Genomic DNA, 56106 nt, shown 5'->3' on the forward strand with positions numbered 1-56106 from the left:
CCCCGGGCCCGTCGCCGACCTTGTCGTTCCGGAGCTTTGAGATGAGCGAAGCCTTCATCTGCGCCTACCTGCGCACGCCGATCGGCCGCTTTGGCGGCTCCTTGTCGTCCGTCCGGGCCGACGACCTCGGGGCCGTGCCCCTCAAGGCCTTGATGGAGCGCCATGCGTCCGTCGACTTCGGCGCCGTGGACGAGGTGATCTTCGGCTGCGCCAACCAGGCGGGCGAGGACAATCGCAACGTCGCGCGCATGTCGCTCCTGCTTGCCGGTCTCCCCGAGAACGTGCCGGGCACGACGATGAACCGCCTCTGCGGCTCGGGGATGGACGCCGTGATCACGGCGGCGCGGGCGATCAAGTCCGGCGAGGCCGAGCTCGTGATCGCCGGCGGGGTCGAGTCGATGTCCCGCGCGCCCTTCGTCATGCCGAAGGCGGAGAGCGCCTTCTCGCGCCACGCCGAGATCCACGACACCACGATCGGCTGGCGCTTCGTGAACCCGCTGATGAAGGCCCAGTACGGCGTCGACTCCATGCCGGAGACGGGCGAGAACGTCGCCGAGGACTTCCACGTCAGCCGAGAGGACCAGGACGCCTTCGCTGTCCGCTCCCAGAACAAGGCGGCGGCCGCGCAGGAGAACGGCCGCCTCGGACACGAGATCGTCCCCGTTACGATCCCACAGCGAAAGGGAGAGCCGAAGGTGGTGGATAGCGATGAGCATCCCCGCGCCACCACGATGGAGGCCCTCGCCAAGCTGCCCACCCCGTTCCGCAAGGGCGGAACCGTGACGGCGGGCAACGCGTCGGGCGTCAACGACGGGGCGGCGGCGCTGATCGTGGCGAGCGAGGCGGCGGCCAGACGCCACGGGCTCACCCCCATCGCCCGCATCCTCGGCGGGGCAACCGCCGGTGTTCCGCCGCGCATCATGGGCTTCGGCCCGGCGCCGGCCTCGAAGAAGCTGATGGAGCGGCTAGGCCTCCAGGCCTCGGACTTCGACGTCATCGAGCTGAACGAGGCCTTCGCCTCCCAGGGGCTTGCGACGCTGCGCGACCTCGGCATCGCCGACGACGATCCGCGCGTGAACCCGAACGGCGGCGGCATCGCGCTCGGCCACCCGCTCGGCATGTCGGGCGCCCGCATCACCGGCACGGCCGCGCTCGAGCTCCAGCTCACGGGCAAGCGCCGGGCGCTGGCCACCATGTGCATCGGCGTCGGCCAGGGCATCGCCATCGCGATCGAGCGGGTGTGATAATGGCGGCGGAGCGCCCCCTGGTCGAGAGCCTCGCCGGCGATGCCGAGATCGCCGCGCACTTCTCGGCGGCGGCCGAACTCTCGGCGATGCTGCACTTCGAGGCGGCGCTGGCGCTGGCGCAAGGGGCGCTTGGGATCGTTCCCGCAGGCGCTGCCGGCACCATCGCCGAGGCCGCCGCCGGGCTGAGCGCGGACATCGCGGCCATCGGCCTCGGCATGGCGCGGGACGGCGTGCCGATTCCGGCTCTGGTAGCCGAGCTTCGCGCCGCTTGCGGGCAGGACGCCGCCGCCTTCGTTCATCGCGGCGCGACGAGCCAGGACGTCGTGGATAGCGGGCTGATGCTGCGCCTGAAACGCGTCCTCTCACTGATCGACGGGCGGGTGGCGGCGCTTCTCGATATCCTTAGGGCGATCGAGGCCGATCAGGCGGGCACGCCTCTCATGGCCCAGACGCGGATGCAGGCCGCGCTGCCCTTCACCGTCGCCGACAAGCTCACCACCTGGCGCCTCCCGCTGGAGAGCCATCGCGTCCGCTTCCGCGCTCTCGCCACCGGCTTGCCGATCCAGCTGGGCGGTCCGATCGGCGATGGTGCGAGCTTCGGCCGCGACTATCCGGCGTTGCGGGCGGACCTCGCGCGCCGCCTCGATCTCCGCGACGCGCCGCCCTGGCACTCCGACCGCACGCCGATCCTCGACGTCGCCCACGCTCTCGCGCTCCTCACCGGAAGCCTTGCCAAGGTCGGGCAGGACGTGGCGCTGATGGCGCAGACCCGGGTCCACGCGGTCGAGCTCGCCGGCGGCGGCGGATCCTCGGCCATGGCCCACAAGCGCAACCCGATCGGCGCCGAGGTGTTGGTCTCGCTCGGGCGCCTCAATGCCGGGCTTCTCGGAACGCTTTCCCAATCCATGATCCACGAGAACGAGCGCTCGGGGGCCGCCTGGACGCTGGAATGGCTGGTGCTGCCTCAGATGGCGGAGGCTGCCGGCAGCGCGTGCCAGCTGGCGACAGCGCTGTTGTCCGGAGCGCGCTTCGCCCCGCCCGGCGGCTCCAGCCAGTGAGAACCCGCTAGCGGCGGTGTTCAGCACGCCTATGGTGCACGCGGTCGCCTCCTGGAGCTTTCGGCGATCATGATCTCGCGCGCTGGCGGAGGAAGCGCACCGACGGCGGCAACGGCGTCCCTGTCCAGGCATGGCGAACGCCGATGGGGCAGGATGCTTGACGCTGCGGCGTCCTCGACGAGGCGCTGACGGCGCATGCGAAGGAGGACGAGCAGCGGAACGCCTCCGCCGTCCCTCGCGGCGCCCTCAGGTCTGAACACGCCTTGGCTTTTCCTGCTCATCCAAGAGCTCGCGACCTGCGCTCTCAAGCGGGTTATCCTGCCGCCCCCAGAAGAGCGGGTGCGCCTGGCGCGGGAGCGAGCGGCGGGAAGCTTGCGCTTCAAGCGGTGTTGGACGACCAGCCTCGGATCGCACGTGCTGGAACGCATGGTATGCGGCTGCGCCGATGGAACGCCGGCGTGATTCTGGCTTCCGCCATTCCGTTGGATGCGATCGGCACCGACCATTTCGAGCCTTCTGCTCGTTTCTGCCCCTCGTGTCGGCGCATCCTTTGCGGGGATCGACGAAGGGCGAAACGTCTCAGCGGTGCAAGGCAAGGCGGGGCATGGATCGCCCCCTGATCTCAGGCCAATGCCGCGAGATAGTCCATTGCCTCTCCGAGGCCGACCACGTCCGCGTACTTGGCGTCCATGTCGAATAGGCTCTGGTCGTGGGCGATCTTCGAACGATCTCCGACCGCTTCCCTCACGACAATCGGACGGAAGCCGTTCTGGAGAGCGTCGACGACGGACGCTCGAACGCAGCCGGAGGTCGTGCAACCGGTCAGGATCAGCGTGTCGACCTGCGAGAAGACCAGCCTTGAAGCCAGGTCGGTTCCGAAGAAGCAGGATGCATACTTCTTGGTCAGGATCGAGTCGCCAGCCTCGTATCGCAGCCGCTCGTCGAGCTCCGGCCCACCGGATGCCGCCAACAACGTTCCGAGACCGCCCTGCTTCATGCGCCACACGCCCGCATCGCGAAGCTGCGCATCGTCGTAGCTCACCGTCGAGAAGATGACGGGGCCGCCGGCCTGGCGAACCCCTTCGGCAAGTCGGTTCGTCGCGTGAATCTGTTCTTGCATATCGGAACCGAGTGGAAGCGCCGGATCGGTGAACGCCTTGATCAGGTCGACGGCCAGCAGTGCCGGCCGTCGGCCGAAGCCGATCCGCAGCCCGAAGCCCCGATCGGAGAAGAAGGCTCGTTCGCTGGTCGTCGCATCGGTCATCGATCGTCCTCCTTGTCCGGGCGCCGCGTGTCCCGGCACGCATCCGCGACGCGCCCGAGCCCGACGCTCGTCCGCCTCCCTGCACGGCTCGCATCCTGCGGGCCGCCGCTCGACAGGAGAAATTCGTGGTAGGCAGCTCTGATGGCATCCATCAGGCGCCGCTGCAAGAGCGACAGGCGCCGATTCCTCCGACGAATCAGGTACAGCGGGATGCCGATCGCCACGCCCGGCGTTTCCACGACACGCAGCGTGCCTCGTCTCAGATCCTCCCGCAACGCGCTCTCGAAGGAGAAGCTGACGCCCACGTCGGCTCGCACGGCGTGAAGGATCGGCTCGGGATGGCCGAACTCCAACGCGATGTTGCGCCGGACGATGCCGCAGGCTTTCAGCGCTTCGTCTTCGACGTCGCGAGCGATCTGTCCCGGCGGCGGAGCTATGTAGGGAAGTTCCGCCAGATCTTCCCTGCTCGCGATCGTGCCGATGCGACGGGTGTCAGGTGCCGCCACAAGCCGAAGCGGCTCGGTCCACAGATGCTCCAGAACCAGATCTTCGGTGTTCTGGCGCCGATCGAGAATAGCCACGGAGAAGTCGCAGTCGCCGGATCGAACGCTCTCCATGGCGACCCGGGGATTGGAGATGCTCGTGGTGATGACGGCATCGGGGAACTGCCGATGGAAGCGGACGAGCACGTCGGGCAGCACGTAGGTCCCCGCCACCATCGACGCTCCCACCACGGCGCTGCCGGAAACGCCCGCCTCGAGTCCCGAGAGCTCGCGGGTCATCTCCGCGCTGCTGGCGATCATGTCTCCGGCCCAACGGTAGACGCACTCGCCCGCCTCCGTCAGCTCGATGTGGCGGCCGATCCGTCGCACCAGCGTGGTATCGAGACTGCGCTCCAGGCCGCGCACATGGGCGGTCACGGCCGGCTGCGCTATCGCCAGATGCTCCGCCGCCCGCGTTACGCTCGAAAAGTGTGCGACCGCGCAGAAGACCTCCAGCTTGTGGAGGGTCACATGCCCCGCGAAAGTCCGGGTGCGGCGCTCGCTGGCCTGCCTGCCCAGGTCTTTGGAAATGGATTGCTCCATCGATCGGCTCCCAAGGCCCGCCGCCGGCTACGGTCGGCTTCCGCCGCCCTTCGCCTTCGACGCATCCATAACCTATCACATATCGATCGGCGCCGAATTCCTATTGGACCGGCGCATGCCTGCAGGTCAGTGTCGGCACGGCGACAAATGGCGCAAGAAGAGCGCTCGTCGCATGCCATTGCCAGGAACAGGGAGAGAACTGCACGGGGCAGCCTCGGCAGCCGCGCCTGGAACAATGACGAAGACCTTTGGGAGGAACATGGCCTTGACGAACAACAGAACGCTACGCGGTTCGCTCGTGTCCGCGGCATGGATGGTCGTCCTCGCGACGACGGCGTCGGCGTCCGCCAGCGAACTGCGCATGATAAACAGCTGGGATCCCAGCTATGTCGGCTCCAAGGAGATTTCCGAGCGGTTCATCGCCGGCGTCCGCGAGGCGAGCGGCGGGAATACCGTCATCACCACGATGGGCCCCGAGACGGTCCCGCCGTTCGAGCAGCTTCAGCCGGTGACGGCCGGCGTCTTCGACATGCTGTTCACCCACGGAGCCTACCATTTCGGCGACACCGGCATCGGCATGGCGATGGACGCGGTGGTGGGCACGCCCCAGCAGGTCCGCGATTCCGGTCTCTGGAAGATGGTCGACGAGCACTACAACCAGAGGGGACTGAAACTCGTCTCCCTGCCGACCATGCCCTCGGGCTATCATATCATTCTCCGCGAACCAATCGGGCCCGACGGGGGGCTGGCCGGGAGGACGATCCGTGCCACGCCCGTCTACCATGGTCTGCTCGATCGCCTCGGCGCGTCTCCCGTCGTTCTGCCGGGAGGCGAGATCTACTCCGCGCTGGAGCGGGGCGTCGTGGACGGAGCCGCCTGGCCTTCGATCGGTGCGCTGGACTTCAGGTGGAACGAGGTCTCGGACCACTTCCTGCGTCCGACCTTCGGATCCGTGGCGCACCTCATCTTCATGAACATGGACAAGTGGGAGTCCCTGCCACCCGAGGAGCAGTCCCTGCTTCTGGCCGAGGGACAAGATCTCGAGATCGAGGTCTACGAGCGCTTCAACGAGCTCGCGCGTACCGAGAAGCAGGCGCTCGAAGCCGCCGGAATGAGCGAGACCTCGCTTTCCCCGGAGAACGTCGCCGAATTGCCGGCCCAGTGGGCGAACGGGGTATGGTCGGTCGTCGGCGAGAAGGACGGCGAGAAGGCCCAGCAGGCGCGGAACCTGGCTCTCGAAGCCGGTCTGACCAAGTAAGAGAGCCGCCGCGATGAGTGTATCTGGCGGGGCGACGCCGCGTGTCGGCGTCGCCGTGAAGTTTCTCGTCCACAAGCTGACGAAGCTCGGCCTCGCGCTCGGCGGGCTCGCTCTGGCGGCCATGACGGCGACCTACTGCTACGAGGTGGTCGTGCGATACGCCTTCAACGCGCCGACGAGGTGGGGCAGCGACGCGATCTCGTATCTTCTCTGCTGGTCGATCTTCCTCGTCATTCCCTCCCTGAGCGAGCAGCGGGCGCACGTCGCGATAACGCTGCTGACCGATCGTCGGGATCTGGCAGCGGCTCGCATCCTCACGCGCGTCGCGGCACTTCTGGCTCTGGCAGCCTGCCTCGCCACCTTCCATGTCAGTCTGGGGGAGACCCTTCGGCAGGTCGAGCGGGACGTGAGCACGATCGCCGCGATTCCCATACCGAAGTGGATCGTCTCGGCGCCCATCGCCTTCGGCTTCCTTCTCTCGGCGTTCCATTTCGCCGTAGCCGCATTCGAAAGAATGCCGCGCTCGAGCGACCCGAAGGTGCAGCTATGATCTCCGGCCCCTTGGTCGTTCTCCTGGCCGTTTGCCTGCTGCTCCTGCTCTTCATGATCGGCGTGCCGATATTTGCGGCATTCATCATCTGCAACATCATCGGCGTCTACTGGCTCATGGGAGTCAACGGCTTCGGTCTCTACGCCAACAGCATCTACGAGACTGCGACCACCGCCTCCCTCGCCACCGTGCCGCTGTTCCTCCTGATCGGCGAGATCCTGTTCCGCGGCAAAGCCGTGGACGTCCTGTTCGATGCGGTGGACAGAATCGTCCCGGGCGTCAGGGGACGCCAGCACTATCTGACGATTTGCCTGGCCACGGTCTTCGGCGCCTTGTCCGGAACCGCCATGGGCGTCGCGGCGATGCTCGGACGTGCGATCCTTCCAGGCGTCCGGGAACGCAATCTCGACGTCAGGCTGGCGACAGGCGCCATTCTGGCCGGCGCCAGCCTCGCGCCCATCATACCTCCGAGCGTTCTGGTGATCATCATCGGCACTCTCGCGGGCGTCTCCATCTCCTCGCTTCTGATCGCCGGCATCGTCCCGGGCCTGATGCTGGCGCTTCTCTTCGCCGCTTACATCTTCGTGAGAGTGCGGGTCGGCAGCATGGCCGAGGCGGAAGCCGTTCGGGTCGTCACCGACAACGCGATCAGCAGATCCCGAGCGCTGCTCCGCATCGCACCGTTCAGCATCATCTTCATCATGATCCTAGGCTTCATTCTCGGCGGGGTCGCGACGCCTTCCGAGGCGGCTGCGACAGGCGTCGTCGGCGCCCTGATCACGACGTGGATCTACGGAGGTCTCAGCTGGAGCGTCGTCTGGGAATCCCTGAAGTCCGCGATCGCGGTCGCGGCGATGATCCTTCTGATCATGGCGGCATCGAAGATGCTCGCCCAGCTTCTGGCATTCTCCGGTGGAACGGCCGCACTCACCTCGCTCGTGGTCGAACTCGGCTACGATCGATGGGTCATGTTGTTCCTGCTGCTGGCGTTTCCCTTCATAGCCTGCATGTTCATAGATCAGATCGCCCTGATGCTTCTGATCATCCCGATCTACCAGCCGGTGCTGCAGGCTCTCGGGTTCGACCCGATATGGTTCTGGACGCTGTTTCTCATCAACATCACGCTGGGCGGTATGACGCCGCCCTTCGGATACACGATCTTCGCGCTCAAGGGCGCGGCCGACGATCTTTCCCTGTCCCAGATCTTCAGCGCGAGCTGGCCCTTCGTCGGGATCTTCGTCCTCGGCATGATCATCCTGGCAGTCGCGCCGCAGCTGACCACCTTCCTTCCCAACCTCATGTAGGATCCTTCGCATGTCTGACTTTCTTGGATTGAAGGATCGGGTGGCGCTGATCACCGGTGCCGGCCAGGGATTGGGACGCGCATACGCACTCGCCTACGCGCAGGCGGGCGCCGTGCCGATCATAGCCGATATCGACGCGAAGAAGGCCGCGACGGTGGCCGACGAACTCCGCAGCCTCGGCAAGGACTCTCTCGCCATCGAGGTGGACGTCGCCTCCGAACACTCGGTCGCGGACATGACGGCACGCGTTCTCGACCGGTTCGGGCGCATCGACATCCTCGTCAACAACGCCGCGATCTTCTCGACCTTGAAGATGCGACCCTTCGAGGAGATACCTCTGGACGAGTGGCGGCGGGTCATCGACGTCAACGTCACAGGTTGCTTCCTGACGTCGAAGTCCGTGGCCGCTCCCATGCGCGAGGCTGGTTGGGGCCGCGTCATCCACATTTCGTCGGCCGCTTGGTCGATGGGTAGAGGGAACTATCTTCACTACACGACGAGCAAGGCCGCCCTGCTCGGCATGACGCGGTCGATGGCGCGGGAACTCGGCACTCACGGCATCACCGTCAACGCCATTCTGCCGGGCGCGACCCACACGGAGGTTTCTCGCGAGACCGTCAGTCCGGATCAGATGAACGCGTTTCTCGCCCAACGCTCGATACCCCGGCTGGAGACGCCCGACGATCTCTGCGGAGCGTTGCTTTTCCTGAGTTCGGACGCCAGCGGCTTCGTGACGGGGCAGACCCTGACCGTCGACGGCGGCCTCAGCTACGAGTAGCTACCGACCGTGTCGGCGGTCTGCACCGTCCGCCGCACGTCCCTTTCTCCGGCCGCGCCCCGCAGCCCGAGGCGTCTGGACGATCCGAGCGCCCGAAAGAAGCGGTGAACCGGGTGGTAGGGGAGCTGCCATCGCCGAACACGCGAAACGAGGGCGTCGGGTCGACTCGGTCGGCAGCTGGTGACGCTTCGCCGCAGCCGCCATGGCGTCAGGGGCCATCTTCGTCGGATGTGGCACGTCGGGCGTTTGCCGGTCACGCTGATTACCCGCTCGCAGGTCCCGCTTGCGACGAGAACGCCCGCGATCGCTCCATCGAATAACCCGGTTTTCCGAATCGTCGAAACAGCGAGCTGGCGGACGCGCCACCGGTTCGAGAAGGCCGATGAACGGATGGGCGACGACACCGTCATCAGGAGGCCCGGGACATATGCCGCGAAGCCCTGCAGCCTCGGACGGTTCGGCTGATCGAGCCGCAGCACCCGCTCGGCGCCGACAGTCCTTCGGAGCGCCCCTCGCGGTTCGGGTGAGTCTTGAAGAGCAGCTGGCCACAGATCGAACGGGCCTCGACAACGGACCCGGGCGACAGGGACTTGGCACCCCCTGCCCTGCGATGTCGACCTCGGAACGTGGGCACATCGACGGTTCGGGTCGCTCTCCGAGTCGGCAACGAACCACGTTTGGCGCTCGTGCGGTCGCTTTCGGCGCCACGTCTTCCGCGGGATCGCCCAAAACGAGATATCCTCTGCGTCGAGCGCACGACGTCGAGGTCTTCTTCTATGATCTTGTCCTCCGCCGACCTGATGCCGGCAAGGGAGCCGAGGTCGAGCGACCGCTCCTCCGGCTCGCTTCTCGGCAACACGCCGATCCGCGCTTCTCCGTCGACGTCACCAGCGGCTTCGAGGCTCTGCGTAGGCGACGCGCCCTTGCCAGGCCTCGGCTGCGTCGACTACACGGCGGATTGGCCCCTCCGTCAACAGCGCACTGCATAGGCTATTCCGTGCCGAGGCCGCACCTTGCTCGCGTATCCAGCTGTCGGGAGGAGCTTGCAAGAAGGGCGCGCCCTTCGGCGTACGCCTTTCTCGTTGTTCAGACCACTCCTGCGATCGCGATATGGAACGCCCTCCGTCGTCCCACCTCATCTTCGCCTAAGCTCGAACAAACTTCTACCGGCCGAAGCGTCGGCTCGTCCAATCGGCGACGTAGTCGAAGAGGTTCTTCTCGCTGTTCGAGAACGCCAGTGGATCCGGATTGCACGCCACGCACGGCGAGAAGCCGTGGGTCGCTCCTTCGATGTAGATGAGGTCCTTGTCGTCCGTCGCCGCGGCTTCGAACTCCTCCTCGGCGTCGCGGATGAAGAGGTAACCGCCCATTCCCGCTACGAGCACCGGGACTTCGATAGACGCCAGCGCGCAAATGGTCGAGTTGTTGCTGGAACAATGGTCGATCCCGTCGAGCGAATTGCGGGAGCGTACCGCCTGCGTCGAGAGAAACGACCGCAGCGTCAGGAGCTTCGTGCCGCGATCGAAGGCGCTCGTCGACTCCTTCGTGTCGAGTTCCGCCGGACTGACGGAAACGACCACTTCTTCCACGATGGAGCCGTCGTTCTTCAAGAGCTTGCGGGGCCGGCTCGTGGATCGCAGAGCGACGGACGTGTCCAGGCTGTGCAGCTGGGAGGCTCCGCCCGGCCCCGGACCGGGATTGCCCCCGTGGGGGATGACGAAGATGTCGTTGTCGGGGTACGGTCCCGCCCCTGCTCGAATGGCCCGCATGCGTTCCTCGGCCACCTCGATGAGACGGTTCATCCGGGCCGACTGCGCCGCAAAGTACCGCTCCTGAAACTCGGGCGAGTAGTTCGAGGATCCTGCCGAGTCGTATCCGTTCTCGACCCGATAGGGATCGAGGCTCGGATCAAACCGTCCCGGCGTCTCGTCGAGCACGGCGCCGTTAAGGCTGCGCAGCAGGATCACCGGAACGCCCGGGTGGGCATCGGCCAGGATCAGGCCGTCCGCAGCCGGAAGATCGGCGAGGTCGTCCTTGCACGGCACCAGCTTGCGAGAGTCCTGGCAGAAGCCGAGGCCGTTCTCCGCGACCGCCTGGTAGAAGGACAGCGTGGGGCCGCCGCCGCTGTGCCCGAGCAGGACCACATGTTCGATCCCTTCCTGCGCGCGCAGGAACTCCACGCCGGCCTTCACGTCGAGGGCGATCCTGTCCCAGTCGACCGCCGCCTCGTTGTTGACGAAGCGCGTGTTCATGCACAGCGCGGCGTATCCACGCTTCGGAAGCTCGCGGCACGTCGGATGGAGAAGGAAATCCGACGTCCGATGGATCGCGAGGAAGGCCGTCGTCGCAGTGCCCGACGCAGGCTCGGAATAGAGGCCTCGAGCCCGGTCGAGCGCCACATAACGCGGCGACTTCTCCTCCTGCGCCGAGGCCGACGACAGGACACCGATGGTCAAGGACGCGACACAGGCCGCGAGCAACGTTCGGACGTGCATGTAGCTCTCCCTAGATTGGATCTTCGACGGCTGCGTCACTCGTTGGAGTGGTCGAGTCGGGGAGGCCCGATCGTCCCGTTTCCGGCCGACGAATGGGGCACGCGATGCTCGACATCCACCTCGGTCTCGCCCGAAGCGGCCACGGCTCTAGGCGGCTCAGGCTCCGAACCTTCTTGCCAGCCTGGACAGCGCGGCGTTGAGCAGAATGGCTATGGCGAAAAGGAGGAGGAGAAGTGCGTACATCCGAGCCATGTTGAACGTCGTGTACGTCTGGATGATGAGGTAGCCGATGCCCTGGTTGGACAGCTTCGTCTCCGCCAGCACGGTGCCGATGATGGCGATGCCCAGCCCCAGCCTGAAGCCGTTCGTCAGAGGACCGCGAATGGCCGGCAGGAAGATCTTGTAGAACGTCTGCCATCTCGACAGCCGGAAGCTCGCCCCGACCCGCAGAAGGATGGGGTCGACGCTCCGGATCGCCGCCGCCGTGGCGATGGCAATGGGAAAGAAGGACGACAGCGCGCCCAGGGCCGCCTTGGATCCCGGTCCGATGCCGAACCACATGATGAGCAGCGGGAAGAAGATGATCTTCGGCGTGGGACCGAGATAATACAGGAACGGTTCGTAGGCGCGCGACAGGAACCGGCTGTTGCCAAGGACGAAGCCGACGGCCAGACCCGTGACGCCGCCCACGAGGATGGCCGTGCCGACCTCCCACGCGGTGATCGCGAGGTTGGAGTAGAAGACGGGATCGACGAGGACGCCGCCGAGCGCCGCCACGACGACCACGATGCTCGGAACGACGTCCTCGAACAGGAGACCCGAACGGGCCATCGCCTCCCAGATCAGAAGCAGGCTCGCGACGATGGCCAACTTCAGGGAGCGGACGCGGGTCTCGAAGGATAGAGGAGCGGATTTCGTCAGGGGAATGCTGGCAGTCGACATGGATCACCTTTCCATCGCCGTCCGGAACGGCGGCCGCGATGCTCCGGCGGACCTGACGGGTCCGCCGGAGCGATCTTCGTGCGAGCGCTACGAGCGCGGCGGAATCTGGATCAGTTGGCCGAGTTCCTCCTGGGTGAGCTCGCGATCGGTGTACTTCAGCGAGACGGCGCTCGGCACGATCTGCGAGAGACCCACGACCTCGTCAGGGTTAAGCGCCTGTTTCGGGAAGAACTCGTCACGCGTTCGACGGGCGATCTCTTCCGAGATGCCGACGAATTCGGCGTAGTGCCGAAGAGCTTCGTCGTCGGCGTACATCCAGTCGACCGTCTCGCGGTAGGCGGTCATGAACCGACCGAGCGCGTCGCGCTTGCTTTCGAGGGTGGCGGCGTTCGTGATCAGGAGGCGAACGGTCTGCTCGCGGAAGGCGTCGGCGTCGCTACCGCTCGCGATGATGCGGATCTGGTTCTTCTCGATCAGATCGAGGCCGAACGGAGGGGCGGCCCATCCGATGTCGATCTGGCCCGACATCACCGCGGTCAGCGTCGCCGATGGCCCACCGGTGGCGGTCGGCTGCGCATCGAGGTCGTTCTCGTCGATGAAGGCGTTGACGACGCCGTGGGTCGACGAGCCGTTGGTCGAATAGGCGATCGTCTGACCGTCGATGTCCTTCAGCGACTGCACCGGCGAGTCCGACTTCACGTACCAGTAGAGATCCTGGCCACCCGTCGTTTCGGCGCCGATGATGCGGATGGGGGCGCCCTTCGAGAAGGCGCTGAGTGCGCCCATCACCCCTGCGGCGACGCCGACATCCACGCTGTTGGACAGGACGGCCTGCTGGGTCTCGCCACCGCCCTGGGTGTAGAGGATCTCGAGGTTCAGGCCGTGCTTGGAGAATATTCCGGCACGCTGGCCCAGCTCGGCCACCGAGGTGTCCCAATTGCCGCGCTGTCCGACTGCCAGCTTCAGGGTGTCCGTGGTCTGCGCGGCGACGGGTGCCGCGGCCGTCAGCAGCATTCCTGCCGAGAACAGCAAGCCACCGATCGTCGATCCGATCTTCGTCATTTTCAAACCTCCCTTGTCGTTGATCCTAAGCCGTCGGTCGCCTCGGACGGTCCGCCTCCGAACGGCCGGGCGGCACGAACGCCGCTCGACCGGGAACCGCGAGGATTGGTGACCAACGTTATTCCCGCCACGATGAAGACGAGCCCGAGAATGTGGAAGACGCGAAGCTGCTCGCCCAGGAACAGGATGGCCAGCGCCGCGGTGAAGACCGGCATCGCGTACATGTAGATCGCCGTTCTGCCCGGCCCGAGCGCCGCCACGGAGCGGTTCCACACGACGTATGCGAGAATGGACGGGAAGATCGCCAGGAAGAGCAAGGCGGCCGCGGTTCTCCAGCCGAACGCGACGCCCCCCACGGTTCCCACCTCCCATATCACGAAGGGAACGTGGAACACGGTCCCCATCGCGAAGGTGGCCAGAAGAAACGCCATCGGCGGCAAACGGCTCGGCCTGCGTTTCACCAGGACCGTGTACAGCGCCCAGCACGTCAAGCCCGCGACGACGAGAAGGTCGCCGGCATTGAACTCGAGCGAGAGCAGCCGCCCGGGATCGCCGCGCACCACGATGGCGAGCGCTCCGGCGAACGCCACTCCGGCCCCAAGCGCCTGCGACGCGGTGACTTTCGTCCTCATCAGCAGGAAGGCGAGAAGAAAGGTCGCGACCGGCATCAGCGAATTCAGGATCGCAGCGTTGACGACCTGCGTGTGGTGAAGAGCGACGTAGACGAGACTGTTGAAGGCCGTCACTCCGATCAGGGACAAACCGGCGAGATAGAACGCTTCCTCGCGCAGCGTCCGCCGGTGCGCGGCCAATGCGGCGGCCGCGAAAGGCAGCATGAACAGACTGGCGAGAAGCCACCGGTAGAACGACATCTGCAGAGGGGGGATCTCGTTCCGCATCAATCCGGAAACGACGAAGTTGCCCGCCCAGAACAACGGCGGAAGAAGTGCCAGGACGTGGATCGAGCCCGGTGCGCGCGGAGCCGAAGCTCCTTCTCCCGCCAAACTCGGCTGCGAAGCTTTCGACATCGTGGATCCCTCAGCCGCCGGGGCGGAGCCAACGCTCCAGCCGCTCGATGACGATGAAGAAGCAGACGCTCACCAGAATGACGAAGCCGATCGCCACATAGGTTCCCGGCAGGTCGTAGCGCTCCGCCAGTTCGTTGATCAGCTGCCCCAGTCCGCCGAAGTTGATCAGAAACTCCAGTCCGAAGATGTTGATCAAGGCGAAGATCAGACTGAGCCGAATGCCGGTGAATATGGTCGGGACTGCCGCCGGAAAATGGATCTTCCAGAAAAGATCCCACTCGCTGAGATTGAAGGACCGGCCGACATTGAGAAGAGAGCGACGGACGATGCTCAGCCCTTCCACCGTCTTGAGGATCATCGGAGCAAGTCCGGCAAGGAAGCCGAGCATCACGATCGTGAGCGCGTTGCGCCCGAAGATGACGAGGAACAACGGATAGGCCAGGATCAGCGGCGCGGCGGCGAAGGCGGCGATCCAGTTTTCGGTCGCCGCCCTGACGAGCCGAGATCGATAGAGGAGAATGCCCAGCCCGGTGCCGACGACAATCAGGAGGACGCTTGCTCCCAAGGCTTCGCCGCCGGTCAGGAGCAGGCGCCGGCCAATGCTCTCCTCGGCGACGACGCGGGGTATGGCCGCGACGATCGAGGACGGCAGCGGGACGACGTAGACGCTGAGGACACCCGTCCGTATCAGCGCCTCTACCAGGCAGAAGACGAGAATCAGGCTCGCCCAGGCGAGCGCGGCGGGTCGGTAGTCGCGGCGGCGGAACGAAGTGGTCATGCCGCCCCTCACGAAGAGCGGGAGCGGGCTTCGGCATCCTGCATGCCGCGGCTCGCCTCCTCGCGCAGATCCTTCCAGATCTCGGCGACGTATGCGCCGAACTCCGGACTGCCCACCACCTCGGACGTGCGCGGTCGGGGCAGGTCGATGTCCAGAACCCGCTTCAACCGTCCGGGCCGGTAGGTCATGATGACGATCTTATCGGAGAGCTGCACGGCTTCCGTGATGTTGTGGGTGATCAGCACCGTGGTCTGCCGGAGCTCCTGCTGGATCTTCAGGATGTGATCTCCGAGAAGAAGCCGGGTCTGCTCGTCGAGCGCTGCGAAGGGTTCGTCCATCAGGAGGATCTTCGGCTCGAAGGCGAGCGTGCGCGCGATCGCGACCCGCTGCCGCATGCCGCCCGACAGCTCCGCCGGAAAACGCTGCTCGAAGCCTTCCAGTCCGACCATGCGGATGAAGCTTCTCGCCCGATCGTATCGTTCAGCACGCGGAACGCCGGAGACTTCCAGCGGAAACACGACGTTGTCGATGACGGTGCGCCACGGGAAGGTCGACTCTTCCTGGAACACCATCCCGATGTCCTTGTGCGGACCGTCCATCCGCGTACCAGCGACCGTCACGTCGCCCTGGTAGCCGCGGAGGAGACCGCCGACGATATTGAACACCGTCGACTTCCCGCATCCGGACGGCCCGATGATCGACACGAACCGTCCCTGCTCCACGCCGACGCTCATCCGATCCACCGCGACCACGGGCCCTTGCGGCGTTTCGAACTGCATCAGGAGATCCTTGATCTCCAACGCGAAGTTGGCCGTTCCCTGTCGCGTGACGTCCCGCAGCTGGGCGCCGACTTGCCTCATATCGATCCTCCCGAATCATATTCCGCCGGTGATCGAAGCGTCCTTGCTCCGCCGTTCGGCTCCACTCCCGCTTCGGGACGTCCTCCGAACCCTCTCATCCAGATCAGAACGATTCCAACAATCTCTTAGTTTGTAATCTAACTTTTTGACGTTCGCAATCCGCGTAGGACACGACGTGGCGGCGGGCCGCCTCGCCTCGCGCCGACGATCAGAAGTCCAGAACCAGCTTTTCGTCGCCGGCGGCTCGCGAGACGCAGATCATGATGGCGTCCCTGCGCTCCTTCTGCCCGAGAACGAGGTCCCGGTGCTCGACCGCTCCACTCACGAGCTTCGTCCTGCAGGATCCGCACGTCCCGCTCTCGCAGGAACTCGGAACCGCATAGCCGCGCTCCCTGACGACCTCGAGGATTGACTTGTCGGACGGGATGTCGAAGACTTCGCCCGTCGACGCGCGCTCGACCACGAAGGGCTTCGCGTCGGCGCCGAGCGCGGACACTCCGGCAAAGTCCTCGAAGTGGATCTGGCTCGACGACCAGTGGCCGGTCAGGTTGCGGATCTCGTCCATGAGAGGCGAAGGGCCGCAGCAGTAGACGTGGGTGGTGTCGGGCGTCTCGAGATCCGGCCAGAAGTCGTACGCGGCGTCCGGGTCGCCACCGTCGTGGTGGATGGTTACCTTGCCCTTGAACGGAGGCGCCGACAACTCGTCGCGGTAGGCGGTCAGTTCCGCCGATCTGGTGCAGTAGACCAGTCGGAACTTCGGGTGGCCCTCGCGCACGAGCTTGCGCATCATGGAGAGGATCGGCGTGATTCCGATCCCGCCGGCCACGAGGAGGTACTTGGGAGCATCGACGAGAGGAAACGCGTTGGAAGGCTCCGAAACCTCGAGCGTGTCTCCGACGCTCGTCTCCCGCACCATCGAGCGGGAGCCCCCCCGGCCATCCTCCTCGCACTTGACGGCGATGACGTAGCGCGAGGTATCCGCGTTGTCGCTGCTGATCGAATAGCTCCGCACGCTGCCGCCCGGAGTGGCGACGTTCAGATGAGCTCCCGGCTCGAAGCCCGGCAGCTGCGCTCCCGACGGGTCGCGGAACTCGAACTCGCATATCTGCGGCGTCAGCATGCGCTTGGCGCTGATGACGAGGTTAAGTTTTGCGGCGCTCATGCCTTGCGCGAACCCTTGGTTTCCGACGTCGCGTCGAAGCGTGCCGACCTCACGGTCGGCACCGAAGATTGAGGCGGGAGATGCGAGACCCTATTCGGCGGCGCTTGCCATCTCGCGATCCGTCTCGTCCTCCTCCATTCCCTCGAGGTAGGAGATCTCCTCCTCCGAAGCTCCGAGAGTCCGCCAGTCGACGTCCTTCAGAACGATGCCCTGGTAGGAGCGGAGCTTCGCCTGGGGAATGTGGGGCTCGACGTGTCCGATCGTGCCGCCGCCCGCCGCGAACTTGCGCGCCGCATCGATCATCAAGCGCCTGAACTGCACGATCGCGATGTCGCTGGCTCCCAGGCGCTCGCTCGTTCGATCTGCGATCGGCCCCATCGACTCCCACATGGCGATGTCCTGGTTGGGGATGCCGGGCAGCCCCGTGAAGTCGCCGAGCTTCATCGCCTTGCGATCCTGCAGGTAGTTGTTGGCACGCGTGCGCAACATCGGCCTGTAGTTGGAGTCGAGATCGATGCCGACCTGCGCGACGCAGAACTTGCGCCAGGCCTCCTGATCGATGCCGCCCTTCCCGTCGGTCCAGGCGATGAAGTGGAAGTCGCTGCTCACGTCGTCACGCGGGACGATCACGCTGGCCACGTTGTACGAGCTGTTGGGGGGAATGAGCGCGGTGAACGGCGCCACGTAGGTCGTCAAGCGGATGTAGTCGTGGGTCTGCGCGTTCTTGATGGGCTTGCGAACCGCAGCGTATCGGAAGCCGTAGTTGGTCAGCTGAACCTGGATGCGAGGATTCTTGTCCGTCGAAGGCCGGGTCCAGTGGGTAGCGTTCGCTCCCGCGGTCTCCACACGAGCAGGCTTCATGTCGGACGAGTGAAGACTCGAGCTGTGCGCCGAGTCGATCTGCCCCTCCATGATCTGCGCCCAGTTGCAAGGAAGGACGATCTTCACGATCGAGACCTTCGCTTCGGGCGTGGGGGCCCAGGGAGGGGGCTCGAAGGCGGGCATCGCCTCGCGCGGCCCCATGTAGACCCAGACGAAGCCGCCGGCCTCCTGCGTCGGGTAGGCCTTGTGCTTGACCTTGTCGGCGAACCCGCTCTCCGCCGGCTCCGACACCATCTCCAGGACGTTGCCCTTGGTGTCGAACTTCCAGCCGTGGTAGAGGCAGCGCAGACCGCACTCCTCGTTCCGTCCGAAGAAGAGCGAAGCCTTGCGATGCGGGCAGTACTCCCCGAGAATGCCGATCTCGCCGTCGCTGTCGCGGAAGGCCACGAGATCCTCGCCGAACAGGCGCACCCGCACCGGCGCACCGTCGCGCTCGGCGAGCTGCTCGGAAAGCAGAGCAGGAATCCAATGGCGCCGCATCAGCTGCCCCATGGGAGCCTCTCCCTCGACCCTGCACAGAATTTCGTTCTCTTCGGCGGTCAACATCCGTGTTTCTCCTCTGCACGCCTTGAAGTGCGACGAGACACTTCGTTAGCGTTCTAAGTTGTTTCGCCGGCGACGCTCGTCGTCACGAACGGGAGCCGTCGGGCCGGCCTGCCGAGCGCTATGCCGCCTCGGGATCGCCAGGGGCTCCCGGGTTGTTCGCCGCGGACGCGATCAGAGCGATGGCGTCGTTCTCCACCGCGGCGGCGCTCGCGTAGCGAGGCGCCGTGGTCACGATCGGCCGCTGCGCATCGTGCGGGTGGTAGATCTCGAGGCCGAAACGGCCGGTTGCCCGATCTTCCACGGCTTCGATCCGGATGAGAGCCAAGACATTGTCCTATCGGTTGCGAAGCCTCGGGATCCGCACGGGCCCGAGCCTCCAAGGGATTGCGACGATCGCCCGCAGGCGACCAACCAGGCGAATTCTCGGGAGCGTCGGCAGGGAACGGACGCCGATCTGCCACGACGATTGTTCCAGGAACCGACCACCCGTCACATGGTCGGCGTCGCCGGCCATGCAGCTTCGACACCGATCTGCCCCGTACCTCCCCCTATTTAATTCGTTAGAATACTAATTGCAACCCCGTCCTTCCACGTGGGCCTTGGCGAACGGGTCGATCGTCGTGCGGGTCGCCCTGGCCGATACCCGCGCGATCAACACGTTAGCGCGCCGGCCAGCGCCGAAGACGGGGGCGGATCCATGCCACTCTTCAAGCTTTGACGCTCGCACGGCGCCAAACCTCGCGCACGCAACCACGCAGCACGTCGCCAGGCAGCCGGTCGACCTTCCCGAAACAAGACCCGCATGCGCCGAGCCGCGCGTGAACGGCAGGTACCGATCGCCGGCATCGGAACGGGCCGTCGAGCTGGATCTCGTGAAGGTCCTCGAAGGAGGCGAGCTCCTGTGTGCAAGCCTGCCAGGCGCGCTTGCGTCGTGCACCACGGCGGCGCGCTTTTCAAGCGCGATCTCCGACCTCGCCAGCTTGCGTCACGAAACGGGCTTTGCAGGCGACGGGTGAAAGAGACGGTCGGCATGCTGGCCGATGAAGAACACGAGCGGCCAGGCTTGGCCACTCGTGACACGCGCTTCCCCGCTGCCTATGCTGAAGAGGCGGGTCGGGTCCGCTTCGAAACCTTCCGAGCCCCGTCGCGAAGCTCGCCACGTCGATGGGAAGATGCGGCGGGCTTCGTCGCTCCGCCTCTTCATCTCACGCTGACGTGATCGTTACTCGCGCTCGCGCCACGTCGGCTCATGCTGCGAGCGCGGGGCTGGTCGTCCCAATTCCTTCCTGTTCCGCAGCGAAGCTCGTCCGGCGTCGCCCCGACAAGGCGGGCTTCCCCCTCCCCCGTCTGCACATGCTCGCCTCCGCATGAAGGAAGCGCGAGACTCGCTCGCAGGAGCCGGGCGAGGTTCGTTCTCCGAGGCATCGCGAGCGGGCCTCGCACCGCCGCGCCGATCGGCGGTGCCGAGACGAACGGTTTACCGCAAGCTGGCCAAGAAGCGCGGCAACAGCGCCACTCGACAGGCTACGCCTGCGCAGCGGCGCGCCGACCCTTTGCGAACCGAGTGTGAGACGATCATGTCCGGCTTCGACGACAGAGCCGACCAAGCCTGGGCCGGCAGCGGGCTTGCGCGATCCCGCATGCGTTGTGACTTCAACCGTCGGGATCGCTCGAACCGAGCCGTGGACGGGCGGGTCGCCCCTCGGCAGGCGGTCCGCGAGGTATCCGCGGTCGTGGGCGAGTTCGCAGTCCCGCGCGCAGTCCATCACTCCGCTGGAACGCACCGCACCGCCTCGCGAAGATGCACCTCGGTTGGCCATCTTCAGCGCGGGAGCGTGTCGTCGTCGAGGTTCCGACGAACCCTCAGGAGAGTTTCGAGGAAGGTCCGGCGCTCCTCGTCGGATAGACCGGACGTCGCCGTGTCGACCACCCCCATGGCGATCGGCAGCAGTTCCTCTCGCAAGGCTTGCCCCTTGACTGTCAGGAAGACGTTGACCTTGCGCTTGTCCTGCTTGTTCCGTTTGCGTTTCACGATGCCCGCCCGCTCCATTCCGCTGATGGCGTGGAGCGTCGTAGGTTCCATGGTGCCGACCCGCTCGGAGAGCTCCCGCTGCGTGAGTCCGTCCTCCTGCCAAAGCGCTCGCAGGAAGTACCACATGCCCAGGGCCACCCCGTGCGGCTCGATCCGCGCCTGAAGGTAGCGCTGGGTGGCCCGGTTCGCCATGCGGATCTGATAACCAACGCTGCCTTCGAGCGGGAACGCAGGCTTCCGCTCCTCGTCGTCGACGCCTTCCGCTTCACGCCCCGTCGCTCGGTCGGTTCCTCGTGGCTGACCCTCGGTCGACATCGGCGTCTCCATGCACATTCTGGACGAGGATCCGTTCTTCACGGCGCCCCGCATCGTCTCGGCCCACGTGCCGATAGCAGGTAGTTCGAGAACGAAGCAATCGACGGCGGACGAGACTGGACGCGTTCGGCCGCTTTGGAGGGCGCTTTCGCGATGTGCATCGCCATCGCCCCTTTCTCAGCCGAACGCGACGAGAATGACTCCCGCGGTGGCCATGACCGAGGCCAGTATGACCGCGCGTGTCGGCCATCCTTCCGTCCTGAACAGGAAGACGGCGATATACGCCGAAACGAACATCTCGAGGGAACCGATCACCGCGACCACGGTCACGCTCGTGTACTTGATGGCGAAGAACTGCGCGGTCTGCCCGATCGACAGGCCGATCGCTGCGGTGAGCTGATAACGGCCGGGTCGCATCAGCCCCTGGCGCAGTCTTCGTCGTCCGGCCGAACTCAGGATGGCGGCCACGCCGTAGGCACCGAGTGCGGTCACGGAACTGATCAAGGCCCCGAACGCGGCATCGGGCAGACCCTGCATGCCGAGCTTGCGTGCGACGTAGGCGCTGCCGTAGGCCGCGGCGGAGATCGATCCGTATATCTGCCCGGCAATGAGATTGGCGGGATCGCCACTCGCCAGCTGCGTGCCGGTGCGCAATCTGGCGTCGACCACGGCCACCAGGATGCTGACGGCTATGAGCGACATGCCGACGGCTCCGACGATCGACACGGCCTCGCCGAGGATCAGGAACGCGAGCATGGCTGCCACGAGAGGTACGATGCGGCGGAACACCCCTGCATTGATCGCCCCTCCCGTCACGATCGACCTGAACAGCGTCGCTCGCCCCACCACGGTGGCGAGCAGACCCGACACGGCGAACCAGAGGAGACCGGCCAGGGGATCGGGCGGCACGACGCGTATGCGGTCGTCGAGAAGGACGAACCAGATCGAGCCCGCCAGCACCGTCGTGAGAACGACCGACAGGAAGGCTCCGTTGTCTCCCGCGGCACGGAGCGTCGCCCCCTTCGCCACCGCCGCGTTGGCGGTGGCGAACGAGAACACGGCGAGGAGCGCCAGGGCCTCGCCTAGCATGGTTCAGAAGCGCCGGACGCGAGATGCCGATCCGCCATGTCGGGGTTGGATCTCAGTGGCCGGCCAGGCTGACATGGATGTTCTTCTCGTGCGTGAAGCTCAACAGCTCGTCCAGACACTCCTCGCGACCGATGCCGGACTGCTTGACGCCGCCGAACGGAGCGCCGAGGAAATGCTTGGAGACTTCGTTGATCCAGACGAAGCCCGCCTCGACCCGGCGTGCGGTACGGTGAGCGGTGACGAGGTCGCGCGTCCAGATCGAGCATGTCAGACCGTATTCCAGCGCGTTCACCTCCTCGATCATCGCCGCCTCGTCCGACCACTCCCGTACGGCGAGCACCGGCCCGAAGATCTCCTCGCGCGCGATCCGCATGTGAGGCTCGACCCCCGCGAAGATCGTCGGCTCGATGTAGTTCCCCTTCGCCAGTTCGGGCTGGGTCGGACATCCGCCCCCCGCGACCAGCCGCGCGCCTTCGCGCTTCGCCGATTCGATGAACTCCATCACCCGCTCGAAGTGGGACCGGCTGACGAGCGCACCCATCGTCGTCGAGGGACGCGTCGGGATGCCGGGACGGAAGCGCGCGACTGACCGTTCCATCTCCTCGAGGACGTCGTCGAGAATTCGGGAGTGGACGAACGCGCGGCTCGTCGAGCCGCAGGACTGACCGCACCAGGTGAAGTTCATGCCTGCGACGGCCGCCCTCGCCACGATGCGCGGGTCGCTGTCGGGATAGGCGATCAACGCGTTCTTGCCGCCCAACTCCAAAAGAACGGGCTTGATGGTCTCCGATGCGGCCCTCATCACGGCGCGACCCGCGGCGACGCTTCCGATGAGAGTGACCTTCGCCACGCCGGGGTGGGCGGCCAGGGCGGCGCCGGCCGGGGTGCCGCCGGGCAGGACGTTGAAGACGCCCGACGGCAGCAGACCGTCGACGAGTTCCGCCAGACGCAGAGTGGATAGAGGCGCCTGCGCCGGCGGCTTGACGATCACCGAATTGCCGGCGGCCAAGGGCGCGGCCATCTTGCCGCCGCAGAACATGAACGGATGGTTGTATGCCAGAATGCGTGCGACGACGCCCAGCGGCTCGCGCATGGAGAAGTTCACCGCGTCGGGGCCCATCGGTATGGACGCGCCCTTCATTTCGGTGACGAGGCCGGCGAAGAAGTCCACCTGCGCGGCCGCGATGGCCGCGTCGCCCATCATCTCGGTCACCGGATTCCCGCAGTTCGCCGCGTCGATCGTGGCGAGCTCCTTCGCGTTCGCGCGCAGAATGCGCGCGATCTCCTTCAGGATCCGCGCCCGTTCGAGAGGGGCCACGTCGCGCCATTCCAGGAACCCTCGCCTCGCCGCCTCCACGGCACGGTCGACATCGCCTGCGTCCGCGTTCGCGACGGTGCCGAGACTGACGCCCCGACCCGGATCGACCATGTCGGAGAACCCGCCGGCCGCCGGTTCGTGCCATCGGCCACCGTAGTATAGCCCTCGCTGCTCCGGGAGACGGGGCTCCCAGATGTCCTCGGCGGTCACGTCCGGCATGCTGCCCATCTCCATCTTCCTCTTGTCACTTTCGGATCGCTACTGGTCGGCGTCCCGCCGCTCACGCGCCGAGCAGCTCCTCGATGAAGACCTCGCGTCCCTGCTCGGCCGACATCTGAAGCGCGAGAAAGGCCGCGACGGTCATCGTCGCCGACCGACCGGTATGGATGGGCTCGCCGCCCCGCAGCGCGTCCCGAAGTTCGTCCAGAACCTCCGCCCGAGGAACGCCGACCGGGGGCAGGGCCTCGAAACGCCGCTCCTCGTCGGCATAGATCTCCACCCCTGTCGGCTTCGGGCGCAGATCCGCCCTGTCGCACGACACGAGAAAGAGGCCGAAGTGATTGTAGCCCGCCAGGTCGGGTATGCGGGACGCTTCGGGGCCGCTGCTGGCGAAGGTGCGCTTTCCCTTCAACGCGGCCTCCTCTTCCGGAGAGGTCACCGTGCGCAGGAGCGCGCGCGCCTGGCCGTAGCGGCGCGGGTCGCGCTGGACGCCCATCTCCCCGATCCAGTCGTTCCACTCGTCGGTGTCGAAGTGCGCGTAACCGCTGTAGGTCAGCGACGCGCAGGTGCCGTCCTCGAACTGGAGAAAGGCGAGATAGGCGCCCTCGGTCGGCCGAGCCGCATCCCAGATGCCGGTGGAAGCGCGCACGGAGCGGATCTCCGATCCCGCCAACAGGCGCGCCACGTCGATCTGGTGCGGCGCCTGGCTGAACAGGACGCCTCCGCCCCGGGACGTGTCGAGCTCCTCGGGACGCCGAGGACGATAGAGGTAGTCCGTGAAGTTCAGCGCATTGATCATGCGGACCCGGCCGAACTCGCCGGAAGCGACGAGCTCGCGCGTGCGCAGGTACGGTCGGTCGAAGCCGTGCGAGTGACCGACGAGGAGATGCACTCCCGCCGCCTGCGCGGCGTCGTTCATCGCCCGACATTCGTCGAGCGAGAGCGCCATCGGCTTCTCGACCATGACGTGCTTGCCGGCGCGCATGGCGAGAAGCGCGTGCTCGAGATGCATCTGATGAGGCGTCGCCACGTAGACGGCCTCGACGCGAGGGTCCTCGCACAGCGCCTCCACCGAGGAGTAGGCACGGCTACCCGGAAAGACGGCTTCGAAACGGGTACGCGAGATCGCCTGAGGCGCAGCCGCGGCGACGACCTCCACGCCGGGATGATGCGCGAACGTCGGCAGCATCAGCATGAACCCGCGTCCGAGCCCGGCGATTCCCAGCCGCACCGGTTGATCGTGCGCCATGCGCCCCTCCCTTCCCATTCCCGACGAAGCGACCACTCCACGACGGCGGAGCCCACCGCCTGCCGCCCCTTCCGATCGACGGCGCAGCGGCGCCTTGCCGAATCCGAGATCCTGTGGCAGTTAGAAATCTAACTATGCATTTCGCCTCGCGCAAGACCGAAAGTCTTGTGCGGAGGCTCGGTAGGAGAAAGCGTCGATGAATCGTCTGTCCCTGTCGGTCGCCGTCGGAAACTACGACCGGACCCGTGCGCTCACCGATGGGCGCGTGCGCATCGACGGCGTCGATCCGGTCTTCAGCGTCCTGTCCCCGGAGGAGATGTTCTTCCGGTCGTTCCGCCACGAGGCGTTCGACGTGAGCGAGCTCTCCCTCTCCTCCCAGTGCGTGAGCGTTTCCCAAGGCACGTCGCGCTACGTGGCGATCCCGGTGTTCCTGTCCCGCGCCTTCCGGCACACCTCGATCTACGTGCGGACGGACGCAGGGATCGGCGGCCCCGAGGATCTGAAGGGCCGACGCATCGGTCTGGCGGAATACCAACTCACCGCCAACGTCTGGGTTCGCGCCATCCTGGAGGACGAGTACGGCGTGAAGCCTTCCGACATCCGATGGGTCCGCGGCGGGATGGATGCGCCCGGCAGGCCCGAGAAGATCCGGATCGAACTTCCCTCGGACGTCGAGCTGTCGGCTGCGCCGGAAGGTCGTTCCTTGAACGACCTCCTGATCTCCGGCGAGATCGACGGCTTCATCGGCCCCCGCGCTCCGCGCTGCTACCAGGAAGGCGATCCGCGCATCGCCAGACTGTTTCCGGACACGATCGGAACGGCCTCGGCCTATTTCCAGAAGACCGGCATCTTCCCGATCATGCACGTGCTCGGCGTGCGCCGTTCCCTGGCCGATCAGTATCCGTTCCTGCCCGGCGCGCTGCTCAAGGCCTTCACGGAGGCGAAGCGGCTCGCGCTGGACGAACTGCGCGACACGTCGGCCACGAAGGTGACGATGCCCTTCGTCGAGGACCAGCTCGAGTCCGCGACCCGGCTCATGGGAGCCGACTTCTGGCCCTACGGGGTCGCGTCGAGCCGGGCGACCCTGGACGCCTTCCTGGACGCCCACCACCGTCAGGGACTGTCGTCGCGCCGTCTCTCGGTGGAGGAGCTCTTCCACCCGGCGACGCTCGAAGCGTACAGCTTGTGAGGGCGCAGGTGATGTCGAAGGAACGCATGGACACCCGCGATCCGGGAAGCCGCCGGATCGATCGACCGGTCGAGACGGAGATCGCGTCCCACTACGGCAGCGACGCCATCGCGCAGATGTTGCGGGCTCTCAAGGTGCGCTATGTGGCCTTGAACCCGGGCGCGAGCTTTCGAGGCGTCCACGACAGCCTCGTGAACTACCTCGGGAACGACGATCCGAGCATGCTCCTGTGCCTGCACGAGGAGAACGCCGTCGCCATCGCCCACGGCTACGCGAAGGTCGCCGGCGAGCCCATCGCGGTCTTCCTCCATTCCAACGTCGGCCTGATGCACGGCGCCATGGCCATCTTCAACGCGTGGTGCGACCGCGTGCCGATGCTGATCTTCGGCGCCACCGGCCCCGTCGACGCCGCCGCACGCCGACCTTGGATCGATTGGATCCACACGACGACGGACCAGGCGGCCCTGGTGCGCCCATACGTCAAATGGGACAATCAGCCCGCCTCGGTGCCGGCGGCCATGGAGGCCATGATCCGCGCGGACATCATGGCGCGGACCGAGCCATGTGGGCCGACCTACGTCACCTTCGACACGCAACTCCAGGAAGCCCCTCTCGCGGCCGCCCCGCAACTACCCGACCCGGCGCGCTACCGCCGTCCGGAGAAGGCCGGTCCCAGCGCGGCGATGGTGGAAGCGGCACTCGCGATGATCGCGCGCGCCAAGGCGCCCGTCATCCTGGCGGGCAGGGTCTCGCGCTCGACGGAGGACTGGGCTCGGCGGATCGCGTTCGCCGAGGCCCTCGGCGCCGGCGTCGTCACCGACCAGAAGGTGGGAGCAGCCTTTCCGACGGATCATCCCCTGCATCGAGGCGCTCCTCGCTTCTTCCTCGGCGACGAGGGAGCCGAAGCGCTGTGTGCCGCCGATCTCGTGATCAGCCTCGACTGGCTCGACCTGGCCGGCACCCTGCGCCTCGCCGGCAGGGTCGACGCGGCCGTGCTGAACATCTCGCTGGATCATCTGCTGCACGGCGGCTGGAACATGGAGCATCAGGCGCTGCCGGCAGTGGATCTCCATCTGCCGGTCGATCCGGACCTGGCCGTGCAGGCATTCTGCGAAGCGCTCGCGATCGAGCCCGCTCCGCTCCCGGCTGACAGCCCCGTCTGTCCCGCCGCGCCGCCGGCATCCTCCGACGCCGCACTCGACATGACGACGCTCGCGAGCGCTCTGGGACAAGGATTGAAGGGAGAGTGCGTCTCGTTCGTACGCCTTCCGCTCGGATGGGCCTCCGAGAACTGGCACTTCCGCCACCCCCTGGATTTCCTGGGCTACGACGGAGGCGCAGGCATCGGATCCGGGCCGGGGATGCTGGTCGGCGCGGCCCTCGCTCTCAGGGACTCGGAACGTCTCGCGGTCGGCGTCCTGGGAGACGGCGACTTCATGATGGCTAACAGCGCCATCTGGACGGGCGTCCACTACGGCATCCCGTTCATCGCCGTCGTCGCGAACAACCGCTCGTTCTTCAACGACGAGGTCCACCAGGAACGGGTCGCCGTGATGCGCGAGCGTCCTGTCGAGAACAAGTGGGTCGGCCAGCGGATCGCCGAACCGGACATCGACATCGCCGCGATCGCGCGAGCGCAGGGCGCCGTGGGCATCGGGCCGGTCACGAAGGTGGGCGAACTCCAGGAGGCGGTCCGACGCGCCGTGTCGCTCGCCCGACAGGGATCGAGCGTGGTGATCGATGCCCGCATCGTGCCCGGCTACAGCAAGGCCATGGCCGCCGGTCTCGTGCGCGAGGCGGACTGAACGAGCTTCTCGACGCCTTCGGTATCCGGACCCTTCCGCGAGCAGGATCGCCAGCGCCCGCACCGAGGACTCGCAACGGCCGCCGCCGTTTTCGGACCTGCATGCGGGCCGTGGGCGACGATCGCGGATCGGTCGCCGGAACTCACCGTCTGGACCACCGATCTCGCTTTTCGCCGCAGGTCCGGGTCGGTGTGACCTGCAGAACGGCGGAGGCTGTCCATCCACACCACAAGGAACGAGGACGATGTCTGCAGGAACGGCAACTCTCCACGAGGACCAGGATCAAATCGAGGCGACGCTGACCTCGCTCGTCCTGGCCAACCGCATTCTCGCGCGCGAGAACGTCATCGACAGCTTCGGCCACGTCAGTGTTCGTCATCCGCTGCATCCCGGGCGCTATCTGCTGTCGCGATCCAGAAGTCCGGAGCTCGTGGCGCGCGACGACATCATGGAGTTCACCCTCGAAGGTTATCAGGTCGGCAGCGATCCGCGTGCGCCCTACGCCGAGCGGCACATACACGGTGCGATCTACAAGGACCGACCGGACGTGAACGCCGTCACCCATCATCACGCTCGCTCCGTCCTTCCGTTCACCATGTGCGACGTCTCGCTTCGTCCCATGTTCCACATGGCCTCCGTCATCGGCGCCGAAGTGCCCGTCTGGGACAGCCAGAGCGAATTCGGCGACACGAACATGCTGGTCGACAGCATGGAGATGGGACATTCCCTCTGCCGGACGCTCGCCTCCAACAGGGTCGCTCTCCTGCGCGGCCACGGAGCGGTCTGCGCGGCAGCCGACCTGAAGTCGGTCGTGATGATATCGGTCGGTCTGCGCGACAACGCCGAGCTGATCCAGACCACACGTCAGATGGGGAAGGTGACGTATCTCACCGACGGCGAGATCGAGATGGCGGGCAGCATGCTGCTGAGCCCGATGCCGCTGACACGAGCCTGGGACTACTGGACCGCTCGCGCGGGCTTCGGCGGAATGTGACCGTCGTGCCTGTCGACGCCTCGGCCAGCTCCGCGGGCAGGCCGTTCCGACAAAGGAGCGGCGGCACCATGAAGTGCTCGTCCAAGGCGGGAATACGGGCCGAGCCGGGAGATCGAGAATCCTGGCCATTCCGACGCAGTTCTCGACGGGGCTTCGGCACGCCAGGCCGAGAATCCGGCAACAGGCAAGATTTGGACCTCGCCCCATGCAATTTCATCTGAACGGCTTCCGACCCGGCGATCCCGAGATCGCCGATCCCGAGGAGGGGAACCGCGGGACCGGAGCCGCCGGTCCTCTCCCCGAACGGACGGATGTCCTGATCGTCGGATGCGGTCCGGCAGGACTCGCCCTGGCCGCGCAGCTCGCGATGCATTCCGACGTCCGGACCTGCATCATCGAGCAGAAGCGCGAGCCGCTGCTGCGTGGCCAGGCCGATGGCATCGCATGTCGTACGATGGAGATGTTCCATGCCTACGGCTTCGCCGAGCGGGTGCTCAGGGAAGCCTACTGGGTCAACGAGACCGCCTTCTGGAAAACGGACGAAGCGCTGGGTCGGGGCATCGTGCGCAGCGGCAAAGTCCGAGACACGGAGAAGGGGCTGTCGGAATTTCCCCACGTGATCCTGAACCAAGCGCGCGTGCACGACTTCTTCCTGGAGAAGATGAGGACGTCGCCGGCGAGGATCGAGCCCTACTACGGGCGGCGTCTGCTCGACGTCCGGATCGACGAGGCAGCTCCGTTCGATGCCCATCCGGTGAGCGTCGAGGTCGAACGGCTCGACGCCTCCGGCGAGGCGCGAGTGGAAAATGTGGCGGCCCGGTACGTGGTGGGCTGCGACGGCGCGCGCAGCACCGTCCGGAGATCGATCGGACGGGAGCTGCGGGGTGAGTCCGCCAACCAGGCGTGGGGCGTCATGGACGTTCTCGCCGTCACCGACTTTCCCGACATCCGTCTCAAGGCCCTGATCCGGTCGGTCGCGCAGGGCAGCGTCCTGATCATCCCCCGGGAAGGCGGTTATCTGGTCCGCCTCTATGTCGAATTGGACGAGCTGAAGCCTGGGGAGCGCGTTTCCGACCGCGGTATCACCGCGGATTACCTCGTCGCGGCGGCGCAGCGGATCCTCAGCCCATACTCCTTCGACGTGAAGGAGATCGCCTGGTGGTCGGTCTACGAGATCGGCCAGCGATCGTGCGACAGGTTCGACGACGTGCCGGACGAGAAACTCGCCGAACGGCTGCCGCGCGTCTTCATCGCGGGCGACGCCTGCCACACGCACAGCCCGAAGGCCGGACAGGGTATGAACGTCTCCATGCAGGACGCGTTCAACCTGGGATGGAAGCTGGCGTCGGTTCTGCGCGGGCGCAGCACCCCGGCCTTGCTTCCCACCTACTCCGCGGAGCGGCAGGCGGTCGCGAAGGAACTGATCGACTTCGATCGGGAGTGGGCGAAGATGTTGAGCGCCGCCTCCAGGCCCGCGGCGGATGCCCAGGCCGTCGATCCGGCCGCGGTCCGGGAGTACTTCGTTCGGCACGGCCGCTACACGGCGGGAACTGCGACGCGCTATGGTCCATCGATCCTGACCGGGCCGTTCGAGCATCAGCATCTGGCGGAGGGATTCCCGATCGGGGCTCGGTTCCACTCCGCGCCGGTGATCCGAGTGGCGGACGCCAAGCCGGTCCAGCTGGGACATGCGGCCCGGGTGGACGGGCGCTGGCGCATCTACGCATTCGCCGGATCCGAGGCACCCGACACCCCGGGCTGGCCCATGCGTGCCTTGTGCGACTTTCTCTCGGGTTCCGACGCGTCTCCTCTCCGGCGCTACACCCCTCCTGGAGACGACATCGACTCCGTGCTCGACATCCGTGCCGTGTTCCAGACAGATCATCGCGAGCTAGAACTCGAGAAAATGCCCGCCCTCCTTCTGCCTCGGAAGGGCCGATACGGTCTCGTCGACTACGAGAAGATGTTCTCCCCGGACCTCGAGGGCGGCAACGATGTCTTCGAGATGCGTCGGATCGATCGAAGGGGCTGCATCGTGGTCGTGCGGCCGGACCAGTACGTCGCGACCGTCCTGCCTCTGGACGCGTTCGTAGAGTTGGAACGGTTCTTCGGCGGCTTCATGGTCGAGACGAAATGACAAGCCGTCTCATTTCGCTCGACGCGCCACGACAAGAGCCGTCGCCGGACGCGCAGCCGAAGCGACGCACCCGTTCAGTCGATCGGGAAGCCCGGCACTTCGCGCATAGATGATCCAGCCATGATCGCCGGGCGTCGGCCGGCACCCGCGCCGCGGCCGCCTCGAAAACGGCTAGCGGCATAGCCGATACGAGCTTGGGACGCGACGAAACGACGGTGCGACGTACTCGATCGCGGGCCTTCCACGATATTCCACGACGAGCCTGCTCCTGGCGGGGGCGTCCTCGGCATGTCGGCAAACGGGGGTGACGGTATCGGCGGTGCGCGGAACGCCGCGGGACTCCCGTCCCCAGGCAGCGTCCGCCGGGCGCCTGATCCATCCCGGCCGAACGGCCGGCTCGCGGATCGACGTCGATCGCGTGCGTCGATCCGCCTGGATCCCATATCGCCGCGGACCGAACGGAAGTCGCGACGAGCGGCGGTCCGGCTCGAGACGAAGCGTCTCGCAGGACGACCTGCGGCTTCTACGCGAAGGCCGATCCGCCGAGGACCCGCATCAATTCGGGCGGACGGCGGATCGGCGGCCCGGCATCCATGTCCTGCGCCGCTTGCCAGATTGTTGATCGGCGCGGCTCCTTCACGAGTCCGATGTCAGCAAGTTCAACATACTACCACGCCGATCGGCGTCGAAGCTGCCTGCCGTTTCACAGCTCCCGCGCGACCGGATATGCGACGTCCTCCCGGACGGCGTCGTTGCGGGTGGGTCCGGGCTTGGGCTCCAAGCCGCGGGCCGCCATCCTCTCCAAAAGGCCGTCGAGACGTTCCTGCCCCGAAGTCTGGTGGAGCGGGCCGGTGATCGTTGCGGTACGGCGGTGAGCGAGGTCCAGAATGTTGATCGGCGACGCCTGATGACCGCCACCAGGTCAGCATCCTCAACAGGTTACCGCCCCGATCAGCGTCAGAGCTGCGCGCCGATCCACACTCCCTCGTCATTTGCGACGGCAGCGCTCCCAGCGCCCTCATCTACGATCGGCATCTGTGCCGTTGGCTATGCAGGCCATATGATATAGCCGAACATCCCTGCCACGCCGTTGTCCGACCGACGCCGTGTCAGCTGCAACGAAAGGCTGCGACGAATGACCATCGAACCCGGCAAACAGATCACATTCTCGTACCGAAATTGGCGCGGCGAAACGGGAACTCGAACAGCGGTCCCAGTCAACCTCTGGTTTGGCAATTCGGAATGGCACCCAGAAGATCAATGGTTCATTCGAGCTATCGACGTCGAGAAGGGAGAAGAGCGTGATTTCGCTCTTCTCGACATGTCATTCAGCCCGTTAGCTGATGAACGGAGCGAGTAGAGAAGCTAGTCCAGCGATCTTGACGACAGAGTCGCTCGCATTGCCGGCTTCAATGAGAAGATCCTTCGCCTTATGCAGCAAAATATGGGCGATGCCGATATTCTCCTTCGTCGGCGATGCCTGCGCCGCTTGCAAGACCTCCACCAGCTTTTGCTTATTCTCTAAAGGAATAGGAACGTCCTGGACTCCGGCCTCGGCGGTCTTCAGCCACTTAATGGCTTCTTCGCTATTTGCAACCGTTTGACTATTGATCGTCCCCGTATTCGTTGCATTGCCGCCCTGAGCGACATTTCCTTGAACGGGGCCACTGTTGTTCCAGGTGTTATTTGTGGTGTTGCTATAGTTGTTGGTCACATTCTTCTCCGAAGTTGTTGTCTTGAGAAATCCTAGTTGAGCTTCCGCATCAAGCTGCCGAAAGTCTTTTAGGATCTCTTTCTCAATGGCCGCAGCTCGCATCCTCAGACGAAGTTTTTCATCTTTTTCAGCGAACTCGTACTGTTGCAGAGCAAGCTTTCGATAGGCGGTCGATTGGTCGGCGTGACGGACGATGTGGTCGAGGAGTTGCTGAGACACATCTTCGTCATCCTCGTCGATGAACGCAGTCTGCACAATTGTATCGAGACCATTGTGAAAGTGATCGGCGATACCTATCGCCGTCTCCAACTTGATCTTTCGATGCTCGCTTCGCAAACCCATATCAAGAATGTCGTGCTGTAGATCGTGCCCAGCACCCTTCTCACCAAACATTCGATGAATATAGGCTTGGACATTCAGTGGCTGATCATCAATTCGGTTAAGTTGGATGCCAAGATCCTCGACTTTGAGCTGGTCGCTTTCTGATATAGCCCATACCGCGTATTGGGACACCATTGGCTCTCCGTCACGCGAGAGAACTCGAACAATTTCTCCGTTCGAGTATCGCGGGTCGAAGAGGTTGGCTGGCGCTTTACCTAATCCAATGTTGACGAGCGATAATTTCCTCAGCACCTCTCCATCGTTTTCAATATCGACGGTAAGTGGCGGTTGCGTCGAGATCGGCTGGGCTCCAGCTTGCATAGCAGAGAGCATGACCAGCTTGGGGTCAAGGAGGTCTAATTGTGTGATAAGGCTGTTAGCCCGCTTGCTGAGCTGGTAAGCAGCGGCAATTGCGGCAGATACGACCTGAGGTTCATCTTGAAATTTTTTGATCGCCTCAAGAACATTTTCGAGGCTGGACTCTGATCGTCCAACGACTGCCAAGGCGTTCAACGCCCACCGCCTCAGCGGCTCATCTGAAGACGCCCTCGTTAGCACGCCAAGAATTACAAGCTCTAAGGCGGCACGATCTAGCTTAGAGACAAACAAGCCCTGCCGCGAGAGCTTACATAGGTTCTGCAGAGCCTTCTGAGCGCGACGGAAATCTGAAGACTCAATGCCATTGCGAATGTAAGCTGTTTGGTTGGGCCAAAGATTGCGCTTCGCAATTATCTTCTTCATCCATAGCGCTTTTCAAGTCTTGACTGGCGACTGCAGAACGCAATAAGTTTCTGTGACCACGGATCGAAATCATGTATATTGTTGGGTGGCGGACTCAGATTTATCCATTGAAGATCATTAAGGGAAAGACGCTTAGTGACTGGCTCAAACCACTCAGGGGATTGCACTTCCACAAACACAAGGATGGATGCAGAAACTAGATCGTCCTGGTAATGCGCAATTCCACAAGTCTTAGTCACAAAATCTCGCATACCATATCCTCCATAGGATGTTGGTATATCGAGATCGACCGAAACTGCATTGAGGGCGCTGCTCTCTATACCGAAGACGCCTTCATCAAATAGCGTATGATCGCTTTCCACTACGAGAGCTGAAAACATAAGAGATCGCTTATGAGCGAAGCTTTCTCGTTTGTCTCTATAGTTTCCAGCTCGATAGCATAAAACCTGATTACCCCGACGAACAAACCCAAGAGCCCAGACGGGTATATTACTAGTAGACTCGCGGTATGGCCGATATTGTACGGCGGACGCGTCCAAGCCCTCGAAAAAGCTCCTCACCGCAGCCGAGATACCTTGCGGCAGCTGATTGCGCGCAGCCTCGGCGCTTACGCTCAGCGGCCAACCACGGATCAGATCTCGTGTACGGCGATGCGCTTTGATCGGCTGGCGGTGCTCCGCCGGAATTGACGAGTCTCGCAAGAACTCACGCAGGAAAAACGTCCCTGGCTTCGTCCTGAAGAATGCGCTGTGATCCCGACGAGAGAGGATATCTTCGCTCAGTCGAGCTTGAAGCGTCTTGTGCTGCGTCTCTCCATAAAGATGCGACGGCACCAGCCGCTGCCGGAACGCCTCGCGTAGAATCGCTCGCGCCGTCATGGGACGCCGACTGATCCGAAGGACGTTTTCGGCAATCGCCAGATATGCGCTCACGTTTCTCCCCGACTCACCTGAGCGGACTATGCACGCACGCAAGGCGCGTGCAAATTTTCGACGACACCAGTTTGCAGCGGGACGGGTTAAGGCAACGATACGAGCAGGGTTAGCCTTGCCGCTGCCACTGAGAGCCTCATGGAGCCCGGCAGACCCTTGCGATGGCCTGATCAAGCTTGGAGATCTCGGTTTCCAACTGCGAGATCCGGTTGACGATGGCGGGGGTCGGCTGAGCGTGCAGGGTAACCCGTGCAAAAGAATGGCCGGCTGAGAAGCCGGCCATCACGAGCAGCAGGAACACCACCTCCCTCACGAGTGTAAGAACGGCGGCTTTCGAGATCGCCAGTCGGCCGCGAAAATGACCCTAATGGGCGCTCAGCGGAAGTCCCTTGTCTTCACCCGGATCTCGTCCACGACGTGGCTATGGGGATCGAACATGACCTTCGCCGGCGGCATGCGCGGGGGTCGCCCGCAGTTCTCCCGCCTCGTTGACGTTGCCACCCTCGGCCCCGCCCCGCCGACCTAAGCTGGCGAACTCCGCCGTCAGGTCGCCAAGCGAATGCGCAACGAGGTGCACGACCTCGCCCTCGCGCTGGACGCGGCCCCGAATGCCCATCATCCCGGCGCCGAGCACGACCTTCCGGTGCGCCTCGAACACCTTAGCCCAGACCACGAGGTTGGCGACGCCCGTCTCATCCTCGATCGTGATGAACATGACGCCCTTGGCCGAGCCCGGCCGCTGACGCACGAGGACGAGCCCGGCAACCTCCACCCAGCGCCTGTCGCGGGACGCCACTGCCTCGGCGCAGGTGACGAAGCGCCGCCGGGCAAGATCGGCACGCAGGAACGCCACCGGATGCTGGCGAAGCGTCAGCCCGACATGGCCGTAGTCCTCCACCACTTCGCCGCCTTCCGGCATCGCCGCCAGGCGGACCACCGGCTCCACCTGCTCGGCGAGCGCCCTCGCCTCCCGCTCGGCCGCCGCGGCGAAGAGCGGCAGCGGCTCGTCGCGCAACGCCCTGATCGCCCAGAGCGCCTCACGGCGTGACAGGCCGATGTACGGCCGGAAGGCGTCCGCCTCGGCGAGTTCGGTCAGCGCCTCGTGCCGAATGCCAGCACGCCGCCAGAGGTCGTCGACGGACGCGAAAGGAGCATCGCCCCGAGCTGCCACGAGCCGCGCCGCTTCCGCGTTCCCGAGGCCACGCACCATGCGCAGGCCGAGGCGGACAGCGAAGCGCCCGTCGTCGTCACCGCCGAAGTCACCATCGGAAATGTTTTCCGATCCCGATACTCGCCCGCCCCGGCTTCTTCGCGGCTCGAGCGTGCAGTCCCATCGGCTCCTGTTCACGCAGACGGGCCGGACCTCGATGCCGTGCTCCTGCGCGTCCCTGACGATCTGTGCCGGGGCGTAGAAGCCCATTGGCTGCGAGTTCAGGAGCGCCGCGCAGAACACGTCGGGGTGCCAGCACTTCAGCCAGGACGAGGCATAGGCAAGAAGCGCGAAGGATGCCGCATGGCTCTCGGGAAAGCCGTAGGAGCCGAAGCCCTCGAGCTGGCGGAACGTTCGCTCGGCGAACTCGCGCTCGTAGCCGTTCGCCACCATGCCGGCGACGAGCTTGTCGCGGAAGTGGCTGACGCCCCCGGTGAACTTGAACGTCGCCATGGCCCGGCGGAGCTGGTCGGCCTCGCCCGGCGTGAAGCCGGCGCACTCGATGGCGACGCGCATCGCCTGCTCCTGGAAGAGCGGCACACCCAGCGTCTTGCCGAGCACCCGCTCCAGCTCGGGCTTGGGGAAGACGACCTCTTCCTTGCCCTCGCGGCGCCGGAGATAGGGGTGGACCATGTCGCCCTGGATCGGACCGGGCCGCACGATCGCCACCTCGATGACGAGGTCGTAGAAGGTGCGCGGCTTCATCCGCGGCAGCATCGACATCTGCGCCCTCGACTCGATCTGGAAGGTGCCGAGCGTGTCGGCCTTGCGGATCATGGCGTAGGTGCGAGGATCCTCGGCAGGGACTGTTGCGAGGTCGAGGTCGATGCCCTTGTGCTCGCGCAGAAGGTCGAACCCGCGGCGCATGGCCGACAGCATGCCGAGCGCGAGAACGTCGACCTTCATGAACTTGAGGGCGTCGATGTCGTCCTTGTCCCACTCGATCACCTGCCGGTCGGCCATGGCCGCGGGCTCGATCGGCACCAGCTCGTCGAGGCGGTCACGCGTCAACACGAAGCCGCCGGGGTGCTGCGAGAGGTGCCGCGGGAAGCCGACGAGCTGGGAGGCAAGCTCCAGCGCCAGGCGCAGGCGCCGGTCCTCGGTGTTCAGGTTGATGCCGGCGGCATGCTTCTCCTCGATCCCCTCCGACCAGCTCCACACCTGGCCGGAGAGCGCCTTCAGCATGTCCTCGGGCAGGCCGAGCGCCTTGCCGACGTCGCGCAGCGCGCCCTTGGCCCTGTAGCGGATGACGGTCGAGCAGAGCGCGGCCTTGGTGCGCCCGTAGGTCTCGTAGACCCACTGGATAACCTCCTCGCGCCGCTCGTGCTCAAAGTCGACGTCGATGTCGGGCGGCTCGCGACGCTCCTCGGAAACGAAGCGCTCGAACAGGAGGTCGTTGCGGTCGGGATCGATCGAGGTGACGCCAAGCACGTAGCAGACGGCCGAGTTCGCCGCCGAGCCGCGCCCCTGGCAGAGGATGCCCTTGGAGCGGGCGAAGCGCACGATGGCATCCACCGTCAGGAAGTAGGGCGCGTATTCCAGCCGCTCGATGAGCTGAAGCTCGTGCAGGAGGTTGCGCCGGACGCTGTCGGGCAGCCCTTCAGGGTACCGCTCTGCTGCACCCTCCCAGGTGAGCTTCTCCAGGGCCTGCTGGGCGGACAGTTCGGGGAACTGCCGCTCCTCCGGATACTGGTAGCGCAGCTCGTCGAGCGAGAAGCGGCAGCGCCGGACGATCTCGATCGTGCGGGCGAGTGCCTCGAGGTAGCGGCCGAAGAGGCGGTGCATCTCGGCCGGGGGCTTGAGGTAGCGGTCGGCATGGCGCTCGCGGCGGAAGCCTGCGGCGTCGATCGTGGTGTTGTGGCGGATGCAGGTGACGACGTCTTGGAGGATGCGCCGGCCGGGCTCGTGGAAGAGGACATTGTTCGTCACCACGGTGGGCACGCGCATCGCCTGCGCCATGCCGGAAAGATCGTGGAGGCGGAGCTGGTCGTTCGGCCGACGGCGGAGCGTCAGGGCCATGTAGGCGCGGTCGCCGAAGGCCTCCCGCAACCGGCGAAGCTGCCGGCCGAGTTCGGCGTCGGCCTCGTCCGGCACGATGATGGCGAGGAGGCCCTCGCCGTAGGTGACGAGGTCGTCGAAGGTCAGCTCGCACCTGGCCTTGCCGCCGCGCGCCTTGCCGAGCGTCAGGAGCCGGCAGAGCCGACCATAGGCGGCGCGGTCGGTCGGATAGACGAGGATCGGCAGGGCGTCGGCAAGGTCGAGCCGGCAGCCGACGACGAGGCGGATGCCCGTGGCTTTCGCCGCCTCGTGCGCCCTGACGATCCCGGCGAGCGAGTTGCGGTCGACGACCGCCAGCGCCTCCATGCCCATCAGGCTGGCGGTGGCGAACAGCTCCTCGGCCGACGAGGCGCCGCGCAGGAAGGAGAAGTGCGAGGTCACCTGAAGCTCGGCGTAACGAGGCCCCTCGCCGCTCATCGGGCGTCATCGCCAGTCATGCGAAGATCCCGTGCAGGTACCAGCGGTGCGACCCCGTCTCCGGGTGCTCGCCATCGCCTGCCCGATAGATCCAGAAGCGTTCACCCGCGTCGTCCTCGACGCAGAAGTAGTCGCGCACCGTCGCGGCCTCGGCTTCCCGCTTCCACCACTCGCCGAAGACGCGCTCCGGTCCGTCGGCCCGGCGCACCCGGCGGCGCTGCCTTCTCCAGGTGAACCACACGGGCGGGTGGTCGGGGAGCAGGGCCATGGTCTCGACGGGCTCGGGTCGGGCCAGAAGGCGCGACGGACGCGGCCAGTGATCGACCCAGGAGGCGCCGTCGTCGAGCGCCAGCGGCTCGATCTGCATGACCGAGCGCTCCGGCACGTCGCTGGCGACGGGGGCGAAGCGGTAGAGGCTTCTCTCACCGACACGGTTGGCGATGAGATCGTAGAGGCCGGCGACGTCCGGCTCTTCCTCCTCCACGAGGGAAGAGATGACCTGGCGTGCGCCGAGCGGCTCGGCGAGGCTGGCGGTGAGCGTCATGACCTCGATGCCGAAGCCTGGGTCGATCGTCTCGATCCGCTCGGCCAGAAGGCGCGTCAGGCGCCGGGCGTCCCGCTCCGCCCGAGCCGTGCCGACGCGGATGGCTTCCCACCTGTTGTCGACGCGGCCGAACAGGAGGTCGAGGCGACGGGCACCCAGACCCCGCCCCTCGAGTTCGGCGATGAGGGCGTCGACGAGCTTGCCCGAGTAGCGCCGGATCGTCTCGGGTGCCCCGATCGGCTCGGCGAAGGTGCGGCGCACCTCGACCAAGTCCGGCGAGCGCACCGGCTCGATGGGTTCGGGCACGTCGCCGAAGGCCTGGTCCAGACGCCGTGCGAGCTGCGGCCCGAAGCGCAGGGTCAGCGGCGCCCGTGGCTGCCCCGCCAGCTCACCGATGGTGGAGAAGCCGAGAACGTGAAGGTCAGAGCGCATTCGATCTGGGAGGCGCAGGGCAGCGAGCCTCAGGCCGGCGAGAGCAGGCCGTGTCCGCCCCGGCTCGATGATCACCATGGCGGCGCCGGCATGGCGGGCGGCCGCGTGGGCGGCGCCCCACGTGTCGGCGATCCCCACCTGCGCCTCGATGCCCGAAGCGGCGAAGCGCTCGACGAGGGCACGCAGCATCGCTTCCTCCCCGCCGTGGAGGTGGTCGGCACCCGTCGTGTCGATGACGAGTCCGTCCGGCGGATCTGGTGCCACCATCGGCGAGAAGCGCAAGGCCCAGACCGCGAGCCGATGCAGGGTGTCGGCGTCGCCCGCCGGATCGGCGTCGAGGACGGCAAGGCCCGGCACGAGAGCCTGAGCCTTCGTCGCGGGCATGCCGACGTGGAGGCCCGCGCTCTCGGCGAGAGCGTCGGCCGCGGTCACGGTGCGGCGGCTGCCGGAGCGCCCGATCAAGACGAGCGGGACATCAGCGGGCGGCGCGCTGCCGGGCGACTTGCGCCGCAGGCGATCGGTGGGCCATCTCGGGAGAAAGAGCGAGACGACCCGTGGCATCACATGCCTCCACTTCGAAGTCGGCGCATTCCCCCGCCCGGCAGCGGATGAGTTCGAGAAGCCAGCGCGCCCGGCCGACGCCGGGAACGGGCAGAGCCACGGAGGGCAGCACCGACACGCGCCATCGCGTGACGCTCGCCGTCGGCTGACCGAAGTCGGCAGCTTCCGTCTGGCGACGCCATCGGCGGATCGCCAGCGCGGTCGTGCCCGACCCCTCAGCCGCGAGCTGGAGGCGGCGCGAGGCCGTCATCGAGAGCTTCGCGACCTCCCCGATGACGACGCTGAGCCCGCCGTGGCGAAGCGCGTCCTCGAAGCAGGCGAGCAGTGTCTTCTCGTCTCCCGCCTCCACGTAGACGACGCGCCCCGGGGCGAGCCCCGCCTGCGCGATGGCGGGCGCGAAGAGGTCCTGGCGCACGACGCACCAGAGCACCTTGCCCTTCGTTCTTGCCGCAATGCCGGCCGTGAAGAGGGCCGCTGCCGCCCCGTCGACGGCACCGTTCCCGCCGCCCGCCACCTCGTGCAGGGCGCCGAGCGCCAAGCCGCCGCCGGGCAGGCGCCGGTCGATCTCGAGCACGCCGAACGGCAGCGCGCCGCGAGCGCGGGCCTCCCGCCCCTCAAGGCGCTGGATGCGCTCGCGAAGGTCGGACAGCATCTCGGGTGCGGGTCGGCGGGCGGTGGGCATGCGATACCGTGGCGGCGGCGAAGAACGACTCTGGGGCGAATCATGCCCGATGATCGTTCACTATTTGTTCTGAGCAAGGGTTGGGTCAATCGGAGACGACAGGGACCTGTGGACGTATGTGGACAAGCCCAGGCTCGAGGCACCGCCGCCGCCGGTGTCGTTCAGCGACATGCAACGTCGTGCTTGTAGAAGATCGCTCGTGCCGCCCTGCTCCTCCTTGTCGTGAGGCCCCATGCTCGGCGCCTCAGGCCTGCAAAACCTTCCACCCTATGCCGCCGTCGCCGTGATGGTGTGGGCCGCCGTGGCGGCCGCGATGAAGCCGCGGGTTCAGCTCCAGCGCCGCGTGCTGCTGACGGCCGCCAGCCTGTTCATCCTCGATCACGTCGGCCTCATGAGAGTGCAGGAGTGATCTGCCGCACTTGCGGCCAGTTGGTTGCGGCCCTGATCGGGATCGATCTTCGACAACAATCGGCTGCAGGCCCTTCGATCGGCACGCAGCTTTGATACCGATCGGCATGCCGACCTGTTGAGCACACTGTTGTCGATGAAGTCGACAGGCGGCGTCGACAGCAGCCCACATAACGATTGGGTTGCATGCGATCACTGCCTACGACAGAAACAGGCGCCTGGAGTGCAGCTTGGCCGACGTCGACAGTGGCTTTCCGGGAAAGTGCCTCGGCCTCAGCCGTCGCTCGACGTCAGGTTTTTTCCTCTAATTTATCTTCGAGACGACGACCATGGTTGATGGCGGCGAGCGCCATCTCCTGCTCGAGTTCGACGGAAACTTTGAGCCGTTGCACCGACCGAGTCAGAAGGAGACCGCAATCTCCAACCCCGAAACGGCCGCCGTCGCGCTGCTGCAGGGCTAGCATCCGACTCCGAATGGCAGCCCGATCGTTATCCTCCTGCTCATCCGTCTTCTCTCCTTCGAAGAGTACATCAAGCGGATCGGGAGGCTTCGAATCTCCATGGAAGACGCAGCTTTGCTCAAGCGAGACATGGCGGACATCAAAGCGGGCCGATCGCAGGAGTCCTGCGACCTTATGCTCAGGTTCCTCAACATGAGCAGCGACCCAAGCGGCACTCTTCTTGTTCACTCCATCTGTCCACAACACCCGCGTCCATCCAGTTGCTGCAAAAGAAGGCATTGACACTCCTGCCTTGAGGTCGATGCCTTCAGCCCCAAAGGTCTCGACGAGCATGTCCAACGAAACGAGATCGGAGCAGGTCGTGCTCGCGACTTCCGGCGAGAGAATCCCCTCGCACCGTCGTGCTATCTCCCAAAGATGGCGCCCGATGAAGCCTCCGCCACTCTCGCAGGTGAGCAGCTCGTCGAGACTCAATGCATGGTCCCAAACGATGGAGCTGGGAAGCACGTTCGTCATGGCATACCATACCGGCGCAACGCCCTCGCGATATACAGGCCGCAATCGGCCGACGAACTGCTTCAGCTCCTCCTCGCGATACTGGTTCTGGATGATGCGGCCCCACCGATCCGTCCGTACCGGCACACGGATCGTGATGTCCTTCCCATTACGCATCCGGAGGCGCCTAGCTTCCGAGGAGAGGTCCAATCCCACCAACGTGGCCTCGGGGTCTTCGTCGTCGAAGCCGAGCGCAGCGGCAAAGCCGTCGATCACGCCAGAAGGCAACTCAAAGCGTCCGATAGAGAGGGCGGCGACGTGCCGCTTTGCGAAGTCGAGTCCACGCAGGGCTCCGAAATGCACGAAGTCGGCGTTGTTAGGCGCCTTCCATCGCGCTTGAAGTGCCAGCCGAACACGTCTCGTTGCTCCGACCAGCACCCTGCCGTTCGCATGCAACCCGCAGACGATAGAGATCGCCCGCCTGACACGCGCGAGCAGCCGTGCTGCGTCACGCAACTCTCGATCAGTCGACCGCAGATCTCCGATCATCGATCGCGTGCTGTACGACCGGTCGCAGACCGCGATAGAGCGAAGATAAAAGAGGTCAGAGGTCACGAGCCTGCCCGTGATAGGTGTTGTGCATGCGTCTTCCACAAAAACGCTGGTCCCCTGCCCCTTCTAGTCCCTGCAACACATGCTAGTTGCCGAATCCATCCACGAAGGTCATGGTAGCCGAGTTGCCAGGAGACATCCATGTCAGTCAACCTCCAGCCGCGAGATCGCACGAACCGCTTTCTGGCGGAATGTGCGTTGGATTTAACGTCCACTCCCCTCTCTTGGGTCATGCCTTTTCCGACCTCGTTACTGAGCGGGATCCAAATACCGTCATCGGCGACGGCACGGGACGTGGCCATCTTATGGATGATGCTGGCTGTGGAAGCGCATTGTGCGTCCAGCGGCGAACCGCATGAGGCACGATCGATTGCGATTGGTCGATTGTCGCCGGACGTCCTGAAACGTGGCGGGCCGAGAGCGGCGGCCGAAGTGTGCGAGAGACTTGCCGATCTGAGAGTGCTCCTCAGAACAGCCCGCCTTCTCGCCTTCGAGCTTGCTCCCGCTCTTACTGAAGACAGACGATCGATCGTTTGGAAGCTCAGCGCCGACATCCGGGAACGGTTCGAGGATGGTTATCGTCTGGATCGCAATCGTGTCGCCAAATTCTTTAGAGTAGAAGTTGGTGTCGCATGTGTCGCCAGCACCCGTTGGGCCATGTCCCTATACGCTGTCATCGGCGCGGCAACCATCAAACACAGACGCATGGCGTCCGAAGAAGGCTGGATCGCACTGAGCTTGCCGATCTCGCTGCTCGTCAGGCAGCTGGGGTGGTCAGGGCACCAACAAAAAGACTTCAGGCCGAAAGTTCTGCGCCCTGCTTTGAGGTCGCTGTGCATGTCCCCGACCTCGCCGGTACTGTATCCTAGATATCTCAGGATCGAGATCATGGACGATCGAGACGAGATCATCCAGCTGCGCTCACAAAGGCTCGGAAGGAACGGCACGGCGCTCGATTCCTTGGAGGTGCGAAAGAGATTGCACGCACAGCGGCTTGGGCTGGCAGATGTTTTAAGCACTGAAGTCGGGATGCCTGCCGGTCGCGCTGATGAGGATGGACCGCTGCGGCAGGGCTTCGTATTCTGACTTGGTGATCACCCCTCCGACCCAATCCTGGGGGAACCATCTGACTGCTCGGTCGCGGCAATTTTAGCTTCGCACTCCTTCATTGCCTCGATGATCGACTGCATCATTCGAAGCCCTTCGTCTGTTATCCTGACGATCTTGGCTTTCCCGTTGTACGGCGCTGAGTGCTTCTCAACGAGTCCCAGTCCCCCGCGCTTGGCTATACCTTCTCCTAGCAACTCCACCTGACGGACCAGCGTTGTGTACGGAACACCAACCTGCTCCGCCAGTGCGCTCATGTCCTTCTTCTGCATGAAATGTATGTCGTAGTACTCGGCGGCTGTCAGAAGCGTGTATAGCATACCGATAGTCATGCTGGGATGAACATTCCGGACTACTTCGATCCCGGCCTTGAAGGCCTGCACTCTATCGTCCCGCGCAGCGATGAAGGCAGGGCTCAGTCCGAAGAGGGCGAATACCATGTTGGTCTCCTGATCATACGAAGTTTTCATCATACGCGATATCGCGCCGCGTAGGCCTTGAAATCGGCCGAGCAAATATTCTATATCATTGCGTACCAAAGGGTGATTTCGTCAACCCAGGATATATGAGGATCGTTATGCCGACCAAGGACGAGGTGATCGACGCGATGCGTGAACTCGAGGCGCGTCGCGAAAAGCCGACGATCACGCGGATCCTGGACCTCACGGGCGGGTCCAGGGCGGACGTAAGCGCTTTGCGCGGCGAAATCGAAAAGAGCCGGGCTCAGGACAACGCGGAAGGCCGGGACCTCTCGCCCGAGGTCCGCTCGGCCCTTTTCCAGGCCGGTCGGATCGTCTCCGGCCAGCTCGAGCAGATCTACGCGGCAGCGCGGGAAGTCGATCTCCGGCGACACTCGACGACCCTGGCGCTGTTCGAACAGGCGCGGATCGAGATGGAGGAGCGGATCGCTTCCTTGGAAGAGGAGCGGAGCAGGCTCGAGAACGAACGCGATGATCTCGCCGGTCAACTGAGGGCTCTCGCAACGCAGATGGACGAAGCGTCATCGAAGAGCGCGGCTGGAGAGGTCGTCTCCGACAATATCGCAGGTTCGGCTCCATTGATGAGTTCGCAGCCTCCTCAGGACAAGGATGCTCTCGAAAGCCGGGTCCGGGTTCTCGAACTGCGCCTCGCGAGGCTGGATGCGCCGGCCAAGGATTCTGGCACCGCCGGAGTCAAGCAGTCGCCGAGGCACTCGGATCCTGATCAGATCGATCTGCAGGAAGCGATCAACAGGCTGCCGCCTCTTCAGGCCACCACCGATGTGCCGCTCAAGGACGGTCCGGCAAGCGCGACTGCCGCTGACGTTGCGACTCCGATTTCGGCACTTCAGCCGAGCGAAATCGCCATGGTCGAGATGAACGACCGCTCAGAAGGCGAGGCAGCGGACGGATGTCTCAACGACGGATCTCTCGCCCTGGACGGGAGGCAGACCGATTCGATCGAGCAGGCGGGCGACAACGAGATCGCGAATACGAAGCATCCGGTCCCGCCTGTCGACGACATGATCTCCTTCCTCGATGAACCCTCGCCTCATAGCGGCGAGACATCGCTCCACTACAGCAATCGTATGCCGCCCAGCACATGGCCTCCCAGGCGACGGGAGTATGCTGAAGCAACCGGCCGATGATGCCGAACATATCGGTTATCGACGGGATCACGGAGAGACAGTGGGAGATCGGACGATACGTCCGGTTGTCCAATGTTGATCAGTGTCGCGTGGCGGACAGTTCGATGTGCGGGCGTTTCAACAGGTCGACACACTGATTGTGTAACGGCATCGCGCTGCGGCGCCGATCAGCCTGCTAACCTGTTGATCATGCTGATACCGAACGAGGGCAGCATGTGGCGCCGATCAACACATGAACCGTCGAGGGTGTACGAATGGAGGGCGGATGCAAAAAGGTCCCAGGGGCGATCCTGGGGCATTTGGTGCGGTGCTAGTCGTGAGGAGGGGTTCAGTTCATCCGCGCTCCGGCCGAGGTCGGGAGCCGTGCGAGGTAGGCCGCCGTGACGTGGTCGAGCCACGCGTCCGCCAACTCGTCCGTCAGGAGCCGTGCCGCCAGCCGGCCGGCGTTGTCGTCGAGCCAGCGGTGCCAGCATGCCCGTGCCGCGGCGGGCGTCCGCTCCGCTTCCGGGATCGCGAGGATCGCCCTGGTCATGGCCCGCCCCGCCCGGAACGGGATCCCGCGCCAGAAGCCGATCTCGAACCGCCAGCCCTCTTCGTAGGAAGCGACGAGTCCGGCGTCAGGCGAAACTGGGAAGCCGGCGAGATCGCCGAGTTGGTGGCGGATCGCCCGGCGCAGGGACTGGAAGGCCGGGTGCTCCTGGCGCTCGTCCTGGGTCATCGGCTGGAACTCACTGGGCATCGGTCTTCCCCCTGTTCACCTTCCGCATCGCGCCGCGTCTGGCGTCCGCTGCCTGGATCGCTTCGTAGGCCGCGACGAGCGCCCTTTCATGATCGGTCGGCGGCGGTCCCTTCCTCTTCCTGCCCGGAACCGGGATGCTCTCAACGCCGCGCAGGAGCCGGAGCGCCCTGGACATGTCGCGGCAGCCCTCCGGCAGGTCGGCGACGTCGCCTCGGTTGATCCGGGTCCAGACCTTCGCGAGGATGTCAGCCTCGGCATGGGTCATCGCCGAGCCGGCGGAGCGGAGGCGGGACCGGACCGTCGCGGTCGAGACGCCCAGGACCTCGGCCGCCGTGTCGACGTCGAGGCCGCAGGCGGCGAGAGCCGAGCGGAAAAGGGCGGGGTCAGCCACGGACCGCCTCCCCCTCGTCGGCGAGCAGAGCGCCGAGGACCTCGGCGACGAGCGACGGCGAGGACGAGAACGGGACCGTCACCGATACCGCCTTCTTCTCGGCCTGCCGGCGGACGACCGCGACCCTTGCCGCTTCGATGGCGTCGACGTTGCGGTCGAGAACGTCGACCGTTCGGCTGTCGAGGCCTGGGACGTCTTCGAGACAGGTGCCGGCGTTCTCGCCGAAGAAGTCGAGATGCCGGCGGGCACTGCGCTCGACGTCGCCGTAGGTCTCTACGCCCGCCGACCGAAGCAGGCGCAGCTCGGACGCTCTGACCGGCTCCAGCATCGTGCTGGCGAAGCGTGCGTCCAGCCGTACGGTGTCGAGGCGGGATGCCAGGTCTGATCCGGAAGGGGCGAGTTGGACGCGCATCATGGTGGTGTTCTCCACGCAGGCCGAGCGTGGATGCCGGCCGGCGTTAACCATAAATGTACCTAAATTGGGTACGTTTTAAGTGTTACGGCGGGCGATGTTCGCGAAGCGTTATGCGGTGTTCCTCATCTCACGCCGAAAGACGAAGTAACGAGGGTGCGGGCAGGTTCGGCATCTCACGGCGTGAGATTGGACTTCGGCTCCAAAGCCCTGTAGACGCTGGGTTTGACGGTCCCGCGAGGCTTGCACGACAGCCAATACTGGATCCTCTTGCCGACGCTTCGTTCGGCCGTCCGCTTGTCGATGCCGGCATGCACCAGACCGCCGACGGCGAGATCGACGAGAGCCCGGGTCAGCGGTTCCGTGACCTCGACCGGCTGCGACCGCAGGTGCTCAGCGAGTGCCTCGACGAGCGTGCGGTCGACGAGGCGCATATCCGGCGTGCCGGCGATGCGCTCGCGATGCCGAGCGGAGTACTCGCACTGTCGGCGACGCTCCTCCCGCGACCTGCGTGTCGGCGTAACTTTTTTTAACTCACCCGCAACCATTTCGTGCTCCTATGTCCTCCAACCGCCGGCGAAACATGCCGGCACCGGACCGCGAGAGGGAAAAGCGATGTCGTCCTGGAACGCCCACAGATTCTGCGGTGGTCTCGAGAGCGCGCTCGGCGCCGCGATCGGCAGTGCCTTCAACTCCGCCCGCCAGGCCCGGGCGATTGACACCTCCGGCCCTCAGGCCGTCGCCCGCCTCGCCCGGGCTCTGCGTGCCGAGCGCCGGAGAACGTCGGCGCTCCAGGACGAGCTGCTGGCGGCGTACGCCCGCATCGAGGCCGCGGACCGCACGATCTCGCTCCTCCGCGAGCACCGCCGCCGCTGATCCTCATTCCTCCGGCCGATCCTCGAGGGTCGCTCCGGCCTCCGCAAGCTTCTCCGCTGCCGCGAGGATCGCATCGACGTCGGGGTCGTCGTCGCCCCTCGAGGCTGCCCGGGACGCGAGGATCCCGACCCACTCCTGAGCCGTCGGCGGACGGGCGCGCTCCTCCCGCGCCTCTCGCGCCGTGTCGAGCGGAATCTGATCGCGGGGCAGCAGAGGCATGCGCAGGCGCTGGACGCCGGCCAGGTGGAGCTGGATGTCGTCGTCGCCGGCCTTGCTCAGCATACCGAGCTGCAGGGCGTCCAGCTTCAGGATCCAGCCGAGGATCTCGCGCTCGGCCGGCGTCTCCGGATCGAGAAGATCCGTGCCGATCGAGTAGCCGAACTCGGCCGAACGGGCGGCCCGCCGGATCCTCTCCGACTCGGACAGCCGAACCCGCTCCCGGCGCTCCTCGACGACGGCGGACTTCTCCGCCGCGACGTCGACGTTCTCGGCGACCACCTCCTGCGCGACGTCGTCGACCGCCGTCGGACGCGGCGGCGAGAACCAGCCGAGGATCGTCCTCACGCCGTCCACCATGCCGTAGATCGGCAGCAGCACCGCCGCCGCCGTCGCCTTCAAAGCTCTCGCGATCGCCGCCATCACCCTCTTGAGCATTTTCCAATCCTTCCGAAATCCTTCGGCGGCCCATCCGCTCGCATGAAAAGGATCTAGACTGCGCGCAAGAAAGTAAGGAGCCCCTCCCGAAATCCTCCGACTTTCGGACGATCTCCCGGCCGCAGATCGATGTTGACAGAATGGACATGGTGCGACCGTTAAGAAAGTTTTTGCCGCCAGAGCCGATGCTGTTGACTTCCGCTCTACCGATACCTTTCTTGGGAACATGCACCGCACGAATCGGTGCGGTGTCGCGTCAGGGTGTCGAGGTCGGGGATGAGCGAGGTCACGGAAGCGAGAGGAACGCCGAGGCTGCGGTCGGGTCCGCACGTGCGCGTCTCGTACACCGCGCACGTCGCCGAAAGGGTCCGGGAACTGCACGACGAGGGGAGCACAGCGGGACATATACGGGCCCGAACCGGCGTCTCGCTCTCCGAGATCGCCCGGATCCTCGGCTCGTGCGGTCGCACTCCCCGAACCGCTCCGCCGTCTCGCCACGCCGCACCGATCGGCACCGGACCTGCCCTTCCGGCCGCCGTCCCGGCCATCGTCGGGCTCAGGGCTGAAGCGCCTGCCCCGCCGGCACGGTCGTGGTCGCCGGCCGAGCTGACCCTCCTCAAGACGCTAATCGATGCGGGTATTTCGATCTTCGTCGTTGCGGAGATTCTCGACCGGACCCCTGGCGCCGTTCAGTCTCGCGTCTCGAAATCGGGTCTGGTCACGCGCCGCGTCGCCGACAAGTCCGCGACGACACTGGAGGCAACGATCGGGCAGCTCGAGCGGCGGATCGCCGAGGACGGCGACACGCTCGCCCTTCTCCGCGACCTGAAAGAATCCCGCACGTGACCGGGCGGGTCTGGAACGCGGCCGAGCTGGAGACGCTCCACGACATGGTCGCCGCCGGCCGCTCGATCCCCGAGATCGCGGCCGCCGTTGGCCGGAGCGAGAACGCGACGCACGTGCGGATGCACCGGCTCGGCCTGCGGCTGCACCCGCTTCCGACGCAGCGCCAGCTCGATCGTCTCGCCGACTTGGTCGAGCGCGGGTTCTCCAAGTCGGTCGCGGTCCGGCTGACCGGCCTGTCGCGGAAGAAGGTTGACAACCACATTCGTCGCCTCGGCCTGGTCGGCCCTCGCTCCGAGGCCTTCGACGACGTCCGTCCCTACGATGAGCGCCTTATCCAGCTCTCGACGGCGGGTCTGCGGACGGCGGAGATCGCATCCCAGGTCGGCCTCGCGACGACGACCGTCCGGTCGAGGCTCCTGACGCTCGCCCGGCGCGAGGCCATCGCGGAAATGCGTGGTGCCGCATGAGCCGGGTTTGGACACCCGAGGACGAGGCTCGCCTCGAGGCCCTTCACGCCGCCGGCCTGCGCGACCGGGGCCTCGCCGCCGCTCTCGACCGCAGCGTCGCCGCCGTCCGTCAGCGCCGCCAGGAACTGGGCGTCGTCCGCCCCCGCCGGCCGGTCTGGTCCCGCGAGCGCGACGCCCGCCTGCGCCGGCTCGATGCCGATGGCGCCGACCTCGCGGCGGCCGCGCAGGCGCTGGGCGTCAGCGTCACGGCGGTCGCCGTCCGCCGGTCGCGGCTTGGTTTGTCGTCGAGGAGGCCGGCATGACGATCGGCGACCGCATCCTCGCCCTCCTCGCCTCCGCTCCAGGCCGCTTCACGTCGACCGCCGAGATCGTGTCCGCTCTCTACGCGGATCGCATCGATGGCGGACCGCCCTCGGCGCCGGTGATCGTACGCGTCGAGGTCCTCCGCCTTCGTCGACGCGGGCATCGGATCGAGTCGCGTCACACCGGCGGCTACAAGCTCGCGAGGAACTCATGACCGCCTCCCTTCCCTTCGCCGAGAACCTAGCCCTCGCCCGCGCCTTCCGTGGCCTGTCGGTCGGCGAACTGGCGGCCGCCGCCGGCGTCTCATCGTCGAGCGTGTCGCATCTCGAATCCGGCGACCGCGTGCCGAGCATCGACGGACTCGTTCGCCTCGCCGACGCCCTCCACGTCTCGACTGATTCCCTCCTCGGCCGCTGCGATCACGTCGAAGCTGGCGGCGAGCGGGTCGTCGGCATGCTCCGCAAGCTGGGCGAACTCGGACACGAGGAGCTGGCGACCTTCGAGCACTTCTTGGACGTCGTCATCGCCCGCCGGCACGCCGCGCTCGAATCCGCGCCCGCCCGCCCTGTCCGGTCCGCGGGCGAGGTCGCCCTCCGCCAGCGCCTCGGAGCCGCCGGATGACCAGACCCTACCGCCCGGTCACGCCCGCCGACGTCGAAGAGGTCCGCCGCCTCGCCGGCGAGGGCGTCGTCGACAGGGAGATCGCGGTCCGACTGGGACGGCGGATACAGGTCGTCCAGAACGTCCGCCTTCGGTACGGCATCGCCTCGGCGTTGCACCGGAGGCTGACGCCGGCAGACCTCGCCGCCGTCCGGAGGCTCGCCGAAGCCGGTCGGACCGCGCAGGAGATCGCGGCCGCGATGGGATGGACCTTCGCCCGCGCTCGTCGCGCCCGCGAACTCGCCACGCCGCCGGCCGCTTCGGTCGCGCCGATCGCCATCGACGAGACGACGCCGGAGCCGCTGCGGCGGACGCTCGAAAGGCTCGCCGACGCCGAAGCCCGCATCGTCGATCGCCGCCGCCGTCGCATGGAAGGAGCGCAAGCATGACGACGCCGACCCGCCGCCGCCGCGACCGTCAGGAACGCCTGGATCAGCACCTCGACGAGGCATGGCAGGCGCTCCTCGCGGTCCAGCACGACCTCCACGTCGATCGACCGGCCGACGCGAAGCGTATCGCCGCGGCCATGGAGATGATCGCGTCCCTGCGCCCCGGCCTGGAGCCAAACACCGACCTCGAGCCGCCGGCCGGCCCGAGGCCCTGACACCCGACAGCAACCACCCGGCAGCGGAGGAAAGCGCTGCCGGCATCACGACAGGAGCGAGGCATGCCCCACGAGAAACTGATCGCGGTCGACTTCGACGGCGTCATCCACTCGTACACGTCGCGCTGGACGGACGCGGCGACGATCGCAGACCCGCCGACGCCGGGAGCAATGACGTTCCTGCGCGACCTCGTCCACGACGGCCGTTTCGACGTCGTGATCGTTTCGAGCAGATTGAACGAGCAAGCCGGTGACGACGCCGTCAGGACGTGGCTTCGCCACGAGCTGTACGAGGCGTTCGGCTCCGACGACGGCGGAATGGTCAAGGGCGTCTTCGGCAAGCTCTCGTTCTCGAAGGTCCGCCCGCCGGCCTTCGTGACCATCGACGACAGGGGCTGGAACTTTTCCGGCACGTGGCCCAACCTCGACGACCTGGCGTCGTTCAAGCCGTGGAACAAGGGCGGCAGCCACATCCCGACGACCGATGCCCCGAGGGTCATGGCCGATCTCGTCGGCCTTCTCTGGAAGGCGCTGCGGGCGCCCGCCGGCGACGAGAAGGTGCGGGCGGTCATCCAGGACTATCTCAAGCGCAAGGGCCTGATGCCGAGCCCGCTGCGGGAGGCCGGCGTCGTCGGCTTCGACATCCAGGTGCCCGCCGACGCGTCCGACGAGGAGGTCGTCGCCGCGATGGCCGACGCCCTGCGGCAGTCCGGCGGCGTGGACATCCGCGGCATCGGCGGCGTCACGATCCAGACGGACGAGGCCGGCTCGATGGTGCGGCCCGACGCCGAGATCCCCGAGCGGGCGGCGAGGTACCTGCGCGTCGCCCAGGACCCCCGCGAGGTCTCCGACGCGCACCAGGATGTCGTCTCCAGGTCGCTCGACGCCGTTTTCGGCCGTCATGGCTTCCGGCGTGAGCGGTCGTCCGACGGCGTCTGGACGCTGCACGGGCCGGGCCACGACGTCGGTCTGACGGTCGACGAGGGCCTGGTGCCTCGCGATCCGCACGGCGCGACGTTGCACGCGAAGGCGCTGTTCGCCGCCTTCTCTGCGGGATGCGGAGCCGGACGGAAGCTGGCCGCCAGGGAGGCGGAGGAGGCTGCGCCGATCCCGACCGGACTCGCCGCGGTCCCGCTGGCAATCGACGCGCTCCTCGCGGATCCGGAGCGCATGCACCTCTACAGGACGGAGCCGAAGTTCCGTTATGCGGTCGATACGCTGAGGTGGGTTTCGACGGCTCCCCTGTCGACGCCTCCCGGTCACGAGGAGGGCGACCCGGCCGTCCTTCGCCGGCAGCTCCTCTCCCGCCTCGACGAGACCGAGGCAATGCGATGGGAGGCGGCCGACGAGATCGTCGAGGCGGCCTGCGCCGCGGCGAGGATCCAGCCCCGGCGGAACTGGCGCGGCCGGGGCGGCTGGGGAATCGGCGGCGAGATGCTCTGGGGGCACGAGGCCCTGGAGCTGACTGAATCCGGTCTGCGGGCGACCGTCGGCGGAATGATCCGGAGGGCGGCATGACCTCCCTCGACCACCTCCGCGACACGCCGGCCGGCGTCGAGTTGGATCGCATCGGCGCCAGCGAGCCGAGCTACGAGACCGCGATCGCCGGCTTGCAGTTCCACGCCTACGCCGGGCCCGACGGCCTGGGCGGTCTCGTCATGCCTTCGGCCGGAGACCGCCTGTCTCTCGTCCGTGCGCCGGAGAACCCGCACGACACGAACGCCATCGAGGTCTGGTGGCGCAACTCGCACCGGCTCGGGCACCTGCCCCGCCTCCTCGCCGCCGACCTCTCGCCGGCCATGGACGCCGGCGCGAGCGTCCGGGCGTACGTCCTCGACGCCGGAACCGGCGGCGCCTGGAGCGCCCGGGTCCTCCTCGTCGGCGAAGGCCTCATCCACATCGTCGCGGAACCCGAAGAGTGGAAGATAGCCAGCTATCTCGAGCCGTGTTGGGACGATGAGGACGTCGAGGAGCCGAGGACGGTGACGGCGCCGCCGATGGTGCCCGACGATGCGGACATTCCGTTTTGAGCGCCCGACTCGACCCCATCGTCGCGGCCGAGCTGCGGCGCTGTCCCCTGCCCTGGTCGCTCGACGACCGGAGGCGCCACGTCCTGGTCCGCATCGCCGGCGAGGTCGTCACCAAGGTCCCGCATGGCCAGCCGAAACAGGGCGGCCGCGCTTCACTCAACGTCCGGGCGGCCATCCGGAAGTACGTCAGGGAGCATCTGGCATGACCGACCCCAACCTGTTCACTAGGGCTCGCTCGAGGCCTGCTCGCCGGCCCCTCGGCGACGAGGTCGACAACGAGCCCTTTGTCGCGCTCCTCGTCGAGCGCGGTTTCCAGTGGCCTATCGGCGGGTATGGTCCGGGACTCTATGCGCAGCGCTGCCGAGCCTGCGGCAGGTCGCACACCGCCGACAAGGGAGCCTGGCACTGCCTGCCCTGCGCCCCTCGATCGCTATGACGCCGGCCGAGCCGCCGCTCCGGCCGGACGACGTCGTCCGGCTCCTGCACGAGGTCTGCCGGGAAGCCGGGTCGCAGAAGAGCTGGGCGGAGGCGCACGACCTGTCGCCGGCCTACGTGTCGGACGTCATCGCCGGCCGACGAGATCCGGGTGCGAGCGTGCTGGCGGCGCTGGGGCTGGAGCGGGTGCCGATGACGTACCGGCGGGTGACGGCATGAGCGTCCGCTCCTTCCCCCGCCTCGCCGACGGCACCATCCCGCCCGCCGGCGTTTCGCCCGAAATCCTCGTCGTCCTCCTCGACGGCGAGGACGACTCCTACAACTCGGCGCCGGCCGGCAGCATCCGATGGGCGGCCCGCAGCGCCTTCGGCTTCTTCGACGGAACCGTGCCGATCGCCGACCTCGCCGACGTCGATGCCTGGGCGTCGGAGAAGGCGCGGGAGGTCGTCAGGGATCGGGACGAGCTTTGGGAGGACGCGGCGTGACGCCTCTCGAGCAGCGTGTCCTCGCCGGCTTCAAGCGGAACGGCGACCGCTTCTTCCGCCGCCTGCCCGACTGGCCGAATACCGAAATCGGCCTCGGCGACACCAACGGGGTCGACGCCAGCAAGGCACCCCGGGAGCCCGGGCGGCCGGACTTCGACCGCGTCTATCGCCACGTGGTCAGGCTCTTGATCGACAGCGTCCTCTCCGCGCACACGCTCCTCGGCACCGAAATCGTCGGCGATGCCGTCCTCGTCGGAGCGTCCGTGGTCGCCGATCGCAAGGCGGACGGCCCGGTCTACCGGGTCGTCGGGCTCAGGGACGGGTACGGGCACCGCTTCGGTCAGCTCGAATGGTGGCGGCGGTACGTCATGCGGACCGAGGACGGGCACTGGATCTGCAACCGGCCGCACGACAACCCGGCTCGAGCGGTCGCCGAGGTCCGGCACAGCCGGCGTCACTACCATCAGATGGTCCCATGCTCCATGGATTGGGAAGGACCGAGCGTGGATCGGACCTCACCCTGCTGGTCGGAAGGCCGGCTGCTGGACCTCGCCTCCGCCCGGTTCGCGTTCGTGCGCATCACCTCGGGATCCAGGATGTCGCTCGGCTATCTTTTCGACGACCGCTACGTCCTCGTCGAGGCGCGGCAGGCGAACGACGGACGCTGGATCGCCGCCGGGTACCACGACATCGAGGAGGCGGTCCGCGGGTACGATCGGCGGGTGAAGGCCGTCCAGGAGGCGGTCGCCGTCGATGTGGAGGACGACGACGAGGCGTTGATGGGCGCGCTGTAGGAGCGATGCGACGAAAGCGAATGGTGCGTCGATACCGTTCGCTAACTACGTTGGCCGGCTCCGCTTGATTGGGGAATCCGCCGACCGTACGCTAACCCTGCCACGCGAGACATGCGGGCCTCCGATTGAGACGGCGATCGCGACGCGAGCCGGTATGTGTCCGTCCGAGAGGACGAGGGAATAAACGGCCGGGGCTCGTCGGACTGATCATCCGGCGTGCCCTTTCCGCATCCGGAGGTTCCGGGCGGAAGCGTGGCGTGCCATGCTTCCGAGCGAACGAATTCGCCGCCGGAGCGACCGTGGCCGACGAGACGCGCATCTTCCTGAACCCGATTGCCATCGAGTACGACACCGTCAACGGCCGGCCTCTGCGCTATCACCGACACTGGCGGAATCTGGACCTCCGCATCGAGGCATACACTCTCCAGCGGTCGCTCGGCAGCATGCAGCGGAGCCACGCGAGCGAGGAGCAGGCTGGCGATGACGCCCTGCTTTCGGCGGCCTACTCCGACTACGAGAGCATGTCGCTCGATGACAAGAAGCGGCTCCAGGACATCCAGACGCGGGAGATCGTGCCGTCGAAGCAGCGCGAGGCCTGGCACCTCGTCGGGTGGGCGACGATCGCCAACAAGCGCGACATCCGGGTCTTCTCCGCCGGCCGCAAGGGGAAGCCGCAGGGCGACTACGACCAGTTCTTCCGCCGCGTCAAGGTGGGCATCAAGGCGACGGGCGACGCCGACGAGATCGGCAGCCTCTTCCTGAGCCGGCCGGACGAGCTTTCGCGGATGCGCGACGACGAGACGGAGGACCACGTCTACCTGCACCTGCCGGTGCGGGCCGAGGTCCTGGAGAAACTCAGCGAGACCATCGCCGCGACCGGGGCGGCGCCGGAGCTGCGCCTCTACGTGGACGCCCTCCTCTACCAGACCGAGGTCGACGAGGCGCTTTCGGAGCCCTGGCAACGGCAGTGGTACGCCATGCTCGAGGACGACTATCCGGCGGCGACGCTGGCGCACCTCTACTTCGAGCATGCCAAGCGCGAGAAGCCGGCCGAGCCCGTGCCCGAGGACGACGAGCCGGGCGTCGACGTGCCGGCCGTGGTCGCGGCGATCGGCGCGTCGGCGGGCGAGACGGCGGTAGCTCGACGGGTGCGCGGGCTGACGGTGGCGGTATGGGGACTGGCGGCCGCAGTGGTGGTGGCGGCGATTCTCGGATAGATTCGCTGCTCAGAGCTTCCGACACTTTCCGACGGGAACCGCGGGAACGAACGGGCATCCGGAGGCATCGACGGGAAGCTTAAACCATTGGAACACAAGGGTTCCGAGCCTGGTCTTCGCCGTTGACATCGTAGGGGTCACAGGTTCAATCCCTGTCGCGCCCAC

59 protein-coding genes (2 of these 59 cut by a window edge) are annotated in these 56106 nt (G+C 66.0%); 30 read left to right on the forward strand and 29 right to left on the reverse strand.

The window, feature by feature from the left end:
- The 3 genes in view from FZN60_RS04105 to FZN60_RS04115 are tightly spaced (at most 2 nt apart) and all read left to right on the forward strand, a layout consistent with a single transcriptional unit that may run on beyond the window.
- Positions 1–40, forward strand: partial view of a 3-oxoacid CoA-transferase subunit B gene (locus tag FZN60_RS04105; RefSeq protein ID WP_158871397.1) — the end only. The gene continues 632 nt to the left of window position 1, outside the view; 40 of the gene's 672 nt are visible here — the last part of the coding sequence; its start codon lies beyond the left edge, outside the window; it ends in the stop codon at positions 38–40.
- Position 41: 1 nt separating this feature from the next.
- Complete coding sequence (pcaF, locus tag FZN60_RS04110; protein ID WP_158871399.1) at positions 42–1244, forward strand: 3-oxoadipyl-CoA thiolase; 1203 nt, start codon at positions 42–44, stop codon at positions 1242–1244.
- Positions 1245–1246: 2 nt separating this feature from the next.
- The gene (locus FZN60_RS04115; RefSeq protein WP_158871401.1) at positions 1247–2305 is read left to right on the forward strand and encodes a 3-carboxy-cis,cis-muconate cycloisomerase; all 1059 of its coding nucleotides are present in this window, start codon (positions 1247–1249) and stop codon (positions 2303–2305) included.
- Between the two features lie 622 nt (positions 2306–2927).
- Here the strand turns inward: FZN60_RS04115 and FZN60_RS04120 are convergent.
- Complete coding sequence (locus FZN60_RS04120; RefSeq protein ID WP_158871402.1) at positions 2928–3569, reverse strand: isochorismatase family protein; 642 nt, start codon at positions 3567–3569, stop codon at positions 2928–2930.
- On the reverse strand, positions 3566–4654 hold the full coding sequence (locus FZN60_RS04125; RefSeq protein ID WP_158871403.1) for a LysR family transcriptional regulator: 1089 nt from the start codon (positions 4652–4654) through the stop codon (positions 3566–3568). The genes FZN60_RS04120 and FZN60_RS04125 overlap by 4 nt, the downstream gene beginning before the upstream one ends.
- Between FZN60_RS04125 and dctP the strand changes: the two genes are divergently transcribed.
- The 4 genes from dctP to FZN60_RS04145 are packed head-to-tail and all read left to right on the forward strand — an operon-like array spanning position 4641 to position 8544.
- The gene (dctP, locus tag FZN60_RS04130) at positions 4641–5912 is read left to right on the forward strand and encodes a TRAP transporter substrate-binding protein DctP (protein ID WP_158871404.1); all 1272 of its coding nucleotides are present in this window, start codon (positions 4641–4643) and stop codon (positions 5910–5912) included. The two genes, FZN60_RS04125 and dctP, sit on opposite strands and share 14 nt — an antisense overlap.
- 13 nt (positions 5913–5925) lie before the next feature.
- Positions 5926–6462, forward strand: a complete 537-nt coding sequence (locus FZN60_RS04135; RefSeq protein ID WP_158871405.1) for a TRAP transporter small permease — start codon at positions 5926–5928, stop codon at positions 6460–6462.
- Positions 6351–7766, forward strand: a complete 1416-nt coding sequence (locus FZN60_RS04140) for a TRAP transporter large permease (RefSeq protein WP_246726582.1) — start codon at positions 6351–6353, stop codon at positions 7764–7766. Before FZN60_RS04135 ends, FZN60_RS04140 begins: the two co-directional genes overlap by 112 nt.
- Positions 7767–7776: 10 nt before the next feature.
- Positions 7777–8544 carry an SDR family NAD(P)-dependent oxidoreductase gene (locus FZN60_RS04145; RefSeq protein ID WP_158871406.1) on the forward strand — a complete coding sequence of 256 codons (768 nt, stop codon included), beginning with the start codon at positions 7777–7779 and terminating at the stop codon, positions 8542–8544.
- 1163 nt (positions 8545–9707) lie between these two features.
- Here the strand turns inward: FZN60_RS04145 and FZN60_RS04150 are convergent.
- The 13 genes from FZN60_RS04150 to FZN60_RS04210 form a co-directional block, all read right to left on the reverse strand.
- Positions 9708–11078: an alpha/beta hydrolase family protein gene (locus FZN60_RS04150; protein WP_158871407.1), complete on the reverse strand. Its 1371-nt coding sequence runs from the start codon at positions 11076–11078 to the stop codon at positions 9708–9710.
- A 117-nt stretch (positions 11079–11195) separates the two neighbouring features.
- The gene (locus FZN60_RS04155) at positions 11196–11981 is read right to left on the reverse strand and encodes an ABC transporter permease (protein WP_199266482.1); all 786 of its coding nucleotides are present in this window, start codon (positions 11979–11981) and stop codon (positions 11196–11198) included.
- Positions 11982–12068: 87 nt separating this feature from the next.
- Positions 12069–13043 carry an ABC transporter substrate-binding protein gene (locus tag FZN60_RS04160; RefSeq protein ID WP_246726583.1) on the reverse strand — a complete coding sequence of 325 codons (975 nt, stop codon included), beginning with the start codon at positions 13041–13043 and terminating at the stop codon, positions 12069–12071.
- A gap of 2 nt (positions 13044–13045) precedes the next feature.
- Positions 13046–14071 (reverse strand): DMT family transporter, encoded by a 1026-nt coding sequence (locus tag FZN60_RS04165; protein ID WP_255475873.1) that lies wholly within the window; start codon positions 14069–14071, stop codon positions 13046–13048.
- Between the two features lie 10 nt (positions 14072–14081).
- A complete protein-coding gene (locus tag FZN60_RS04170) occupies positions 14082–14861 on the reverse strand; it encodes an ABC transporter permease (protein WP_246726584.1) in 780 nt (259 codons plus the stop codon).
- Positions 14858–15709 carry an ABC transporter ATP-binding protein gene (locus FZN60_RS04175; RefSeq protein WP_158871409.1) on the reverse strand — a complete coding sequence of 284 codons (852 nt, stop codon included), beginning with the start codon at positions 15707–15709 and terminating at the stop codon, positions 14858–14860. Before FZN60_RS04175 ends, FZN60_RS04170 begins: the two co-directional genes overlap by 4 nt.
- Positions 15710–15917: 208 nt before the next feature.
- Positions 15918–16871 (reverse strand): PDR/VanB family oxidoreductase, encoded by a 954-nt coding sequence (locus FZN60_RS04180; RefSeq protein ID WP_158871410.1) that lies wholly within the window; start codon positions 16869–16871, stop codon positions 15918–15920.
- A 90-nt stretch (positions 16872–16961) separates the two neighbouring features.
- Positions 16962–18245 (reverse strand): Rieske 2Fe-2S domain-containing protein, encoded by a 1284-nt coding sequence (locus FZN60_RS04185; RefSeq protein WP_246726585.1) that lies wholly within the window; start codon positions 18243–18245, stop codon positions 16962–16964.
- Between the two features lie 172 nt (positions 18246–18417).
- Complete coding sequence (locus FZN60_RS04190; RefSeq protein WP_158871412.1) at positions 18418–18624, reverse strand: hypothetical protein; 207 nt, start codon at positions 18622–18624, stop codon at positions 18418–18420.
- A 1497-nt stretch (positions 18625–20121) separates the two neighbouring features.
- Positions 20122–20646, reverse strand: a complete 525-nt coding sequence (locus FZN60_RS04195; protein ID WP_158871414.1) for a MarR family winged helix-turn-helix transcriptional regulator — start codon at positions 20644–20646, stop codon at positions 20122–20124.
- Positions 20647–20823: 177 nt separating this feature from the next.
- The gene (locus FZN60_RS04200; protein ID WP_158871416.1) at positions 20824–21735 is read right to left on the reverse strand and encodes an EamA family transporter; all 912 of its coding nucleotides are present in this window, start codon (positions 21733–21735) and stop codon (positions 20824–20826) included.
- Between the two features lie 52 nt (positions 21736–21787).
- Positions 21788–23263, reverse strand: a complete 1476-nt coding sequence (locus FZN60_RS04205; protein ID WP_246726586.1) for an aldehyde dehydrogenase family protein — start codon at positions 23261–23263, stop codon at positions 21788–21790.
- A gap of 70 nt (positions 23264–23333) precedes the next feature.
- A complete protein-coding gene (locus FZN60_RS04210; RefSeq protein WP_158871419.1) occupies positions 23334–24521 on the reverse strand; it encodes a Gfo/Idh/MocA family protein in 1188 nt (395 codons plus the stop codon).
- Between the two features lie 196 nt (positions 24522–24717).
- Between FZN60_RS04210 and FZN60_RS04215 the strand changes: the two genes are divergently transcribed.
- From FZN60_RS04215 to FZN60_RS04235, 5 genes are all read left to right on the forward strand, one after another.
- Positions 24718–25710 carry an ABC transporter substrate-binding protein gene (locus FZN60_RS04215; RefSeq protein WP_158871421.1) on the forward strand — a complete coding sequence of 331 codons (993 nt, stop codon included), beginning with the start codon at positions 24718–24720 and terminating at the stop codon, positions 25708–25710.
- A 26-nt stretch (positions 25711–25736) separates the two neighbouring features.
- Entirely contained in the window at positions 25737–27515 is a 1779-nt protein-coding gene (locus FZN60_RS04220) for a thiamine pyrophosphate-binding protein (protein ID WP_158871423.1), read from the forward strand.
- Between the two features lie 244 nt (positions 27516–27759).
- Positions 27760–28509, forward strand: a complete 750-nt coding sequence (locus tag FZN60_RS04225) for a class II aldolase/adducin family protein (protein WP_158871425.1) — start codon at positions 27760–27762, stop codon at positions 28507–28509.
- A 205-nt stretch (positions 28510–28714) separates the two neighbouring features.
- The gene (locus FZN60_RS04230) at positions 28715–30646 is read left to right on the forward strand and encodes an FAD-binding monooxygenase (RefSeq protein ID WP_158871427.1); all 1932 of its coding nucleotides are present in this window, start codon (positions 28715–28717) and stop codon (positions 30644–30646) included.
- A gap of 1135 nt (positions 30647–31781) precedes the next feature.
- Positions 31782–32006, forward strand: a complete 225-nt coding sequence (locus FZN60_RS04235; RefSeq protein WP_158871429.1) for a hypothetical protein — start codon at positions 31782–31784, stop codon at positions 32004–32006.
- Here FZN60_RS04235 and FZN60_RS04240 read toward each other — a convergent pair.
- From FZN60_RS04240 to FZN60_RS04265, 6 genes are all read right to left on the reverse strand, one after another.
- On the reverse strand, positions 31983–33482 hold the full coding sequence (locus FZN60_RS04240) for a hypothetical protein (RefSeq protein ID WP_158871431.1): 1500 nt from the start codon (positions 33480–33482) through the stop codon (positions 31983–31985). The two genes, FZN60_RS04235 and FZN60_RS04240, sit on opposite strands and share 24 nt — an antisense overlap.
- Positions 33479–34414: a winged helix-turn-helix domain-containing protein gene (locus tag FZN60_RS04245; RefSeq protein WP_158871433.1), complete on the reverse strand. Its 936-nt coding sequence runs from the start codon at positions 34412–34414 to the stop codon at positions 33479–33481. Before FZN60_RS04245 ends, FZN60_RS04240 begins: the two co-directional genes overlap by 4 nt.
- A 136-nt stretch (positions 34415–34550) precedes the next feature.
- Entirely contained in the window at positions 34551–34715 is a 165-nt protein-coding gene (locus FZN60_RS04250) for a PilN family protein (RefSeq protein WP_158871435.1), read from the reverse strand.
- A 120-nt stretch (positions 34716–34835) separates the two neighbouring features.
- Positions 34836–38099, reverse strand: coding sequence for an error-prone DNA polymerase (locus tag FZN60_RS04255; RefSeq protein ID WP_158871437.1), 3264 nt, complete (start codon positions 38097–38099; stop codon positions 34836–34838).
- A 16-nt stretch (positions 38100–38115) separates the two neighbouring features.
- The gene (locus FZN60_RS04260) at positions 38116–39636 is read right to left on the reverse strand and encodes a Y-family DNA polymerase (RefSeq protein WP_158871439.1); all 1521 of its coding nucleotides are present in this window, start codon (positions 39634–39636) and stop codon (positions 38116–38118) included.
- A complete protein-coding gene (locus FZN60_RS04265) occupies positions 39551–40318 on the reverse strand; it encodes an ImuA family protein (protein ID WP_158871441.1) in 768 nt (255 codons plus the stop codon). The genes FZN60_RS04260 and FZN60_RS04265 overlap by 86 nt, the downstream gene beginning before the upstream one ends.
- A gap of 232 nt (positions 40319–40550) precedes the next feature.
- Here FZN60_RS04265 and FZN60_RS04270 point away from each other — a divergent pair, with 232 nt between their 5' ends.
- Positions 40551–40727, forward strand: coding sequence for a hypothetical protein (locus FZN60_RS04270; protein WP_158871443.1), 177 nt, complete (start codon positions 40551–40553; stop codon positions 40725–40727).
- Positions 40728–41016: 289 nt separating this feature from the next.
- On the opposite strand, the gene FZN60_RS04275 is transcribed toward FZN60_RS04270, so the two are convergent.
- Complete coding sequence (locus FZN60_RS04275; protein ID WP_158871445.1) at positions 41017–42297, reverse strand: hypothetical protein; 1281 nt, start codon at positions 42295–42297, stop codon at positions 41017–41019.
- Between the two features lie 138 nt (positions 42298–42435).
- On the opposite strand from FZN60_RS04275, the gene FZN60_RS04280 reads away from it, so the two are divergent.
- Entirely contained in the window at positions 42436–43380 is a 945-nt protein-coding gene (locus FZN60_RS04280) for a hypothetical protein (protein WP_158871447.1), read from the forward strand.
- Between the two features lie 8 nt (positions 43381–43388).
- Here the strand turns inward: FZN60_RS04280 and FZN60_RS04285 are convergent, their stop codons facing one another.
- Positions 43389–43841, reverse strand: coding sequence for a winged helix DNA-binding protein (locus FZN60_RS04285; protein WP_158871449.1), 453 nt, complete (start codon positions 43839–43841; stop codon positions 43389–43391).
- A 137-nt stretch (positions 43842–43978) separates the two neighbouring features.
- Here FZN60_RS04285 and FZN60_RS04290 point away from each other — a divergent pair, with 137 nt between their 5' ends.
- Positions 43979–45028, forward strand: coding sequence for a DNA-binding protein (locus FZN60_RS04290; RefSeq protein WP_158871451.1), 1050 nt, complete (start codon positions 43979–43981; stop codon positions 45026–45028).
- Between the two features lie 328 nt (positions 45029–45356).
- Here FZN60_RS04290 and FZN60_RS04295 read toward each other — a convergent pair whose 3' ends face one another.
- From FZN60_RS04295 to FZN60_RS04310, 4 genes are all read right to left on the reverse strand, one after another.
- Positions 45357–45767 (reverse strand): hypothetical protein, encoded by a 411-nt coding sequence (locus tag FZN60_RS04295; protein ID WP_158871453.1) that lies wholly within the window; start codon positions 45765–45767, stop codon positions 45357–45359.
- Positions 45757–46158, reverse strand: a complete 402-nt coding sequence (locus FZN60_RS04300) for a hypothetical protein (protein WP_158871455.1) — start codon at positions 46156–46158, stop codon at positions 45757–45759. Before FZN60_RS04300 ends, FZN60_RS04295 begins: the two co-directional genes overlap by 11 nt.
- The gene (locus tag FZN60_RS04305) at positions 46151–46573 is read right to left on the reverse strand and encodes a hypothetical protein (RefSeq protein WP_158871457.1); all 423 of its coding nucleotides are present in this window, start codon (positions 46571–46573) and stop codon (positions 46151–46153) included. The genes FZN60_RS04300 and FZN60_RS04305 overlap by 8 nt, the downstream gene beginning before the upstream one ends.
- 173 nt (positions 46574–46746) lie before the next feature.
- Entirely contained in the window at positions 46747–47118 is a 372-nt protein-coding gene (locus FZN60_RS04310) for a hypothetical protein (RefSeq protein ID WP_158871459.1), read from the reverse strand.
- Positions 47119–47185: 67 nt separating this feature from the next.
- Here FZN60_RS04310 and FZN60_RS04315 point away from each other — a divergent pair, with 67 nt between their 5' ends.
- A complete protein-coding gene (locus tag FZN60_RS04315; protein WP_158871461.1) occupies positions 47186–47446 on the forward strand; it encodes a hypothetical protein in 261 nt (86 codons plus the stop codon).
- A 3-nt stretch (positions 47447–47449) separates the two neighbouring features.
- On the opposite strand, the gene FZN60_RS04320 is transcribed toward FZN60_RS04315, so the two are convergent.
- Positions 47450–48100, reverse strand: coding sequence for a hypothetical protein (locus FZN60_RS04320; RefSeq protein WP_158871463.1), 651 nt, complete (start codon positions 48098–48100; stop codon positions 47450–47452).
- Positions 48101–48376: 276 nt separating this feature from the next.
- Between FZN60_RS04320 and FZN60_RS04325 the strand changes: the two genes are divergently transcribed.
- The 14 genes from FZN60_RS04325 to FZN60_RS04390 all read left to right on the forward strand — a co-directional run bounded on the left by FZN60_RS04325 (position 48377) and on the right by FZN60_RS04390 (position 55941).
- Positions 48377–48946 carry a hypothetical protein gene (locus FZN60_RS04325; RefSeq protein ID WP_158871465.1) on the forward strand — a complete coding sequence of 190 codons (570 nt, stop codon included), beginning with the start codon at positions 48377–48379 and terminating at the stop codon, positions 48944–48946.
- Positions 48943–49413 (forward strand): hypothetical protein, encoded by a 471-nt coding sequence (locus tag FZN60_RS04330; RefSeq protein ID WP_158871467.1) that lies wholly within the window; start codon positions 48943–48945, stop codon positions 49411–49413. The genes FZN60_RS04325 and FZN60_RS04330 overlap by 4 nt, the downstream gene beginning before the upstream one ends.
- Entirely contained in the window at positions 49410–49715 is a 306-nt protein-coding gene (locus FZN60_RS04335) for a hypothetical protein (RefSeq protein WP_158871469.1), read from the forward strand. Before FZN60_RS04330 ends, FZN60_RS04335 begins: the two co-directional genes overlap by 4 nt.
- Positions 49712–49930, forward strand: a complete 219-nt coding sequence (locus tag FZN60_RS04340) for a helix-turn-helix domain-containing protein (protein WP_158871471.1) — start codon at positions 49712–49714, stop codon at positions 49928–49930. The genes FZN60_RS04335 and FZN60_RS04340 overlap by 4 nt, the downstream gene beginning before the upstream one ends.
- Positions 49927–50337 carry a helix-turn-helix domain-containing protein gene (locus FZN60_RS04345; protein ID WP_158871473.1) on the forward strand — a complete coding sequence of 137 codons (411 nt, stop codon included), beginning with the start codon at positions 49927–49929 and terminating at the stop codon, positions 50335–50337. The genes FZN60_RS04340 and FZN60_RS04345 overlap by 4 nt, the downstream gene beginning before the upstream one ends.
- Complete coding sequence (locus FZN60_RS04350; protein ID WP_158871475.1) at positions 50334–50765, forward strand: hypothetical protein; 432 nt, start codon at positions 50334–50336, stop codon at positions 50763–50765. The genes FZN60_RS04345 and FZN60_RS04350 overlap by 4 nt, the downstream gene beginning before the upstream one ends.
- Positions 50762–50980: a hypothetical protein gene (locus tag FZN60_RS04355; protein ID WP_158871477.1), complete on the forward strand. Its 219-nt coding sequence runs from the start codon at positions 50762–50764 to the stop codon at positions 50978–50980. The genes FZN60_RS04350 and FZN60_RS04355 overlap by 4 nt, the downstream gene beginning before the upstream one ends.
- A gap of 63 nt (positions 50981–51043) precedes the next feature.
- Positions 51044–52498, forward strand: a complete 1455-nt coding sequence (locus FZN60_RS04360; RefSeq protein ID WP_158871479.1) for a hypothetical protein — start codon at positions 51044–51046, stop codon at positions 52496–52498.
- The gene (locus tag FZN60_RS04365; protein WP_158871481.1) at positions 52495–53010 is read left to right on the forward strand and encodes an HIRAN domain-containing protein; all 516 of its coding nucleotides are present in this window, start codon (positions 52495–52497) and stop codon (positions 53008–53010) included. The genes FZN60_RS04360 and FZN60_RS04365 overlap by 4 nt, the downstream gene beginning before the upstream one ends.
- Positions 53007–53216, forward strand: coding sequence for a hypothetical protein (locus FZN60_RS04370; protein WP_158871483.1), 210 nt, complete (start codon positions 53007–53009; stop codon positions 53214–53216). The genes FZN60_RS04365 and FZN60_RS04370 overlap by 4 nt, the downstream gene beginning before the upstream one ends.
- Before the next feature lie 226 nt (positions 53217–53442).
- Entirely contained in the window at positions 53443–53664 is a 222-nt protein-coding gene (locus tag FZN60_RS04375) for a helix-turn-helix domain-containing protein (protein WP_158871485.1), read from the forward strand.
- Positions 53661–53930, forward strand: coding sequence for a hypothetical protein (locus FZN60_RS04380; protein ID WP_158871487.1), 270 nt, complete (start codon positions 53661–53663; stop codon positions 53928–53930). Before FZN60_RS04375 ends, FZN60_RS04380 begins: the two co-directional genes overlap by 4 nt.
- Positions 53927–54724, forward strand: a complete 798-nt coding sequence (locus tag FZN60_RS04385) for a hypothetical protein (RefSeq protein ID WP_158871489.1) — start codon at positions 53927–53929, stop codon at positions 54722–54724. The genes FZN60_RS04380 and FZN60_RS04385 overlap by 4 nt, the downstream gene beginning before the upstream one ends.
- A gap of 299 nt (positions 54725–55023) precedes the next feature.
- Positions 55024–55941, forward strand: a complete 918-nt coding sequence (locus tag FZN60_RS04390) for a hypothetical protein (protein ID WP_158871491.1) — start codon at positions 55024–55026, stop codon at positions 55939–55941.
- A 137-nt stretch (positions 55942–56078) separates the two neighbouring features.
- Here the strand turns inward: FZN60_RS04390 and FZN60_RS04395 are convergent, their stop codons facing one another.
- On the reverse strand, positions 56079–56106 hold the end of the coding sequence (locus tag FZN60_RS04395; RefSeq protein WP_158871493.1) for a hypothetical protein. 284 nt of this gene lie beyond the right edge of the window; 28 of the gene's 312 nt are visible here — the last part of the coding sequence; its start codon lies beyond the right edge, outside the window; its stop codon occupies positions 56079–56081.

This window comes from Antarcticirhabdus aurantiaca, assembly GCF_009765365.1.
GTDB classification, from domain to species: domain Bacteria; phylum Pseudomonadota; class Alphaproteobacteria; order Rhizobiales; family Rhizobiaceae; genus Antarcticirhabdus; species Antarcticirhabdus aurantiaca.

Coding starts and splice junctions, on each gene's coding strand:
- pcaF (WP_158871399.1), top strand. CDS start 42: ATGAGCGAAGCCTTCATCTGCGCCTACCTGCGCACGCCGATCGGCCGC.
- FZN60_RS04115 (WP_158871401.1), top strand. CDS start 1,247: ATGGCGGCGGAGCGCCCCCTGGTCGAGAGCCTCGCCGGCGATGCCGAG.
- FZN60_RS04120 (WP_158871402.1), bottom strand. CDS start 3,569: ATGACCGATGCGACGACCAGCGAACGAGCCTTCTTCTCCGATCGGGGC.
- dctP (WP_158871404.1), top strand. CDS start 4,641: ATGGATTGCTCCATCGATCGGCTCCCAAGGCCCGCCGCCGGCTACGGT.
- FZN60_RS04125 (WP_158871403.1), bottom strand. CDS start 4,654: ATGGAGCAATCCATTTCCAAAGACCTGGGCAGGCAGGCCAGCGAGCGC.
- FZN60_RS04135 (WP_158871405.1), top strand. CDS start 5,926: ATGAGTGTATCTGGCGGGGCGACGCCGCGTGTCGGCGTCGCCGTGAAG.
- FZN60_RS04145 (WP_158871406.1), top strand. CDS start 7,777: ATGTCTGACTTTCTTGGATTGAAGGATCGGGTGGCGCTGATCACCGGT.
- FZN60_RS04155 (WP_199266482.1), bottom strand. CDS start 11,981: ATGTCGACTGCCAGCATTCCCCTGACGAAATCCGCTCCTCTATCCTTC.
- FZN60_RS04160 (WP_246726583.1), bottom strand. CDS start 13,043: ATGACGAAGATCGGATCGACGATCGGTGGCTTGCTGTTCTCGGCAGGA.
- FZN60_RS04165 (WP_255475873.1), bottom strand. CDS start 14,071: ATGTCGAAAGCTTCGCAGCCGAGTTTGGCGGGAGAAGGAGCTTCGGCT.
- FZN60_RS04175 (WP_158871409.1), bottom strand. CDS start 15,709: ATGAGGCAAGTCGGCGCCCAGCTGCGGGACGTCACGCGACAGGGAACG.
- FZN60_RS04180 (WP_158871410.1), bottom strand. CDS start 16,871: ATGAGCGCCGCAAAACTTAACCTCGTCATCAGCGCCAAGCGCATGCTG.
- FZN60_RS04185 (WP_246726585.1), bottom strand. CDS start 18,245: ATGGGGCAGCTGATGCGGCGCCATTGGATTCCTGCTCTGCTTTCCGAG.
- FZN60_RS04195 (WP_158871414.1), bottom strand. CDS start 20,646: ATGTCGACCGAGGGTCAGCCACGAGGAACCGACCGAGCGACGGGGCGT.
- FZN60_RS04200 (WP_158871416.1), bottom strand. CDS start 21,735: ATGCTAGGCGAGGCCCTGGCGCTCCTCGCCGTGTTCTCGTTCGCCACC.
- FZN60_RS04210 (WP_158871419.1), bottom strand. CDS start 24,521: ATGGCGCACGATCAACCGGTGCGGCTGGGAATCGCCGGGCTCGGACGC.
- FZN60_RS04215 (WP_158871421.1), top strand. CDS start 24,718: ATGAATCGTCTGTCCCTGTCGGTCGCCGTCGGAAACTACGACCGGACC.
- FZN60_RS04220 (WP_158871423.1), top strand. CDS start 25,737: ATGGACACCCGCGATCCGGGAAGCCGCCGGATCGATCGACCGGTCGAG.
- FZN60_RS04225 (WP_158871425.1), top strand. CDS start 27,760: ATGTCTGCAGGAACGGCAACTCTCCACGAGGACCAGGATCAAATCGAG.
- FZN60_RS04230 (WP_158871427.1), top strand. CDS start 28,715: ATGCAATTTCATCTGAACGGCTTCCGACCCGGCGATCCCGAGATCGCC.
- FZN60_RS04235 (WP_158871429.1), top strand. CDS start 31,782: ATGACCATCGAACCCGGCAAACAGATCACATTCTCGTACCGAAATTGG.
- FZN60_RS04240 (WP_158871431.1), bottom strand. CDS start 33,482: ATGAAGAAGATAATTGCGAAGCGCAATCTTTGGCCCAACCAAACAGCT.
- FZN60_RS04255 (WP_158871437.1), bottom strand. CDS start 38,099: ATGAGCGGCGAGGGGCCTCGTTACGCCGAGCTTCAGGTGACCTCGCAC.
- FZN60_RS04260 (WP_158871439.1), bottom strand. CDS start 39,636: ATGCCACGGGTCGTCTCGCTCTTTCTCCCGAGATGGCCCACCGATCGC.
- FZN60_RS04265 (WP_158871441.1), bottom strand. CDS start 40,318: ATGCCCACCGCCCGCCGACCCGCACCCGAGATGCTGTCCGACCTTCGC.
- FZN60_RS04270 (WP_158871443.1), top strand. CDS start 40,551: ATGCTCGGCGCCTCAGGCCTGCAAAACCTTCCACCCTATGCCGCCGTC.
- FZN60_RS04280 (WP_158871447.1), top strand. CDS start 42,436: ATGTCAGTCAACCTCCAGCCGCGAGATCGCACGAACCGCTTTCTGGCG.
- FZN60_RS04285 (WP_158871449.1), bottom strand. CDS start 43,841: ATGGTATTCGCCCTCTTCGGACTGAGCCCTGCCTTCATCGCTGCGCGG.
- FZN60_RS04290 (WP_158871451.1), top strand. CDS start 43,979: ATGCCGACCAAGGACGAGGTGATCGACGCGATGCGTGAACTCGAGGCG.
- FZN60_RS04295 (WP_158871453.1), bottom strand. CDS start 45,767: ATGCCCAGTGAGTTCCAGCCGATGACCCAGGACGAGCGCCAGGAGCAC.
- FZN60_RS04305 (WP_158871457.1), bottom strand. CDS start 46,573: ATGATGCGCGTCCAACTCGCCCCTTCCGGATCAGACCTGGCATCCCGC.
- FZN60_RS04310 (WP_158871459.1), bottom strand. CDS start 47,118: ATGGTTGCGGGTGAGTTAAAAAAAGTTACGCCGACACGCAGGTCGCGG.
- FZN60_RS04315 (WP_158871461.1), top strand. CDS start 47,186: ATGTCGTCCTGGAACGCCCACAGATTCTGCGGTGGTCTCGAGAGCGCG.
- FZN60_RS04320 (WP_158871463.1), bottom strand. CDS start 48,100: ATGCTCAAGAGGGTGATGGCGGCGATCGCGAGAGCTTTGAAGGCGACG.
- FZN60_RS04325 (WP_158871465.1), top strand. CDS start 48,377: ATGAGCGAGGTCACGGAAGCGAGAGGAACGCCGAGGCTGCGGTCGGGT.
- FZN60_RS04335 (WP_158871469.1), top strand. CDS start 49,410: ATGAGCCGGGTTTGGACACCCGAGGACGAGGCTCGCCTCGAGGCCCTT.
- FZN60_RS04340 (WP_158871471.1), top strand. CDS start 49,712: ATGACGATCGGCGACCGCATCCTCGCCCTCCTCGCCTCCGCTCCAGGC.
- FZN60_RS04345 (WP_158871473.1), top strand. CDS start 49,927: ATGACCGCCTCCCTTCCCTTCGCCGAGAACCTAGCCCTCGCCCGCGCC.
- FZN60_RS04350 (WP_158871475.1), top strand. CDS start 50,334: ATGACCAGACCCTACCGCCCGGTCACGCCCGCCGACGTCGAAGAGGTC.
- FZN60_RS04355 (WP_158871477.1), top strand. CDS start 50,762: ATGACGACGCCGACCCGCCGCCGCCGCGACCGTCAGGAACGCCTGGAT.
- FZN60_RS04360 (WP_158871479.1), top strand. CDS start 51,044: ATGCCCCACGAGAAACTGATCGCGGTCGACTTCGACGGCGTCATCCAC.
- FZN60_RS04365 (WP_158871481.1), top strand. CDS start 52,495: ATGACCTCCCTCGACCACCTCCGCGACACGCCGGCCGGCGTCGAGTTG.
- FZN60_RS04375 (WP_158871485.1), top strand. CDS start 53,443: ATGACGCCGGCCGAGCCGCCGCTCCGGCCGGACGACGTCGTCCGGCTC.
- FZN60_RS04380 (WP_158871487.1), top strand. CDS start 53,661: ATGAGCGTCCGCTCCTTCCCCCGCCTCGCCGACGGCACCATCCCGCCC.